The organism is Delftia sp. WSY_16 (genome assembly GCF_043104415.1).
GTDB classification, from domain to species: domain Bacteria; phylum Pseudomonadota; class Gammaproteobacteria; order Burkholderiales; family Burkholderiaceae_C; genus Comamonas; species Comamonas tsuruhatensis.
Genome location: NZ_JBICKS010000040.1, coordinates 1 through 57,671, shown reverse-complemented (window position 1 = coordinate 57,671; position 57,671 = coordinate 1). Strand labels below are relative to the sequence as shown.

The 57,671-nt window shown below is 65.1% G+C and carries 51 protein-coding genes and 1 tRNA gene (1 of these 52 running past the window's edge); 39 read left to right on the top strand and 13 right to left on the bottom strand.

The window, feature by feature from the left end; translation table 11 throughout:
- The 18 genes from ACF8O7_RS20035 to ACF8O7_RS19950 all read left to right on the top strand — a co-directional run.
- Nucleotides 1-112 carry the end of an FAD-dependent oxidoreductase gene (locus tag ACF8O7_RS20035; RefSeq protein WP_392444093.1) on the top strand. Its footprint begins 1,007 nt before the window's first position, so 112 of the gene's 1,119 nt are visible here — the last part of the coding sequence; the start codon falls outside the window, past its left edge; the stop codon is at nt 110-112.
- Between the two features lie 119 nt (nt 113-231).
- Nucleotides 232-429, top strand: a complete 198-nt coding sequence (gene thiS, locus ACF8O7_RS20030; protein ID WP_012205130.1) for a sulfur carrier protein ThiS — start codon at nt 232-234, stop codon at nt 427-429.
- 32 nt (nt 430-461) lie between these two features.
- A complete protein-coding gene (locus ACF8O7_RS20025; RefSeq protein ID WP_016452920.1) occupies nt 462-1,271 on the top strand; it encodes a thiazole synthase in 810 nt (269 codons plus the stop codon).
- Between the two features lie 11 nt (nt 1,272-1,282).
- Complete coding sequence (gene thiE, locus ACF8O7_RS20020) at nt 1,283-2,206, top strand: thiamine phosphate synthase (RefSeq protein WP_392444091.1); 924 nt, start codon at nt 1,283-1,285, stop codon at nt 2,204-2,206.
- 95 nt (nt 2,207-2,301) lie between these two features.
- Nucleotides 2,302-2,850, top strand: coding sequence for a transposase (locus ACF8O7_RS20015; RefSeq protein WP_047219565.1), 549 nt, complete (start codon nt 2,302-2,304; stop codon nt 2,848-2,850).
- A 152-nt stretch (nt 2,851-3,002) separates the two neighbouring features.
- The gene (locus ACF8O7_RS20010; protein ID WP_047219564.1) at nt 3,003-3,341 is read left to right on the top strand and encodes a transposase; all 339 of its coding nucleotides are present in this window, start codon (nt 3,003-3,005) and stop codon (nt 3,339-3,341) included.
- A gap of 551 nt (nt 3,342-3,892) precedes the next feature.
- On the top strand, nt 3,893-4,828 hold the full coding sequence (locus tag ACF8O7_RS20005; RefSeq protein WP_392444089.1) for an SRPBCC family protein: 936 nt from the start codon (nt 3,893-3,895) through the stop codon (nt 4,826-4,828).
- Nucleotides 4,821-5,591 carry an SDR family NAD(P)-dependent oxidoreductase gene (locus tag ACF8O7_RS20000; RefSeq protein WP_392444087.1) on the top strand — a complete coding sequence of 257 codons (771 nt, stop codon included), beginning with the start codon at nt 4,821-4,823 and terminating at the stop codon, nt 5,589-5,591. Before ACF8O7_RS20005 ends, ACF8O7_RS20000 begins: the two co-directional genes overlap by 8 nt.
- Nucleotides 5,592-5,604: 13 nt before the next feature.
- Nucleotides 5,605-6,870 (top strand): beta-ketoacyl-[acyl-carrier-protein] synthase family protein, encoded by a 1,266-nt coding sequence (locus ACF8O7_RS19995; RefSeq protein WP_392444085.1) that lies wholly within the window; start codon nt 5,605-5,607, stop codon nt 6,868-6,870.
- A gap of 19 nt (nt 6,871-6,889) precedes the next feature.
- On the top strand, nt 6,890-8,005 hold the full coding sequence (locus tag ACF8O7_RS19990) for a beta-ketoacyl synthase N-terminal-like domain-containing protein (protein ID WP_047219560.1): 1,116 nt from the start codon (nt 6,890-6,892) through the stop codon (nt 8,003-8,005).
- Nucleotides 8,002-8,256: a hypothetical protein gene (locus ACF8O7_RS19985; protein ID WP_047219559.1), complete on the top strand. Its 255-nt coding sequence runs from the start codon at nt 8,002-8,004 to the stop codon at nt 8,254-8,256. Before ACF8O7_RS19990 ends, ACF8O7_RS19985 begins: the two co-directional genes overlap by 4 nt.
- A 513-nt stretch (nt 8,257-8,769) precedes the next feature.
- Entirely contained in the window at nt 8,770-9,510 is a 741-nt protein-coding gene (locus tag ACF8O7_RS19980) for an antibiotic biosynthesis monooxygenase family protein (RefSeq protein WP_392444083.1), read from the top strand.
- On the top strand, nt 9,507-10,151 hold the full coding sequence (locus ACF8O7_RS19975; protein WP_047219556.1) for an antibiotic biosynthesis monooxygenase: 645 nt from the start codon (nt 9,507-9,509) through the stop codon (nt 10,149-10,151). Before ACF8O7_RS19980 ends, ACF8O7_RS19975 begins: the two co-directional genes overlap by 4 nt.
- Nucleotides 10,148-10,741: an antibiotic biosynthesis monooxygenase gene (locus tag ACF8O7_RS19970; protein ID WP_047219555.1), complete on the top strand. Its 594-nt coding sequence runs from the start codon at nt 10,148-10,150 to the stop codon at nt 10,739-10,741. The genes ACF8O7_RS19975 and ACF8O7_RS19970 overlap by 4 nt, the downstream gene beginning before the upstream one ends.
- Before the next feature lie 52 nt (nt 10,742-10,793).
- Nucleotides 10,794-11,516 (top strand): SDR family oxidoreductase, encoded by a 723-nt coding sequence (locus ACF8O7_RS19965; RefSeq protein ID WP_082138164.1) that lies wholly within the window; start codon nt 10,794-10,796, stop codon nt 11,514-11,516.
- Between the two features lie 257 nt (nt 11,517-11,773).
- Entirely contained in the window at nt 11,774-12,220 is a 447-nt protein-coding gene (locus tag ACF8O7_RS19960) for a DUF1772 domain-containing protein (protein ID WP_392444080.1), read from the top strand.
- Nucleotides 12,221-12,231: 11 nt separating this feature from the next.
- Nucleotides 12,232-12,708, top strand: coding sequence for a hypothetical protein (locus ACF8O7_RS19955; RefSeq protein WP_047219553.1), 477 nt, complete (start codon nt 12,232-12,234; stop codon nt 12,706-12,708).
- 82 nt (nt 12,709-12,790) lie between these two features.
- Nucleotides 12,791-12,973, top strand: coding sequence for a hypothetical protein (locus tag ACF8O7_RS19950; RefSeq protein WP_126312211.1), 183 nt, complete (start codon nt 12,791-12,793; stop codon nt 12,971-12,973).
- Between the two features lie 192 nt (nt 12,974-13,165).
- Here ACF8O7_RS19950 and ACF8O7_RS19945 read toward each other — a convergent pair whose 3' ends face one another.
- The gene (locus tag ACF8O7_RS19945; RefSeq protein ID WP_392444077.1) at nt 13,166-15,829 is read right to left on the bottom strand and encodes a FimV family protein; all 2,664 of its coding nucleotides are present in this window, start codon (nt 15,827-15,829) and stop codon (nt 13,166-13,168) included.
- 121 nt (nt 15,830-15,950) lie between these two features.
- On the opposite strand from ACF8O7_RS19945, the gene ACF8O7_RS19940 reads away from it, so the two are divergent.
- The 4 genes from ACF8O7_RS19940 to ACF8O7_RS19925 all read left to right on the top strand — a co-directional run bounded on the left by ACF8O7_RS19940 (nt 15,951) and on the right by ACF8O7_RS19925 (nt 20,963).
- The gene (locus ACF8O7_RS19940) at nt 15,951-17,489 is read left to right on the top strand and encodes a 3-hydroxyacyl-CoA dehydrogenase (protein ID WP_392444076.1); all 1,539 of its coding nucleotides are present in this window, start codon (nt 15,951-15,953) and stop codon (nt 17,487-17,489) included.
- 170 nt (nt 17,490-17,659) lie between these two features.
- Nucleotides 17,660-18,379 carry a Crp/Fnr family transcriptional regulator gene (locus ACF8O7_RS19935; RefSeq protein ID WP_012205125.1) on the top strand — a complete coding sequence of 240 codons (720 nt, stop codon included), beginning with the start codon at nt 17,660-17,662 and terminating at the stop codon, nt 18,377-18,379.
- Between the two features lie 145 nt (nt 18,380-18,524).
- A complete protein-coding gene (locus ACF8O7_RS19930; RefSeq protein WP_061287584.1) occupies nt 18,525-19,610 on the top strand; it encodes a phosphotransferase in 1,086 nt (361 codons plus the stop codon).
- A 78-nt stretch (nt 19,611-19,688) separates the two neighbouring features.
- Nucleotides 19,689-20,963 carry an acyl-CoA dehydrogenase family protein gene (locus ACF8O7_RS19925; RefSeq protein ID WP_016446718.1) on the top strand — a complete coding sequence of 425 codons (1,275 nt, stop codon included), beginning with the start codon at nt 19,689-19,691 and terminating at the stop codon, nt 20,961-20,963.
- A 69-nt stretch (nt 20,964-21,032) separates the two neighbouring features.
- Here the strand turns inward: ACF8O7_RS19925 and ACF8O7_RS19920 are convergent, their stop codons facing one another.
- Genes ACF8O7_RS19920 through ACF8O7_RS19895 form a run of 6 tightly spaced genes read right to left on the bottom strand, consistent with a single transcriptional unit; the run spans nt 21,033 to nt 28,230 of the window.
- Complete coding sequence (locus tag ACF8O7_RS19920) at nt 21,033-22,502, bottom strand: efflux transporter outer membrane subunit (protein WP_392444074.1); 1,470 nt, start codon at nt 22,500-22,502, stop codon at nt 21,033-21,035.
- A 1-nt stretch (nt 22,503) separates the two neighbouring features.
- On the bottom strand, nt 22,504-24,498 hold the full coding sequence (locus tag ACF8O7_RS19915; RefSeq protein WP_392444072.1) for an ABC transporter permease: 1,995 nt from the start codon (nt 24,496-24,498) through the stop codon (nt 22,504-22,506).
- Nucleotides 24,498-25,739, bottom strand: a complete 1,242-nt coding sequence (locus ACF8O7_RS19910) for an efflux RND transporter periplasmic adaptor subunit (protein ID WP_126312215.1) — start codon at nt 25,737-25,739, stop codon at nt 24,498-24,500. The genes ACF8O7_RS19915 and ACF8O7_RS19910 overlap by 1 nt, the downstream gene beginning before the upstream one ends.
- Before the next feature lie 49 nt (nt 25,740-25,788).
- Nucleotides 25,789-26,166, bottom strand: a complete 378-nt coding sequence (locus tag ACF8O7_RS19905) for a DUF3325 domain-containing protein (RefSeq protein WP_126312216.1) — start codon at nt 26,164-26,166, stop codon at nt 25,789-25,791.
- Nucleotides 26,163-27,884 (bottom strand): PepSY domain-containing protein, encoded by a 1,722-nt coding sequence (locus tag ACF8O7_RS19900; protein WP_126312217.1) that lies wholly within the window; start codon nt 27,882-27,884, stop codon nt 26,163-26,165. The genes ACF8O7_RS19905 and ACF8O7_RS19900 overlap by 4 nt, the downstream gene beginning before the upstream one ends.
- Before the next feature lies 1 nt (nt 27,885).
- Entirely contained in the window at nt 27,886-28,230 is a 345-nt protein-coding gene (locus ACF8O7_RS19895; RefSeq protein WP_126312218.1) for a DUF3649 domain-containing protein, read from the bottom strand.
- Nucleotides 28,231-28,944: 714 nt separating this feature from the next.
- On the opposite strand from ACF8O7_RS19895, the gene ACF8O7_RS19890 reads away from it, so the two are divergent.
- Both ACF8O7_RS19890 and ACF8O7_RS19885 read left to right on the top strand, forming a co-directional pair.
- Nucleotides 28,945-29,316: a hypothetical protein gene (locus ACF8O7_RS19890; protein WP_126312219.1), complete on the top strand. Its 372-nt coding sequence runs from the start codon at nt 28,945-28,947 to the stop codon at nt 29,314-29,316.
- A 3-nt stretch (nt 29,317-29,319) separates the two neighbouring features.
- Nucleotides 29,320-29,577, top strand: a complete 258-nt coding sequence (locus tag ACF8O7_RS19885; RefSeq protein ID WP_209800570.1) for a hypothetical protein — start codon at nt 29,320-29,322, stop codon at nt 29,575-29,577.
- 128 nt (nt 29,578-29,705) lie between these two features.
- On the opposite strand, the gene ACF8O7_RS19880 is transcribed toward ACF8O7_RS19885, so the two are convergent.
- From ACF8O7_RS19880 to ACF8O7_RS19855, 6 genes are all read right to left on the bottom strand, one after another.
- A complete protein-coding gene (locus ACF8O7_RS19880) occupies nt 29,706-32,240 on the bottom strand; it encodes a TonB-dependent receptor (RefSeq protein WP_126312221.1) in 2,535 nt (844 codons plus the stop codon).
- 141 nt (nt 32,241-32,381) lie between these two features.
- Entirely contained in the window at nt 32,382-33,365 is a 984-nt protein-coding gene (locus ACF8O7_RS19875; protein WP_126312222.1) for a FecR domain-containing protein, read from the bottom strand.
- Between the two features lie 5 nt (nt 33,366-33,370).
- Nucleotides 33,371-33,853, bottom strand: coding sequence for a sigma-70 family RNA polymerase sigma factor (locus tag ACF8O7_RS19870; protein ID WP_016450750.1), 483 nt, complete (start codon nt 33,851-33,853; stop codon nt 33,371-33,373).
- Between the two features lie 126 nt (nt 33,854-33,979).
- Entirely contained in the window at nt 33,980-36,466 is a 2,487-nt protein-coding gene (locus tag ACF8O7_RS19865; protein ID WP_126312223.1) for a TonB-dependent receptor, read from the bottom strand.
- Between the two features lie 89 nt (nt 36,467-36,555).
- On the bottom strand, nt 36,556-37,560 hold the full coding sequence (locus ACF8O7_RS19860; RefSeq protein WP_392444069.1) for a FecR domain-containing protein: 1,005 nt from the start codon (nt 37,558-37,560) through the stop codon (nt 36,556-36,558).
- Nucleotides 37,539-38,063 carry a sigma-70 family RNA polymerase sigma factor gene (locus tag ACF8O7_RS19855; RefSeq protein ID WP_126312225.1) on the bottom strand — a complete coding sequence of 175 codons (525 nt, stop codon included), beginning with the start codon at nt 38,061-38,063 and terminating at the stop codon, nt 37,539-37,541. Before ACF8O7_RS19855 ends, ACF8O7_RS19860 begins: the two co-directional genes overlap by 22 nt.
- A 227-nt stretch (nt 38,064-38,290) precedes the next feature.
- Between ACF8O7_RS19855 and ACF8O7_RS19850 the strand changes: the two genes are divergently transcribed.
- The 15 genes from ACF8O7_RS19850 to ACF8O7_RS19780 form a co-directional block, all read left to right on the top strand.
- Nucleotides 38,291-40,879, top strand: coding sequence for a GGDEF and EAL domain-containing protein (locus ACF8O7_RS19850; protein WP_047219769.1), 2,589 nt, complete (start codon nt 38,291-38,293; stop codon nt 40,877-40,879).
- A gap of 269 nt (nt 40,880-41,148) precedes the next feature.
- Nucleotides 41,149-43,008 (top strand): methyl-accepting chemotaxis protein, encoded by a 1,860-nt coding sequence (locus tag ACF8O7_RS19845; protein ID WP_392444068.1) that lies wholly within the window; start codon nt 41,149-41,151, stop codon nt 43,006-43,008.
- A 291-nt stretch (nt 43,009-43,299) separates the two neighbouring features.
- A protein-coding gene (gene prfB, locus ACF8O7_RS19840; RefSeq protein ID WP_126312227.1) for a peptide chain release factor 2 occupies nt 43,300-44,404 on the top strand; the annotation gives its coding sequence in 2 pieces (ribosomal slippage) (nt 43,300-43,380 and nt 43,382-44,404; 1,104 coding nt in all).
- A 78-nt stretch (nt 44,405-44,482) separates the two neighbouring features.
- Nucleotides 44,483-47,209, top strand: coding sequence for an aminopeptidase N (pepN, locus tag ACF8O7_RS19835; RefSeq protein WP_392444066.1), 2,727 nt, complete (start codon nt 44,483-44,485; stop codon nt 47,207-47,209).
- A gap of 198 nt (nt 47,210-47,407) precedes the next feature.
- A complete protein-coding gene (locus ACF8O7_RS19830; RefSeq protein ID WP_012205101.1) occupies nt 47,408-48,415 on the top strand; it encodes a class 1 fructose-bisphosphatase in 1,008 nt (335 codons plus the stop codon).
- A gap of 26 nt (nt 48,416-48,441) precedes the next feature.
- A tRNA-Thr gene (locus ACF8O7_RS19825) sits at nt 48,442-48,517 on the top strand.
- A gap of 751 nt (nt 48,518-49,268) precedes the next feature.
- Nucleotides 49,269-49,955 (top strand): adenylyl-sulfate kinase, encoded by a 687-nt coding sequence (cysC, locus tag ACF8O7_RS19820; protein ID WP_016450619.1) that lies wholly within the window; start codon nt 49,269-49,271, stop codon nt 49,953-49,955.
- On the top strand, nt 49,952-50,587 hold the full coding sequence (locus ACF8O7_RS19815; RefSeq protein ID WP_047219767.1) for an aspartyl/asparaginyl beta-hydroxylase domain-containing protein: 636 nt from the start codon (nt 49,952-49,954) through the stop codon (nt 50,585-50,587). The genes cysC and ACF8O7_RS19815 overlap by 4 nt, the downstream gene beginning before the upstream one ends.
- Complete coding sequence (locus ACF8O7_RS19810; RefSeq protein ID WP_034364005.1) at nt 50,580-51,761, top strand: hypothetical protein; 1,182 nt, start codon at nt 50,580-50,582, stop codon at nt 51,759-51,761. Before ACF8O7_RS19815 ends, ACF8O7_RS19810 begins: the two co-directional genes overlap by 8 nt.
- Complete coding sequence (locus tag ACF8O7_RS19805) at nt 51,751-52,248, top strand: GNAT family N-acetyltransferase (RefSeq protein ID WP_047219766.1); 498 nt, start codon at nt 51,751-51,753, stop codon at nt 52,246-52,248. Before ACF8O7_RS19810 ends, ACF8O7_RS19805 begins: the two co-directional genes overlap by 11 nt.
- Nucleotides 52,249-52,305: 57 nt before the next feature.
- The gene (locus ACF8O7_RS19800; protein ID WP_034364006.1) at nt 52,306-52,827 is read left to right on the top strand and encodes a phage tail protein; all 522 of its coding nucleotides are present in this window, start codon (nt 52,306-52,308) and stop codon (nt 52,825-52,827) included.
- A gap of 22 nt (nt 52,828-52,849) precedes the next feature.
- Nucleotides 52,850-53,377, top strand: a complete 528-nt coding sequence (locus ACF8O7_RS19795; protein WP_047219765.1) for a phage tail protein — start codon at nt 52,850-52,852, stop codon at nt 53,375-53,377.
- Between the two features lie 9 nt (nt 53,378-53,386).
- A complete protein-coding gene (locus ACF8O7_RS19790; protein ID WP_034364007.1) occupies nt 53,387-53,914 on the top strand; it encodes a phage tail protein in 528 nt (175 codons plus the stop codon).
- Between the two features lie 13 nt (nt 53,915-53,927).
- On the top strand, nt 53,928-54,785 hold the full coding sequence (locus ACF8O7_RS19785) for a sulfotransferase (RefSeq protein WP_034364027.1): 858 nt from the start codon (nt 53,928-53,930) through the stop codon (nt 54,783-54,785).
- Nucleotides 54,782-57,671, top strand: a 2,890-nt coding sequence (locus ACF8O7_RS19780) for a DUF4347 domain-containing protein (RefSeq protein ID WP_158528224.1), incomplete at its 3' end; no start/stop codon positions are given. The genes ACF8O7_RS19785 and ACF8O7_RS19780, both read left to right, overlap by 4 nt.

Sequence of the window (57,671 nt, the reverse complement as noted above, 5' to 3'; positions counted from 1 at the left end):
GGCCATGCTGGACGTGGTGCTGGAGCTGCTCGACGGCGGTGATTCCGAACTGGCCCGCCGCTTCGATGTTGCCGTCGAGCATGCGCCATCGCAGCACAAGGCAGCCGCCTGAACGGCACGCACGGCACTTTCACGCACAACAGACCGGACATGCATGCAGGGCCGACAAGACCGGCCCTGCCTAAGATCGAACAAGCCCCCGTACCCGCCTTTCGTTTCCCCTCAGCCGCCATGAACATCACCATCAACCAGCAAGCGACCGAACTGAGCGACGGAGCCACCGTGGCCGACGCGCTGGCCCAGCTTGCGCCGCGCCCGCCCTTTGCCGTGGCCATCAACACCGTCTTCGTACCCAAGGCCCGCTATGCCGAGCAGGCGCTGAACGACGGCGACCGCCTCGAAGTGATCTCGCCGGTGACCGGCGGCTGATGCCCCATCCGACTCTCCCATTGCCTCACGCCATGACGACTTCCGCCCCTTCCTCCGACGACAGCCTGGTCCTGTACGGCCAGCGCTTTGACAGCCGCCTGCTGCTGGGCACCTCCCGCTACCCCTCGCCCGCCGTGCTGGAAGCTGCCGTGCAGCGTGCCCGCCCCGCCATGGTCACGGCCTCGCTGCGCCGCCAGGGCAGCAATGCCGCCGAGACCGGTGCCAGCTTCTGGGAATTGCTCAAGAAGCTGGCCGTGCCCGTGCTGCCCAACACGGCCGGCTGCATGACCGTGCAGGAAGCCGTGACCACGGCCCAGATGGCACGCGAAGTCTTCGAGACCCCCTGGATCAAGCTGGAGCTGATCGGCGACGACTACACCCTGCAGCCCGACACGCTGAACCTGGTCGAGGCCGCCTCCATCCTCATCAAGGACGGCTTCCAGGTCCTGCCCTACACCACCGAGGACCTGGTGCTGTGCCAGCGCCTGGTGGATGTGGGCTGCCAGGCCGTCATGCCCTGGGCGGCGCCCATCGGCACGGGCCGCGGCCCCGTCAACCCCTATGCCATGCAGACACTGCGTGAGCGCCTGAAGGTGCCGCTGATCGTGGATGCGGGCCTGGGCCGCCCGTCCCATGCCTGCCAAGTCATGGAGTGGGGCTATGACGCCGTGCTGCTGAACACGGCCGTGGCCCTGTCCGAAGACCCGGTGGCCATGGCCGGCGCCTTTGCCGATGCCGTGAATGCCGGCCACGCCGCCCACCGCGCCGGCGCCATGGCCGAACAATCGGCCGCCCAGCCCAGCACGCCCGTGCTGGGCACGCCGTTCTGGCACCACGGCTGAGGAGACCGGCCATGAGCAACGACTCCATCCAGTCCTGGGCAGATGCCATCGTGCGCCTGCACGGCGCCACCTTTGCCCCTGAAGGCTCCGCCCTGCCCTCGCAGCCCGTGCCGCAGGCACAGCGCCAGGAGCCGGCCTATCTTGCGGCGCTGCAGGCCTGCAGCGCCCTGGGTTTCATCGCCATCGACGCCGAGACGCTGGCCTGTGCCTGGCAGGCGCAGACGCTGCGCAGGGGCCGCTTCGAGGCCACGCTATGGCCCGACGATCCGCGCGACTTCGGCCTGGAGGGCGCCGATCCCGCACTGGCCTTCCCGGAGTGCCCAAGGTCCCTGGGCCTGTACGGCGTGCTGCCCGACGCGCAATGGGTGGGCCGCATGGCCCGCGCCGGTGTGCCCACCGTGCAGCTGCGCTTCAAGTCCGAGGACCGCGACGCCATCGCGCGCGAAGTGCGCGCCGCCGTGGCCGCCGTGGAAGGCACGAGCGCCCTGCTCTTCATCAACGACCACTGGCGCGAGGCCATCGATGCCGGCGCCTATGGCGTGCATGTGGGCCAGGAGGACCTGGACGCGCTGGCCGGCGCCGACCTGCAGGCCATCCACGCCTCGGGCCTGCGCCTGGGCGTGAGCACGCATGGCTATGCCGAAATGGTGCGCGCCCATGCCGTGCAGCCCAGCTACATCGCGCTGGGCGCCGTCTTCCCCACCACGCTCAAGAAAATGGCCACGGCTCCGCAGGGCCTGGCGCGCCTGGGCGCCTATGTGCGCCTGATGCAGCGCTATCCGCTGGTGGCCATCGGCGGCATCTCGGCCGACCAGTTCCCGGCCGTGCGCGCCACGGGCGTGGGCTCGGTGGCCGTGGTGCGGGCACTGGTCAATGCCGAGGACCCGGAAGCGGCGGCGCAGCAGTTGCTTGCAAGCATGCAGGCTGCCGACTGAGGTACTGGCCAAGTGCCAAGGCAAAAAGGGAGCATGTCAGGCTGTGTAAAAAGTCTTCAGCTGTCCTAGTCGCGATGCCCTCCAGGAAGTTAGCCTTGAGGGCATCGTTGTTTGTGGAGCAGCTCTACGGCCCGCCGCAGTGGAGAGAGCCGGCACAAGCCGCCCTGTTACCAGTAATGCTCGATGAGTTTGTCGCGCCAGATGCCCTTGTCCGCGTCATCGACGGCTGGATTGCCGCTTTACCCATGGCTTATCTGGGCTTTGCCAAGTCCATCCTCCAACGCATGGGCGCGCCGCCATATGACACTGCCGATCTGCTGCGGCTCTATCTCCAGGGCTATCTCAACGCGACACGTCCCTTTCGCTCTTTGAGGCGCGAGTGCCACCACAACGCCGAGTGCATGTGGCTGCTCGGTCGCCTGGCTCCAGACTACAAGACCATCGCCGAATTCCGCCGAGGCAATCTGCAGGCATTGGTTTCCACCAGTGCTGCCTTCGTGCAGTTCGCCCGCACGCAGTGCTTGATCGCCCCGACGACTGTGGCCATCGACGGCTGCAAGGTGCAGGCCGTCGCCTCAAGCAAAGCCATCGTCGGCCCGCGCCGGGCCTGGTACAAAAAGCCCAGTGCAATGCCCAGCAGATAGAGAGATACCTCGCCTTACTCGAAGAATCGGCCCGGCAGGAGACGTCAACGCCCGGGCAGGGCATTCGTGTGTGCAAGGCTTTGGCACAACTGCAGGCCAACAGCGAGGCAACTGCAGGCTAGGCAAAGGCCCTGGCCGCCAGTGGCAAGACCATGTACATCACCATCGAGTCCGATGCCCAGGTCATGCAAAGCCTCAACAGTGTGCCGGGCTACAACCTGCCGACCGCTGTGGAGGCCGAGAGCCACCTGATAGTGGCCCACGAGGGCTGTGCCGATGCCAACGATCAGAGGCAGATCCAGCCAATGGCCCAAGCCGCAAGCGATGTACTGCTAGCACCCTGCACCGCTGATGCGGGTTATGCCAATGCAGCGCAGATCACCGCACTGCAAGCCCAGGGCATACGGTGTTATGTGCCGGCCAAGCGCACGATCAACAACCAAACTGGAGGGCGCCGCAGCGGCCTGCCTCCTTGGAGTACGGATCGATGAGAGCTATCAGGCCTGCTCATGGCACCACTTGATCCATCGATTCCAAGCACTCACTCTTGTGTGTGCACTTGTTGGACTGCGGCTGGGCTAGGCTGATTTGCTTCATGGGTGATGAGTATGGTCGCCGTCGCTCAACGCAAGCACGTCTCGCATGGATTCTTGCAGACCCTCTTTAGCGTGCGCACTCCCTCGCATTCGAGAAACCAGGACGATGCCCAATAATCCTGAAATGACAGCATCTGAGCGCGCGCCTGCAATTCCTAGGAGAACTCTGATTTTCCAAAAAGGACTTGCCAAGCGATAGGCATGTGGAAAAAAATAAATCTCAGTTGCAAATCTCCAGGGATCCAGGATTTTGGTCCGACGCTCACTGTCATCCCGAGAATAGAGATTCTTACCGACGCAACAAATCTGCCCCTCATCATTTTGGGCGCCAAAGACGGCGTCTCCTTTTCGCTTAAGCGCCGTCAGCGGATGCTCGATTCTTCAGAAGCCTCGGAGTAACAAGCAACTCCAAACCGCATACTACCTGCAGGGAGAGGTCAAGTTTAATGAAAACGGAACATAGTATTCTCATCTGCCATTCGCCTGAGGAAGCGTTTCAGGTAAGCCTCAACGTTGCTAAATGGCCCGAAATTTTCCCTCCCTGCCTGGAAGCCAACGTCCTTTCGGAAACGGAGACGGAGCAGGCTATCGCGCTAACAGCCCTGGCCAACGGTCAAATCCTATCCTGGCAGTCGGTCCGGCAGATTGATCGCAAGCGTCGCTTAATCAAATTTCGCCAAAGTAAACCTTCACCCTTGGTCAAGTCGATGGTGGGCTCCTGGACCTTCGACCCGCTCCCCAAAGGCTGCAAGATTAGCCTGATGCATGAATTCGAGATCGCAGATCAGGTGAAAGGATTCGTTCCTGAAGTCGAGACCAAAGAACAAGCGATGCAATTCATGGAACGGAGTATCGAGGCAAACAGCAACCGCGAGCTATCTGCAATTGCAAAGCACTTGGATCAGAAAGCCTGGTATCACAGTTTCTCGGAGACCATGATTTTCTATGCCCCCAAAAACCTCATTCTAGACCTGATCTGGGACGCAGAAGAATGGCCGAACTTGCTGCCGCACTGTTCGAATATAAGAATGATTTATTCCGATAGCGTGAACCAAGAGTTTGTTATGACCGTAAATGTTACCAATGGGACTGAAGAGATTCGGAGCATTCGCAGGAAAGATGTCGACGCGATTTCATACTTCCAGCCCTCTCCCCCAGAGGTTCTCCTGGAACATCGTGGTTCGTGGACATTTTCGTCTGTGAACGAAGGCTCTGGGATAGCGGTCACCTCGCACCATGAGGTACTACTCAATCCTTCACTCTGGGCCGCGAAAGGATCGCGGAACGACGCCAAGCAAAAGGTCGAAACCGCGATCAATCTTAATAGTTTCGGCACTATGAAGGCCATCAAATCAAGGTTGGAAGGCAGATCAAATGCGTAATGCAATCGTGACTGGCGGAAGCCGCGGCATTGGCTTATCGATAGCGCATAGCCTCGTAAACGCAGGCTACAACGTTGCAATCGTCGGGCGTAGTCAGTCCAATCTCGATGCCGCCGTGAAACAGCTCTCTGGGAATGGTCGGGAGGTAATCGGAATACGATGCGATGTAACAGATTCCGATGAAATTACCCAAATGACATCGTCCGCTGTCGAAAAATTTGGTCCTATCAAGGTTCTCGTGAACTGCGCGGGTCGCAGCGGCGGCGGTGTGACGGAGAATATCGATAATGAGTTATGGTTATCTGTTATCAATACAAATCTGAATTCTGTTTTCTTCGTAACGAAAGAAATCCTCAGGTCCAAGGCAATGGGCGCTGGCGGTGCCATCATCAATATTGCTTCAACAGGGGGCAAGCAAGGAGTTGTGCATGGTGCCCCCTATAGTGCTTCGAAGCATGGTGTTATTGGGTTCACCAAAGCACTTGGATTGGAGCTCGCGCGCAAAAGGGCGGACATCACCGTCAATGCAGTGTGCCCGGGCTTTGTCGAAACCGAGATGGCCGCGACTGTCCGTCAAAACTACGCGAAGCTCTGGAGCATCACCCCCGAGGAAGCCAAGCGACGGATTGAGGAACGTGTGCCGCTCGGACGGTACATCGAACCCGGCGAGGTCGCCAGCATGGTTATCTACTTGGCATCCGACCAGGCGCGCGGGATCACGGCCCAGGCAATGAATGTCTGCGGCGGTCTTGGAAATTACTAATTCAAGAGGGTTTATGAAAAAGAAGCGTGTGGCCGTCACGGGCCTGGGTGTCATTGCACCCAACGGATGCAATGTTGAAGATTTCTGGACCGCAACGTGCAATGGCAGAAGTGGTGTGCGGCCAATCACGACTTTCGATGCTTCACCGTTCAAGGCCAAGGTGGCCGGGATCGTCGACTACTTCGACGAGGAAGACTGCGAGGTCTCTGCCGCTTCTCAGGCTGGATATGATCGTTATGTCCTGTTCGCTCTGGCCGCTGCCTCGGAAGCAGTCAATATGGCCAAGCTCGATTTCGACAAACTTGATCCTCATCGTATCGGAGTTTGCGTTGCAACCGCTATCGGTGCGACGAAGTATCTGGAAGAAGAATTTCTGCACCTCACGGATGGCGGGCATGGTGACGTCGATGCGGAAAAGGCGTCACCAGTACTGCTGTCAGGCCTTGGCTTTCACGTCGCATCTACGGAGATCGCCCGTCGCTACGGCGCATCCGGACCGGTCTCGACATTGGCAACGGGCTGCACGGGCGGTATTGACGCTGTCGGCGAGGCGTTGGATATGATCCGGTCCGGCAATGCGGACATTGTCATCGCGGGAGCGTCAGATGCACCGATAACTCCTATCGCGCTCGGTGCTTTCGATATCATCGGCGCCGTTACCAATGATCGGAACGACAAGCCCGAATCCGCCTCCCGGCCATATGATGCATCGCGCAGCGGCTTTGTAATCGCCGAGGGCGCTGGAATATTCATTCTGGAAGACATGGAACACGCGATTGCTCGCGATGCACATATTTTCGCGGAAATCTCTGGTTTTGGGTCGACATGCAACGCCCATCATATGACAGACCTCAAACCTGATGGCGAGGATTTACATCGGGCCATGATTTTGAGTCTTGCCGATGCGGGGGTTGCTTTCTCAGAGATTTCGCATGTCAATGCTCACGGAAGTTCGACGCCACAGAATGACATCAACGAAACCAATGCGATCAAGCGAACCTTCGGAGACTATGCATATCGCATACCTGTTACCTCCATAAAGTCGATCGTAGGGCATGCTCTGGCGGCGGCCAATGCAATTGAGCTGGTCGCATCTATACAGTCGATTGTCCACCAAGAGGTTCCACCGACGCTCAATCTGCACCAGCCCGACCCAGCCTGCGACCTCGACTATGTACCCGGCAAGGGGCGGCCGGCGGTGCTGGGACATATTCTCAAGGACGCAAGTGGCTTCTCCGGAATTCATAGCGCCTTGATCATCTCGCAAATCGTCCCCTAACGCAGAGGATTGCATAACCATGGAGCGTAATGCTGTCATCACGGGCATTGGAGTCATCTTACCTGGCATACGAACCAAGGAAGATCTCTGGACATCCCAATCAAATTCCAGCATCTTTTTCAGGCAGGTCTCAAAAAATATCAGCGGAGCCAGCATCGACCCATCCGAATTCAAGGGAGAGATTTCAGGCCGAACGGCCATAAAGATCGACGTTTTCACAAGCTATGCTCTAATCGCAACTCAGTCAGCAATTGCAGATGCTGGGATAGATATAGAGATAATCGACAGGCAAAGAACTGGCGTGTTTGTCGGAAACTGTTTTGGCGGCTGGCAATTCACGGAACGCGAGTTGCGGAAACTATATCTCCAGGGGCCACGAGCTGTCAGCCCATTCCAAGCCACCAGCTGGTTTCCCACTGCACCTCAGGGACAAATCAGCATCCTTCACGGTCTAAAGGGCTTCAGTAAGACCTATATGGCTGATCGAATGAGTAGCCTCTTATCTGTAGCGGCAGCAGCAGCAAAGATCCGCTCAGGTATCCTGGATGTGGCAATCGCTGGTGGGACTGAAAGCACCAACACCGGTTTTATCTATGCCGGCCTCGACTTCGTTCCGTCAGCGCACGCGGTGGATGGCAGCAAACACGGGTTTCGAATTTCTGAGGGCTCGACATTCCTCGTGCTCGAAGAGGAGGAGGCAGCGCGACGGCGCGGTGCCCGAATCTATGCCCGCATAGGCGCTTTCTCACAGGCCAACAGCCCGAGCAAGGCGGACCGATACCCTACGGATGCCGATGCATTCCGCCGCACGATGCGTTCCGTGATCGGTAATCGTCAGCCGGAGATCGTGATCTCGGACGCAAGCGGTCTCGATTGCGTCGAGAACGCTGAACATGAGGCCATCGCCAACATCGCCTCGAAGTCGATTATTGCTCGCCCCAAAGAACGTATCGGCCACACCTTCGGTGCGGAAAGCGCAGTCGACATCGCGTTTGGCTGCCTTATGCTTGAAAAGCAGCAGCAATCTCCGCATATCATCGGTCAACCAGTCTCGATTGAACGTATTGTCATAAATGCCGCTGCCATGGGTGGCGGAGTCGCAAGCCTAATCATTGAGCATGGGAGCACATCATGAAAGATCATGTATCCATTGAAGCAATCGTGATTAATTCCTTGAAGGCCCTTGTCGAAAGCGAGGGGTTGAAAGTCGAGATCACGCGGACAAGTATTATGGCAGATGACCTTGGGGTTGACTCCACAGAGTTGGTTTTCATCCTCCTCGAAATCGAAAAGCAAACAGCTCAAGCGTTGAAAGACATTGACTACGGCCGGATTAGCACCGTTGGCGATCTGATTGATGCAGCCCAAGAGGCTGCCGGTGTATAGGTTTGACCAGCAACCTAGCTAGGCCCTGCGGCTTCTCGATTACAGCTGTTGCAGAAGGGAGCTCTGACCAGTGCCTTGTACGTTTAACTTCTATAAGTCCGTCTCAGAGGTTGGCCTGACTGAATCCACATATCGGGCAGGACAACTGATCGCTATCGCCTCAAGTGCGAAATTGGAGCTGCAGGGCTACGCCCAGCCTAGCTATGAGGCGATGGTGATCAGCAGCCGTCGAAATAGCATTGCTCAGCCTGCAGCGCTCAACTTTCGGACCCAGATCATCAGGCGTGGATATGGCGGGCGGCCCATGGCCGATGCGCCCAGCATCTTGCTGGTGACTTTGTGCTTGATGCGAGCGGCCGATCAGAGCCAATTCCTGAACCAGTTCGACCGCGCTTTGTCATTCATTAAGGGAAAACCAGGATTTTTCACATCACGCCTTTTCCGCGAATGCGACGCCATCGACCTGATCAGGTTCGTCAACATAGCTCATTGGTCCGACCTGAATAGCTTTCAATGCGTTTTCCGCAATCCTGCGTTCCACAAGATCGTGAGTACGACCTTTCGCCCGACCAGCGAATTGATGTTGGCGGAAATTCCATCGACTTCGAAACACAAACTCCAATGATGCTTGCACGTATAGATATACTGACATCAGCTCAGATCGAGGAATGCTCCTCGCGTTGGCTTGAGCAGACCAATGAGGCTCTAAAAACCAGAAGCATAGATGCCGCTTGCCTTCTGAAAGTATTTAGACGCGTCAATCTTCCGGGGTACGCAGCAGTCAGCATCGCAATTATTAATGAACCGCCTGACGACATGGCATTCAATTCTGTTGACCAGGGGCTAGGAGCTGCAAATCTGTTCAGGCCCGTCGACCGCTGCCACGGACCTTGCTTTGTCGGCGACGTCCGTGAGCGAATGATAATTGTGAACCCGTATCGCATTTCCGTCGAGGAAGCGCCCGCCAATGCCGAAATGTGGCTTGAGACGGCCACGATGATGAAAGATAAGCTTGGCTTTATGTCGGCAACCCTCTTCCAGACTATTACGCCTGGTCAGGGCGATTATCACTTTGTCAGCATGGCCGAATGGGCATCGGAGGATGCTTTTCTCTCGATATTTGGCGGCGAAGACTACCACGCCATCGTCGCCCCCTATCAAGAAAAATTTCAAATTTGCTTCGCTCGCACGGCCTATGCCAGCGAGGACGACACTTATTCTCCGCATGCGGTGATGACAGGAAAATCTTCATGATCATGGCACTTGACTTCATCCAAAGTGACCACCCTGCCGAAGCTGCTTCCATCTGGAACCTTATTGCGACGTATTTTTCGGGATGTGATGGTTTCGACAGGGCTCAGCTGGTCAAGGTCGATCAGGAGTATCAAACACGTTCGCGGTATGCGTTTGCCAGCCTTTGCAAATGGTCATCCGCGTCGGCATGGATCGCAGCGCGTGACCGAGCGCGACAGGAGCTCGCCATCATCGAGGCCCTACGCTCTGGAAAGGTCAGGTTCTTTGGCCATACCATGAGGCTCGTCGATGGGGACGACTATATTTTCTCCTCGGATACAAAACGATGCATATTGCTCGATGTCATTTATATTCCGAACGCGCGCGTCAATAACTACGAAGAAATGTGGAACCAGTGCAACGCGTACATGCGGACACAGCCCGGCTACATCAACGCATCGCTCTACCAAAATCAATCCGACGCTGATGAAGTGAAATTCATCAATATTGCGGAGTGGAATCGAACCAACGACCTTATCGACGCAACGCACACAAATCGATTCAGCGAAATTGTCGCTGACTTCAAAGAAGATTTCGCCCTCTATTTTTCTCATCGTTTGAGCATCGGACCTAAGCGCCTTCTCGGGGAGAGCGGCGCATGAATTATCTTATTGAAATTGTGCGAAGCAATGCGCAATTTAAGGACTACTGGCTCGCACGAGCTGACGAGCTTAATGCCATGAGCGCCGGCATTGTTATGGAGCTTTACTCGTTCAACGAGGATATCCGAAACGCGGACTATAGCCATTTGTCGATATTGAAGTTCGATTCACCAGAGCAGCGAGCAGATTTTCTATTTCATCCGACACGTCTGTTGGAACAGAAATTCGGGACTGACAGCATCGAGTGCGATCTCGATATCGAGATCGGATTACTTAGTGACGCGGCCAGCGGACACGTTTTCTTGATCAATCCATTCGAGATCCAGCAGGAAGACATCCCCGCTGTGCTCGACATGTGGCACAAAGCAAAGGGGCACATGATTGCCCATGAGGGCTTCATAAATGCCAGACTTTTCCGATCTAGTGATCCATCGGCTAAATACGGCCTCGTCAACGTGGCACATTGGCGGTCGTCAAAGTCGTTTAAGGATGCGCTCAACGACCAGGCATATGACAGCCATCGTGAACGATCCCTGAACTACAAGTTGCATCCGTCGCTCTGCAAATTCGAAGCCAGATTCCCCACTTAGCAGGGAATCTTGGTCACAATTAAACCAGCACATATCCACACAGGAAATGAAAATGGCGAAATCCTTAGCTCTAATAACAGGAGCCAGCCGTGGCATTGGAAATTCGCTAGCATGCGCATTTGCTGAAGATGGCTTCAACATTGTCGCGGTTGCGCGGGATGGGGAGAAACTTGAGCAGCTTGCGGAAAAGTTGAAGCGTGAGCACGGAACCAAAGTCATTCCGATCACAGTCGATCTAACTGATAATATAGCCACCGCAACTCAGATTGAAGCGGTGCTCTCAAAAGAAAAGCAACTGGATGTACTGATCCATTGTGCTGGGATCTTCCGCTTTGGCACTGGAGATCTGAGCGTGGCCGATTTTGAGCTCATGCTCAGAACCAACGCAATAGCGGCCCATAATATCACAAAAATCAGTCTCCACTATCTTCGACAGGCAAAGAAGGCCCATATTTTCGCCGTCGCCTCAATAGCAGGCATGGAGCCATTCGCACCGGTAGGCGGATATGCTGCGAGTAAACATGCACTGGTTGGCTACGCCCGTTCAATTGCCCGACAAGAGATATTGAACGGCATTCGAACGACCGTGATCTGCCCTGACGTGGTGAACACCGAAATGGCCTCCGGCAGTGGCATGACACCAGAACAGATGATTAAATCGGAGGATATTGTCCGAGCGGCTCGTTTTGCCATGTCATTGTCTGACGCCGCAACACTAGAAACCATCACTATTGGATGCCGGCCGGTTCACGGCAGCATCCGTCATCAATTGTGAATTCAACCGGTCAATGCAACGCAATAACTACACTTGGTGCAAGTAGTGCTGGCAGGAAGCAACGATCATGGATTTACATCACCAAAACACTGAAGGCGATGAGGAAGATCGCTGTAGCAAGGGCGAGACCCTGCACCAGATCGGCAAGCTATCGGCCTATCCATTGTCCGCCTTCGCGCCACCCCGCATCTTTTACAGAATTTCTGGCGTGGCTGGCATTTTTAACCCCCGATACCGGATCACGGCAGGAGAAAGTAATGCAGCTCTTATTCAAAATTCTGGCGATTATTGGATCGGCTATGTTCGCGGGCGTCATGCTCGCTATCGGCGTGATCCTGGGTGGCTACTGGAAAAATTTGCCGCCCGCTGAATTTTTAGATTGGTTTGCGCAGCACAGTGGCCTAGTCATGCGCGCAATCCCATTGGTCGTCGCCCCGACCTTGATCGGCTTGGTCGGCGCATTCTGGTACGACTCGAAAAAACCTGCCACGCGCTGGCTTTGGCTTGCGTCCCTCGCCTGCATCGTCGTTGTCCTAGGCTTCACAATTACCTATTTCATGCCGATCAATACCGCCTTCGCCAGCAAGGTGGTTGCGATTGATCAGGTAGCCGCGATGCTCGAATCCTGGCTTCTACTCCACAATATCCGCATTGCCCTCGCATTGGCCGCATCGGTGCTGGGAATCTTGGCTATCAACCACTAAAGAGAAACACGATGCTCAGAATTATTCACCCGATTGCCGGTCTGGTCGCCATCCTCACAATAGCGACGTTCTGGCTCTCAACAGCCATTTCCGAATTATTCGCCTCCCAGGCCACGATGATTTTCATCAAGACGGCTATTCCCTGGGGCTTCATCCTGCTGGTGCCAGCCCTTGCCGCCACGGGCTGCTCCGGCTTCCTCCTATCGAAAGGGCGACGACAAGGGTTGGTCAATACCAAACTCAAACGCATGCCCTTCATCGCTGCAAATGGTCTGCTGCTACTGATACCGGCGGCATTTTTCCTTGCGTCCAAGGCAAAGGCTGGCGAGTTCGATATTGCGTTCTATGCGGTGCAGGCACTAGAACTGGCTGCTGGCGCGTTGAATATCACCCTGCTGGGCCTGAGCATGCGCGATGGGATAGCGCTTACGCAATGGCGGCGCAAAAAGGTATCTTCCAGCGCTACGCATAGGAGCATTCGCAAGTGAACCGGCTTGAATCGCCCCAGGAATCGAGGAGGCTCCTTCAAATGCTCCACCGAGGTTGTTGAGCGCCCCGTGCGCATGGTCCTTGAAAGTGAGGACCTTCATCGACGAGCAGTGCAAGCGCTTCGGGTTCAAGCCGATCTGCAAGGCCTCGCAGATTGCCCCGTCGGGCTACTGCCGCCGTGCGGCGCGTCTGCGCAATCCGGCACTGTTGCCAACCAGAACGCAGCGCTATGCCAGCCTGGCACCGCAGATCGGGCGCGTCTGAACCAGCAATTTTCAGGTCTACGGCTATCTCGCAAGGTCTGACGGCAAACGCGTTGCGGTGGCGCGCCAGTCAGGCCATACCTGCCTGAATCACACCAACTAACCTCCACGAATGCCGGGGCGATTCACTTTCTAGCCCGAGCAGGCAGACTATTTACACAGCCTGACGTGCTCTCTTTTCGATGCACACCGTTCAGTCCTTGGACGGCTCCTTGCCGTCACCCTGCGGCGACGGAGCCTGTGGCGTGGTCCGAAAGGCCGGATCGGTCTCGCGCGACAGCAGCATGTCCACTGAGCGGCTCAAGGGCTCGTCCAGGCCGCGGTGATCGCGAAGGGTTTCGGGCGGTTGCAGTTCCCAGTTCTCCAGCGCCAGATCCATGCTCAGCGGCGCCTTGAGATTGTGCTCGCTGAAGCCCACGGGGCCTGAGCCGGGCGCCGACAGCACCACGGGCGGAAAGCGCGAAGGCACGTCCACCGTGGGCAGTTCATCCTCGCCCAGCGCGGTGAGGTCTATGTCCAGCAGCGGTGCCGCCGCATCGTGGATGAAGGACGGCGTCTCGCTCAGCGGAACGGCACGCACCTGGCCGGCAGGCAGCTGGCCTGCCTGATCCAGGTCGAAGTCCAGCGGCTGCATTTCAAACTGCAGCGGCGCGGACAGGGAGTCCGGCGCGCGGCTGTCGGCAGCCTTCTCACCGGCTGTACCGGAGACCGTGGACAGCGCCTGCGTGTCCATGGGCGTGAACTCCAGGCCCGAATCCTGCGGCGACAGGGAAGAGGCAGCCTGCTGCGGTGCGGCCTCTACCGGAGACGGTTGCAGCTCGGCCATCCAATCCACATCCATGAAGGCGGCAGCGGCGGCCGGTGCGGGAGCGGGTTCCGCGGCCGATGCGAGGACGGCTGCGCCGGCCGTGGCTGCGCCGGCTGCGGCCGTGCCCGCCACCATGCGCGGCGTGGTGCGCTCGCGCGGGCCGGGCTCGCCGCGCGTTCCGGCGGGCGAGGTGCGCGCGATGGACAGCAGCAGCAGCAGGTCATCGAAAGCGGCCAGGTCGAAGGGGGCTGGCGCATCGGGGTCGGGTGCACCGTCCTGCTTGAACAGGTAGTGCGCCAGGCAGTCCTCGACCTCGTCCACAGGCCACAGCGCCTCGATGCGTGCCAGCTGCTCGGGATAGCCCTGCAGCAGGCTGCTGCCCTTGTCGGTGAAGCCCGGCATGGCCGGCACGCGGGCGTTGAAATGCTTGGCAAAGCGGGCGCGCAGCTGGTCGAAGTCGTCTCGGCGGCTCAGCGTGTAGTACAGGTGCAGCAGCTCCAGATAGGCCAGCGGCGAGGAATCCTCATGCGTGGCGATGTGCGAGCGCAGCAGCTCGATGGCCTGCTGGTGCTCGCCCACCGAGATGAAGAATTCCGCCTGCTGCTGCACGTCGAACATTTCGCCGGGCTGCACCATGCGCCGGGCCTTGATGGCCTCGGGCGCAGGCGAGCGCGCTGCGGTCTTCTCGCCCTCCGGCTCGGGCAGCTCGGCCTGCACGGACACAGGCACGGGAATGGTGGCCGGGCCGAAGTCGCCGGGGTCCACGTCCTCATGCAGCTCGTACGTCACGCCAGGGCGCATCTGCGCGCCGCGCTGCACATAGGGCGAGGCCAGGGTATCCGGGCCACGGCGATCATCGGGCGACGGCGCAGGCCGGTGTTCACGCAGGCTGGGTGCCATGGGCCGCGTGGGCCGATGGGGGTCCAGGGAATGCGGCAGGGTGTTGATCCCGTCATCGTGCGAATGCGGCGGGCTCGACGGCACGGGGTCCTGCGACGAACGCTCCACCGATTCCCGCCAGGCATCCGGCTCGCGCGAGAACAGCGAGGCGCCCGAGCGCATTTTCCAGGCCATCCATGCGATCACGGCCACGGCGGCGATCAGCGCCAGCAGCAGCGCATTGAACAGCCACGACGAGCCGCCCGACTCCTGGCGCATGGCATCCAGTTCGGCCCGTAGCTGGGCCAGTTGCCCACGGTCGGCGGTGTCGCGCTTCTTGAAGGCCGCCATTTCGGCCTCCAGCGCCTGCACGCGCTTGTTGGCCTCGGCCAGCTGCTCGCTGCCCACATCGAACATGGGAGCCGCAGATGCGGCGGCGCCCTCGGGTGTCCCGGGTGTTCCGGCTGCGCCAGCGGCGCCCGGGGTGCCGCCCGTGCCCAGCCATTCCTCCACCGGCTCCATGCGCAGGCGCGGTTCTATGCGCAGGCCCGCCTGCAACTGCCCGGCCTGGGCCTGGGCGGTCACGCCCACGGGCGGCCTGGATTTCTCGGCCGCCGCCTTGGGTTTGGCCTGGGGCCTTGGCTGTGTCTTTGGCTTGGACTGGGGTTTCGGTTCCTTGGCAACGGGCACCGCTGCGGGCCTGGAATCGGCCCGGGCGCTGCGGCCAGCGGCCGGGCGGGAGGAAGTCGAAGATGGGTCGGAAGCAGCACCCGCTGCCCCCGCTGCACCGGCACCCGCGGCCGCCAGCGCCGGTTGGGCTGCCGCCAGTTCCCGCACATTGATGGGCTGATTGCCCGTGGCATCCACCGACTCGGGCAGCTGCGCCAGCAGCGTATAGCTGCGGCTGATGCCGCCGCCTTCGCAGCCGGCCCAGAGCTTGAGCGTCACCACAGGCTCGTCCACTGTGTAGCTGGCCTGCACACGAACGGCCTTGCCCGATGTGGTCGGGCTGACGCGCACACGCGAGGATTCGATGGGCCTGTCACCGGCCAGCAGCTCGGCGCGCACGCAGGAGCTGCCGGCGTCATTTCCGCTATCGGGCTGCAAGCCCACCACCAGGTCGAACGGAGCGCCCAGCACCACGTTGCCCCGGGGACTGCCCAACGACAATGCGGACGCGTTCCAGGCCATGGAGGACAGGGCGACGCCGAGAATGGTGCTACAAATTCTCACATCAGCCTTTCTTTGAACGCTTGCATTTTTGCATAGACACCTGTAGGACACCTCCTCTATGTACATGATCCAAAACAACATTTCTCCTATCAGGAACGTCGGATTGATAGGCGCAGGCATCATGGGGCAAGGCATCGCCCAGCTGGCCGCCCAGGCAGGCGCCGGCGTGCTGCTGCAGGACGCTCGCCCGGGCGCTGCCGCGCAAGCGCAGCAACAGCTGTTTGCGCTGTGGGACCTGCTTGAGAAGAAACAAAAAATAACAAGTGAGCAGGCCGCAGATTGCAAGGCCCGGGTGACGGTGGTGGACGGTCTCGATGCCTTCAGGAACTGCGACCTGGTGATAGAGGCCATCGTCGAGCGCATGGATGCCAAGCAGGCCCTGCTGCGCGAGCTGGAGGCCATCGTTGCGCCCGGGACCCTCATCGCCAGCAATACCTCGGCCCTGTCCATCACCACGCTGGCCACGGCGCTCGAGCACCCGCAGCGCTTTGCCGGCTTTCACTTCTTCAACCCGGCGCCGCTGATGAAGGTGGTGGAGATCGTGCGCGGCCTGGCCACGGACGAGGCCACCTGCGCCACGCTGGCGCAGTTCGCGCGCAGCTTCGGCCACACGCCCGTGCGCGCGCAGGACACGCCGGGCTTTCTGGTCAACCACCTGGGCCGCGGCTATGTGACCGAGGCGCTGCGCATCGTGCAGGAAGGCATTGCCGACTTCGCCACCATCGACCGCATCCTGCGCGAGCAGGTGGGATTCAAGCTCGGCCCGTTCGAGCTGATGGATCTCACCGGCCTGGATGTCACCCATGCCGTGATGGAGCACATCTACCACCAGTACTACCAGGAGCCGCGCTACCGCCCCAGCCCCATTGCCGCGCAGCGCGTGGCGGCCGGCCTGCTGGGCCGCAAGACCGGCCAGGGCTTTTACCGCTATGCCGAAGGCCGCGCCGAGCAGCCTGCCGAGCCTGCCGTGCCGCAGGTGCAGACGCTGCCACCGGTCTGGGTGTCGGCACGCGCGGCCCGGCGCAACGAGATCTACCAGTTGCTCAAGAGCCTGGGCGCGCGCATTGAAACCGCGCAGGCACCGACCGAGCAGGCCTTGATCCTGGTGGCGCCGCTGGGCCTGGACGTGACCACGGTGGCTGCCGTGGAAAGGCTGGACTGCACGCGCACCATGGGCATCGACATGCTGATCGCCGACGCCGACACGCGCCGCCGCGTGCTGGCCACCACGCCGGCCACGCGCACCGACATGCGCGATGCCGCCCATGCGCTCTTTGCGAGCGACGGCAAGGCCGTGAGCGTGATCCGCGACAGCGGCGGCTTTGTCACGCAGCGCGTGGTGGGCTCCATCGTCAACATCGCCAGCGACATCTGCCAGCAGGGCATCGGCAGCCCGGCCGACCTGGAAAAGGCCGTGACCCTGGGCCTGGGCTATCCCATGGGCCCGCTGGCCATGGGCGACCGCTGGGGCCCCACCAACATGCTGGAGGTCCTGTTCAACCTGCAGACCGTCTACGGCGACCCGCGCTACCGCCCCAGCCCCTGGCTGCGCCGCCGTGGCGCGCTGGGACTGAGCCTCACGCACGAGGAGCCATAAGCCCTGCAAAGCCGGCGACCCGACGCACGACGGGTCGCCTTTTTTTCGCCGCCCTGCCCCGTTTTCGGCAGGCCCAGACACCGAAGTGACAGGCCCGCCGGCGGCATGCTGCGCCGCGGCGGTCCCACACGCGACAATGTGACCGTCATCAGTCACGCAAAAGACAGGCCATGGACGACCCGATTCTTACCATCGAAGAACGTGAAGCGATCAATTCCGGTCGCTGGTTTTCATCACTTTCTCCATCGCTTCGGCACGACATTCTTCGATGCGCTTACGTCAAACGGTTCAAAGATGGCACGCTCATCTGCGCACGCGGAGAACCGCCCGAGGAATGGATCGCCTGCGCCCGGGGTGCGGTGCGCGTGAGCTCGACCTCGATCACGGGCAAGCAGATCACGCTGGACTACGTGGAGCCGGGCATCTGGTTCGGCGACGTGGCCATCCTGGACGGGGACAAGCGCACGCACGATGCCTATGCGCACGGCGAGACCACGCTGCTGTGCGTGTCCAAGACCGACTTCAAGAAAATCCTGTCCATGCATGTGGAGTTCTCGGAAGCCATGCTGCGCCTGCATGCGCGGCGCATCCGCCAGCTCTACGGCCTGGTCGAGGACCTCAACACCCTGCCGCTGCGCGCGCGCCTGGCCAAGCAGCTGCTGCACCTGGTGCGCAGCTATGGCGTGACCAGCCTGTCGGATGGCAGCGAGATCCGCATCGGCCTGCACCTGGCGCAGGAGGAACTGGCGCAGTTGCTGGGCGCCTCGCGCCAGCGCGTGAACCAGGAACTCAAGGCCATGGAGCGCGAGAACGCCATCCGCATCGAGCCGGGCGGCCTGGTGGTCTGCGACCGCGACACGCTGCTGCGCATCGCCGCGCCCGACGCCTGAACCTGCGCGGCTCGCGCCGCGCCCCCTCCCCTTTTCTTGCACCGACCGGACGCTCTCGCCGGCCGGTGCCTTGCCGCGCCCGTGCTGCGCGGCTGTTCCCGTTTGTTGAACCGATTCTCGAACCGATCACAGGACTGACTGCCCCATGAGCACTTTCGACCATTTCGTAGGCACACGCGCCGTCTCCGACCAGCACGCATTCGACGTGCCCGCGCTCACCGCCTGGATGCAGGGCCATGTGCAGGGCTTTGCCGGCCCGCTGCAGGTGGAGATGTTCAAGGGCGGCCAGTCCAACCCCACCTACAAGCTGATCACCCCGGGCCGCAGCTACGTGATGCGCTCCAAGCCCGGCCCCGTGGCCAAGCTGCTGCCCTCGGCCCATGCCATCGAGCGCGAGTTCCGCGTGATGAAGGGCCTGGCCGGCACCGACGTGCCCGTGCCCCACATGTATGCGCTGTGCGAGGACGAGTCCATCATCGGCCGCGCCTTCTACATCATGGAGTGCATGGAAGGCCGCGTGCTCTGGGACCAGTCCCTGCCCGGCATGGAGCCGGCCCAGCGCGCCGCCATCTACGATGAGATGAACCGCGTGATCTCGGCCCTGCACACCGTGGACTTCGCGGCCCAGGGCCTGGCCGACTACGGCAAGAGCGGCAACTACTTCGAGCGCCAGATCGGCCGCTGGAGCAAGCAGTACGTGGCCTCGGTCACCCAGCCCATCCCCGAGATGGACCAGCTCATGCAGTGGCTGCCCGCCCACATGCCGGCCAGCGCGCTGGATGCCTCGCGCGTGTCCATCGTGCACGGCGACTTCCGCCTGGACAACCTGATGTTCCACCCCACCGAGCCGCGCGTCATCGCCGTGCTGGACTGGGAGCTGTCCACCTTGGGCCACCCGCTGGCCGATTTCAGCTACCACTGCATGAGCTGGCACATCCCCGCCACGCTGGGCCGGGGCATCGCAGGCAAGGACCTGGCGGCCCTGGGCATTCCGGACGAAGAGGAATACATCCGCCGCTACTGCGAGCGCACGGGCCTCAAGGACGTGGACACGCTGCGCGCCGACTGGAACTTCTACATGGCCTACAACATGTTCCGCATCGCGGCCATCCTGCAGGGCATTGCCAAGCGCGTGGAGGCCGGCACGGCCTCCAGCGCCCAGGCCAAGGCCTCCGGCGACACCGCCCGGCCCATGGCCGAGCTGGCCTGGTCCTTCGCCCAGCGCAGCTGAGCCATCCAGACCGCCCCCATCACTCACCGATCACCCCGTTTCCACCACAAGCGACAAGCCAAGAGAAGGAGCGCATCCATGGACTTTGAATATTCGCCCAAGACCAAGGACCTGCAGGAACGCCTGCTGAAGTTCATGGACGAGCACATCTATCCCGGCGAAAAGGACTATGCCGCCGAGATGGAAGCCAACACCGCCGCAGGCAAGCGCTGGACGCCGCTGCAGACCATCGAGAAGCTCAAGGTCAAGGCCCGGGAGCAAGGCCTGTGGAACCTGTTCCTGCCCGTGGACAGCGCCGAGGCCGCTGGCTACAAGGGCGGCGGCCTGACCAACCAGGAATACGCGCCGCTGGCCGAGATCATGGGCCGCGTGCCATGGTCCAGCGAGGTGTTCAACTGCTCGGCGCCCGACACCGGCAACATGGAAACCATTGCGCGCTACGGCAGCACCGAACTCAAGGAGCGCTGGCTCAAGCCGCTGCTGGACGGCAAGATCCGCTCGGCCTTCGCCATGACCGAGCCCGAGGTGGCCTCCTCCGACGCCACCAACATCTGCACCCGCATCGAGCGCCAGGGCGACGAGTACGTGATCAACGGCCACAAGTGGTGGATCTCGGGTGCCGGCGATCCGCGCTGCCAGGTCTTCATCACCATGGGCAAGACCGACCCTGATGCGCCCAAGCACTCGCAGCAAAGCATGATCATCGTGCCCGGCGACGCGCCCGGCATCCGCATCGTGCGTCCGCTCAACGTCATGGGCTATGACGATGCGCCGCACGGCCACATGGAGATGTACTTCGAGAACGTGCGCGTGCCCGTGGGCAACATCCTGCTGGGCGAGGGCCGTGGCTTCGAGATCGCCCAGGGCCGCCTTGGCCCCGGCCGCATCCACCACTGCATGCGCCTGATCGGCCTGGCCGAGCGCGCGCTGGAGCTGATGTGCAAGCGCGCCAGCTCGCGCATCGCCTTCGGCAAGAGCGTGGCCCAGCAGACCGTGACGCAGGAACGCATCGCCGAGGCACGCTGCCGCATCGACATGGCGCGCCTGCTCACGCTCAAGGCCGCCTGGCTGATGGACATCGCCGGCAACAAGGTGGCACGCAGCGAGATCGCCATGATCAAGGTCGTGGCCCCCAGCATGGCCTGCCAGGTCATCGACTGGGCCATGCAGGTGCACGGCGGCGGCGGCATGAGCGACGACTTCCCGCTGGCCAGCGCCTACGCCCACGCGCGCACGCTGCGCTTTGCCGACGGCCCGGACGAAGTGCACCGCAACGCCATCGCCAAGTGGGAGCTGGGCAAGTACGGCGCCTACGGCAAGGATGCCGGCGTGCCCATCACGCGCGGCAGCTGAGCAGGCATCAAGCCTGAGGCCTGAGGCCGCACACCCGACAGGATCGGGGGCGGCCCTGCCCCTCCCCTCTCAGCCAGGTGGCAATGCCTCCTGGCTTTTTTGTGCCTGCCTTTCCGGCATTTCAGCGCCCAGGGCAGGCGCCTCCCATCCCCCGCCCAGCGCCCGGTACAACGCCACGCGCGCCTGCAGCTGCAGCAGGCGCTGCAGCACGGCATCGTCCTGGGCCGCGTACAGCGTGGTCTGGGCCTGCAGCAGGGACAGCAGGCTTTCCGCCCCGGCCTTGTAGCGCAGCTCGGCCAGCGACACGGCCTGGCGGGCCTGGGCCAGCACCTCGGCCTGGGCCTCGGACTGGGCCTTCAGGCCGTGGACGGCGTTGAGCGCCAGGTCCACATCGCCATAGGCCGCGACGATGGCCTTGTGGTAGCCGGCCAGCAGCTCCTCGCGCCGGGCCTGGGCGCCATCGCGTTCGGCCGCCAGACGGCCGCCGTCGAAGATGGGGCCGGCCAGTCCGGCCAGCAGCGAATAGACCGGCTCGCGCAGCCAGTCGCTGGCGCGGCCCGCGCTGGTGCCTGCACTGCCCGTGAGGGTCAGCCGGGGCCACAGCGCCGCACGGGCGGCCTGCAGGTTGGCGCTGGCGGCGGCCAGCTGCGCTTCCGCATTGGCAATGTCGGGCCGGCGCTGCAGCAGCTGCGTGGGCAGGCCTGGGCCGATCTCGGGCAGTTGCAGGGCTTGCAGCGAGTCCGTGGCCAGCGCGGGGCGGCGGGCCTGGCCCAGCAGCACGGCCAGCGTGGCATCGGCATCCTCGCCCTGGCGGCGCAGCGTGGCCAGGGACTGGCGCTGGCTGGCCACCAGGCCGCGCTGCTGGGCCAGCTCCAGCTGGGTGGCGGCGCCTGCGCGCGCGCGGGACTCCACCAGGCCCAGCAGCCGCTCGGCATTGGCCACGTTGCGCGCCGCAATGGCCTGGCGCTCGCGCAGCGCCACGGCCTGCAGCCAGCCATGGGCCACCTGGGCGGTGACCGTGAGGCGCACCGTGTCCTGGTCAAACCGGCTGGCCTGCCAGGCCGCCGCCGCCGCATCGCGCGTGGCGCGGTTGCGGCCCCAGAAGTCCACCTCATACGAGGCCGTCAGCGCAGCGCCGTAGACGCTGGCCTGCCCGCCCGCCACCTGTGCATGGTTCATGCGCTGGGCGCGCAGCTCGCCGCTGAGCGACGGCAGCAGCGCCGCGCCTGCCTGGCGCGTGGCCGCCTCGGCCTGGCGCACGCGGGCCATGGCGGCAGCCATGTCCAGGCTCTGGTCCTGGGCGGCCTGCACCATGCCGCCCAGCTCCTCACTGCCAAAGGCCTGCCACCACTGGGGTGAGACGGAGGCAGGGACGGCTTCGCCCTGCTGCTTCCACGAAGCGGCCAGCGCAGGCGCTGCCCTGTCCGGCACCGTCTGCTGCGCGGCGCAGCCGCCCAGCGCAGCCAGGGCCAGGGCCATGCAGCCCAGGCGCGCCGGCGCCCGGCGCGTCGGCATCGTCTTGTCGTTCATGTCTTTCATCTCACTCTCCCGCCAGCGCGCGCACCGGGTCCAGCCGCGCCGCCGTCTTGGCCGGCATGTAGCCGAACACCAGGCCCGTCACCACGGCGCAGGCAAAGGCGCCCAGCATGGCGCGCACCGAAAACACCACGGGCACGCCCGCCACGATGAGCACCACGCCCACGGCCAGCCCGGCCAGCAGGCCCACCGTGCCGCCCACGAAGGTGACCAGGCTGGCCTCGGTCAGGAACTGGCGCAGGATGTCGCGCTGGCGCGCGCCCGTGGCCATGCGGATGCCGATCTCGCGCGTGCGCTCGCGCACCGTCATCAGCATCACGTTCATCACGCCGATGCCGCCCACCACCAGGGAGACGGCGGCAATCAGGCCCAGCATCACCGCCATGCTCTGGCGCGTGGCCGCCTCGGCCTGGATGCGCGCGGCCGCGTTGCCGATGCCGAAGTCCTCGCGCCCGCCGTGGCGGGCCAGCAGCAGCTTGCGCATGGCCTCTTCCGCCTCGTGCACCACATCGGAGGACATGGCCTCGATCACCACATAGTCGGGCTGGGTCTGCGACTGGTAGACGCGCGCCCGGCCCGAGCGGTAGGGAATGAAGACCATGTCGTCATAGTTCTGCGCGCCCGAGTCCGCGCCGCGCTCGCTCATCACGCCGATGACCTCGAAGGCCGATGTGCCGATGATCAGCTGGCGGCCCAGCGGGTTGGGCGTGTCGGGGAAGAAGTGCTGGTGCGCCTTGTGGCCCAGGACCACCAGGGGCGCCAGATCGCGGTCCTCGGCCTCGGTGTAGTAGCGGCCCTGGGCCACCTTCCAGTGGTGCACCAGGGGCATCTCCTCGCTGGCCGCGAACACGTAGATCTGCTTGTCGGCTTTGCCGTAGCGCACGGTGATGGGGTCGCCGATCACGGGCATGACGCGCCGTATCTCGGGCAGTTCGCGCACGGCGGCCAGGTCTTCCTCGGTCATCTGCCCGGCCGGCCCGCCCGTGGCCGGCGGCTTGCTGCCCATGTAGAGGATGGCCGTGCCCATGGTCCCCATCTGCTCGACCACCTTGCGCCGCGCGCCCTCGCCAATGGCCAGCATGACAATCACCGAGGCCACGCCGATGACGATGCCCAGCAAGGTCAGGCTGGTGCGCACGCGGTTCATGCGCATGCCGCGCCAGGCGCTGCGCGCGGCCTCGAACAGTTCGGCCAGCCAGGGCGCGCCGGCGCTGCCGCGCTGCGGCGTGAGCGGCAGGGCAGCGGCGCCCGCATTCACCCCATTTGCGGCATCGTCGCGCTGGCTGTCGCTGGTGATGCGCCCGTCGCTGATCTCGATCACGCGGCGCGCCTGGGCGGCCACAGTGCGGTCGTGGGTGATGAGGATGATGGTGTGGCCCGCGTCGGCCAGGTCGCGCAGCAGGGCCATGACCTCGGCGCCGCTGTGCGAGTCCAGCGCGCCCGTGGGTTCGTCGGCCAGGATGATCTGGCCGCCGTTCATCAGCGCGCGCGCAATCGACACGCGCTGCTGCTGGCCGCCCGACAACTGGTTGGGCCGGTTGCCCAGGCGCGAGCCCAGTCCCAGGCGCTCCAGCAGCGCACGGGCGCGGCGCACGCGCTCCTCCTTGGGCAGGCCTGCGTAGATGGCAGGCATTTCCACGTTCTCGCTGGCGCTTTCGCTGGCTATCAGGTGGTAGCCCTGGAAGACGAAGCCGAAGGCCTCGCGCCGCAGCCAGGCCAGCGCGTCCGAGTCCAGCGTGGCCACGTCCTGGCCCTGGAAGTGGTAGCTGCCCTCGCTGGGCCGGTCCAGGCAGCCCAGGATGTTCATCAGCGTGGACTTGCCCGAGCCCGAGCTGCCCACCACGGCCACGAACTCGCCCGCGCGTATCTCCAGGTCGATGCCGTGCAGCACGGTGACGGCGGGCTGGCCGCTGTCGCCGCCGCCGTAGTGCTTGGTGATGCCGCGCAGCTCTATCAGCGGTGCGGTCAGCGGCGCGCCGGCCTGCATGCCCTGCGCCATCACCATTGCAGCCACCGCGGGCCACGGTCCAGAGGCGTCTCGCCGACGATGACGCGCTCGCCTTCCTGCAGGCCCTCCAGCACCTCGGCCTGGTGGCGGCTGCGCACGCCCAGGCGCACGGTGCGCTGCTCGGGCTGGCCCTTGGCGTCCAGCACGCGCACGGTCTGCGTGCTGCCGGCCTTCTCGGCCTTCTCGGCGTTCTCTGCCTTTTCCGCCTTGTCAGTCGTTCCCGCCTTGTCGGCCACGGCCATCAGCGGCACGGTGAGTGCCTGCGCGGCCTGGCCGGTGACGAAGACCACCTGGGCCGTCATCTGGGGCATCAGCTCGGCGTCCTCGTTGTCCACATCGAACAGCACGGTATAGGCCACGGCCTTGGTGGCGGGCGCAGGCGCCTGGCCCGCATTGCCGCCGGCCGGCGTCTGGCTGGTAGAGGGCGAGGGCAGCACCTGGCGCACCTTGCTGGACCAGCGCCGGGGCCTGGCCTGGTCGGCGCCGCCCAGCGTGGTGAAGTACACCGGCATGTCGTCGCGCACGCGGCGCACGTCGGCCTCGGACACTTCGGTCCACACCGTCATGGCCGACAGGTCGGCAATGCGCAGGATGTTGGGCGTCTGGTAGGTGGCGTTCAGCGTCTGGCCCTCGCGCGCCTCCACCGACACCACGGTGCCCGCCATGGGCGCGTAGATGCGCGTATAGCCCAGGCGCGCCTCGTCGGCCTTGAGCGTGGCCTGGGTCTGGTCGATCTGGGCCTTCAGATGCTCCATGCGGGCACCGGCGGCGGCCAGGTTGGCTTCTGCGGTCTGCAGGTCTTCCTCGCGCGTGGCCCCGTCGCGGGCCAGCTGGCGCTGGCGCGTGAGCTGCTGCTCGGCCAGCTTGCGCAGCGCCTGCTGCTCGGCCAGTTGGGCGCGCAGGCCCGCCAGCGAGGCACGCCCCGCATCCACCGTGGCGCGCTGCACGCTGGGGTCGATCTCCACCAGCAGTGCGCCCTTCTCCACCTGGGCGCCGGGCTCCACGCGCAGCCGGGTGACCTGGCCCGACACCTGGGCGCCCACGTCCACATAGCGGCGCGGCTGCAGCGTGCCGATGGCCGTGACGGTGGACTCGATATCGGTGCGCGCCACGGTCTCGGTCTGGTAGGCCACGGCAGGCCGGCTGGACCACCAGGCGGCCGCGCCCCCGGCCGCCGCCAACAGGACCACCGCCACGGCGATAGCTTTCCAGCGTTGCTGCGTGCGCGTCATGCTTGCCTCCCGACCACACACACCCCGAACTGGAACGAAAGCAGGAAACTCATCTGAAAAACCCCGTAGTACCGAAACTGAAAACAATCCACGCCAAATCCGCCACGGCAAGCACGCCAGCCAACCAGGCCAGCCGCGCCGCCCAGCGCGCATGGGCGCTGATCAGGGCCACGGCCATCAGCGCGCCGGCGGACACAAAGCCCAGCCAGGCCACCGTGCCCACCGTGCCGCCCCAGCCCGAGACAACGGGCACAAGGGCCAGCGCCAGCAGCGCCGTGCCCAGGCCGCGCAACTGCGGGCCACGGCGGGCCGGCAGCTCGTGCGCGCCGGTCAATTGTTCGTAGTGGCGGTCCATGGCAAAGGCCAGGGCCGCCATGCCTGCAAAGGCCAGGGCGAGTGCGGCCAGGGATGCGTGCAACGTGCTCATGCCTGCACCTCCGACGGGCCGGCCACGGCGGCCTGCCCCTTGGCCGTCCTTGCCTTGGCGGCGGCACCCGCGCCGCGCCGCGCCAGCCAGCGCCAGGCCCAGGCGGCAGCCAGCCCCGTGGCCAGGCAGAACAGCTCCACCCCGGCGCTTTCCCAGTCGCCCTCCCGCATGTGGGCCCACAGCGGCTCGCCCACGGTGATCCAGTTGAGCAGCGGCAGCAGCAGGCACAGCATGGCCAGCAGGCCCATCTGCTGGCGCCAGGCCGTGGCTGGCGCGCAGGCCAGCGCATGCACCAGCGCCAGGCCCCACAGCCCGAAGAACACGGCCAGCTCCCAGTCATCGCGGTGCGCCAGGCCCACGGGCACCAGGCGGTTGGCCCACAGGTAGCCGATGCAGCCCAGGCCCAGCCCGGCGATGGCCGCCACGTTCAGGCCCTCGATCAGCCGGTACACGCGCGCCGTGGCGCTGCCGAACTCGCCCTGGTGGCGGCTGCGGCGCTTGACCATGAAGAGGATGGCGCCCGTGGCCATCATGGCCGCGCCCGCCAGGCCGCACAGAAAGTACAGCCACTTCATGGCCAGCCCGCCGAACTTGACCATGTGCAGCCCGCCCATGACCGCCTGGGCCAGCGAGGGGGCGCCGCCGTCGGCACCGCCGGGCAGGCGTACCTGCAGCACCTCGCCCGTGGCGGCCGAGAACATGGCCATGCCCGAATTGGGGCTCAGGCGCTGATGCGCACGGTCATCGCTGTTCCAGCCGTAGACGCCGATGCGTGCCAAGGCATCGCCGGGATGGTCGATGACCACCGCGCGCACCGCCTGGCCCATCAGCTCCTGGCCGCGCCGTGCAAAGGGCTCCAGATCGGGCACCGCCAGGGGCTTGCCAGACAGCGCGGGCGGCCCGGCCTCGTTCATGTCGGCGATGAAGGCCGTGCGGGCGGCCTGGTCCGTGCCATAGACCGTCCAGACGCCAACGGGCATGAAGCTCAGGCTGGAGATGGCGATGCCGGTATAGGCAATCATGAACTGGAAGGGCAGCGTCAGCACCGCCACGGCGTTGTGCGCGTCCAGCCAGCTGCGCTGGCCCTTGCGTGCGCGAAAGGTGAAGAAGTCCTTGAAGATGCGCTTGTGCGTGATCACGCCGCTGACCAGGGCCACCAGCATGGCCATGGCGGCAATGCCGATCACCCACAGTCCCACCTGCCCTGCATGCAGTTCATAGTGGAAGTCCACGAAATGGTTGCCGCCCATGGTGGCGCGCGCGGCACCGTGGCCATGGCCGTGGCCGGCCCCCATTTCCTCGCCCGTGGCGGTGTCCAGCTCGGCATCGGCGTACTGGCGGTTGGCGTCGAACCAGTAGACACGCAGGTCGCCGCCGCCCTTGTCGTCGGACGGCCAGATCTCCCACATCTGCGCGCCCTGGTGGTGCTTTTGCATGTAGGCCGCGCCCCAGGCCAGGCGCTGGCCCAGGTCCGCACCCTGCCCGGCCGGCGCGGCGGCGCGCGCTGCCGCCTCGGCCGCCTCCTCGGCATGGTGCTCGGGCGTCATCCAGTGCGTGATGGCTTCCTGGAACACGGCCAGCGAACCCGTGAGGAACACCGCGAACAGCAGCCACGAAAACCACAGCCCGCACCAGGTATGCAGCCAGGCCTGGGCCTGGCGGAAACCGCCCGTGGCAGCGCCGCTGCCGGGGACCTTGCTGATCTGCTCCTTTGCCATCTCAGCCTCCCGCGCCATTGCGCGCCAGCAGCAGCGCGGCGCCGCCCATCAGCGCCGCAGGCACCAGCAACCCCAGCCAGACCCGGCCCGCCGAAACCGGCGAGAACGCCCAGATCACCGCCAGCGCGTGCAGCGCAAAGCTCCACTGCATGCCGGCGATCACGGCATCGACACGCGCGCCGGGCAGCGCAGCGGCCAGGAAGGCCGCCAGCGCACTGGCCAGCGCATAGCCGCCGAAGACGGCGGCCAGCAGGCGGGACAGGACAAGCAGGCCCGGATGGGTGGGTTTGGCGGAATGGCCGGATTGGCCGGATTGGCCGGATTGGCCGGAATGGGAAAGGGACATGTAGTGGGTTGTTCAGAAAAGCGGCAATGCAAATGCCGAAAGCAATGGCCGTGACGGCCCTCCTGATACATGACAAACGAGATTGAAAAAAAGGCCAGCCGCAATGGACAGGGGCCTGGGTGGTTGCCGGCCTACGCCCGGTGTTGCTGTGCCCGCCCGCAGGCCGGCATGGGGCTGGCGCTCACCCTGCACGCGGAGTGCGGTGAAGGAGGCGGACAAAACCATGGGGCTGGATCATAACCGCGCAAAGAAGAATCATTCTCAATGAACGCAACGCATGCCGGGCTCTTTCAGCGGTCCCTGGGCCATTCCTGAAAGGGCGAGATGGCAAGGTGCAACGGGCCGCAAAGCGACTTTGCGCACGCCGCACGCGCTATCATCCGCACCAGCCCCCTGTCACGGGGCCGGTGCTTCAAAACACCCATTTAGTAAGCGGTGCTGCCTCCCCGAAAGCGAGGCCTTATCACGTCTGGATTCCGGGCTGTGGACGCTCGTCCACGCCCCTGCGGTTTCGGGCGGGATGGGGCTACCCGTAAGGGCGTCCGCACATCTTGCTGTGTGTTTTGAACATCCCGTCCACCTGTTTCGTGCTTCAAAACGCGGAGTCGGTGGTTTCAGTCTCAGTAAGGAGCACGGAAACATGACTGCCGTTTCTCTGGCACTCGCCTGCGCGCCCTCTTTTGGCGCCGCCCTTTCCACACGGAGGGCCCAGGCATGACCCCCGCCCAGCCCAAATCCGCCACGGACAGCCACACCACCCGGCAGCTGTCCAATGCCCTCACCCAGGTGGACCATCTCGTGCAGCAAGGCTGTGCAGAGATCTCCTCCATCGCCCAGCTCGCCCTGGCATGGCTGGAGACGCCCAAGGGCCATCGCCACATGGACGTGGTGGCCCGCGCCCTGCAAAGCATCCGCGACAGCGCCGAGACATTGGCCGACTACGCCGGCACCGAGGCCCAGGCCATGGGCTGCGGGTTTGAAGACGCGGCCGAGATGCGCCGCGCCGAAGCGGCCGAGGCAGCCGCCAAGGCCATGGCGCAACTGCTCGACTGCCGCACCCATGAGCCGGTGCGCCCGCAGGGCTGAGGCATGGCCATGGACAAGGACATCCCCAGAACACAGCCCCCCAGCCTGCACCAGTTGACCAGCGCCATCACCGAGATCCACAGCAGCGTGCAGGAAAACTGCACCGAGATCTCGGCCCTGGCGCAACTGGCCCTGGTGGCAGTGCATGCACCGCAGGAGCACCACAGCCAGCAGGCCCTGGCCCATGCGCTGCGCGCCATCCGCGACAGCGCCGACCTGCTGGCCGGCCATGTGAAGGTGGAGGCCCGGCGCGTGGTGTAGCCCCCATCCGCCGCCTACCCCGCAATGGCTCTGCAAGGGCTGCTGGCTCCGCAATGGGCGCCAGCGGCCTGCACCGCCGTCCTCGGCTGCTGCCGCGCCAACTCCACCCCATCCTCACAGGGAAAGCTTCACCACTTGTAGTTCAGCACCGCCATGGCCTGGCGCGGCGTGCCGAACTGGCCCTGGCCGTCGATGTTGACGTAGTACTTCTTGTTGAAGAGGTTGTTCAGGTTCAGCTGCAGCGAGAGCCTGGGGCTGAAGGCGTAGCGCGCCATGAGGCTGGCGGTGGCGAAGGATTTCTGCTCGAAGACCAGGTCATTGCCCGCCACGAAGACGCTGGCGCGGGTGCGGCTTTGCCATTGCAGGCCACCGCCCACGGTGAGCTGATTCCATCCACCGGGCAGGCGGTAGGAAGTGAACAGCTGGGCCTGGGTCTTGGGCGCCCAGGCGTTGATGGACAGGCCCTGGGCGTCACGCGCGACGGTGTGGGCAATGCCGGCCGACAGGTTCCAGCCCGTGGCCAGCTCGCCCGAGAGCTGGGCCTCGAAGCCCTTGCTGGTCACACCCTTGGCGCCGTAGTAGGCGAAGTCGGTGGTGCCGGGCACGACCTGGCCTTCGTCCAGCTGGGCCACGTTGTCCTGCTGGATGCGGAAGACGGACAGCGAGCTGTTGAGCCTGCCGTTGAGGTGCTCGCCCTTGATGCCGATCTCGAAGCTCTTGCCCGCCACGGGGTCCAGGTAGCTGCCGCCACGGTCGCGGTAGTTCTGGGGCTGGAAGATGTCGGTGTAGCTGGCATAGGCCGAGAAGCCTTCGCTCAGGTCCAGCACCAGGCCTGCGTAGGGGATGAAGACGTTGTGGTCGCGCACCTCGCTGAGGCTGCGCACCTTCCAGCTGCTCTGGCGCCCGCCCACGATGAGCTTGACCGGATCGGCCAGCGACAGGCGCAGCGCGCCGTACAGCGCGTCCTGGCGCGTGTGGTCCAGGCTGCTGGTGGTCAGCGGCCCCCAGGTGGGCTCGGCATAGGAGCCGTCCCATTGGTAGTAGTTGCCCACGTCCTGCAGGGGGCTGGTGCGCGCATGGCCGGCCTTGTGTTCGCGGGCACGGCTGCTGGTCAGGCCGACCACGGCCTCATGGCGGCGCCCGCCCAGTTCCCAGCCGCCCGTCACCTGCAGGTCGGCGCTGTTTTGCTGGAAGCTGTATTCGGAGTAGTTGGGCAGGGCCGCCATGCCCAGGCCGGTGGTGATGTCGGGCTGGCGCATGAGGTACAGCAGCTTGGCGTCGTAGGCGCTGTCGCGGTGCACGAAGTTGGCCTTGAGCTTCCAGTCGTTGCCGAAGCGGTGCTGCAGATTGGCGAAGATGCTTTTGTTGGTGCTGTTCCAGCGCGTCCAGTTCGCGGCCGTGGTCTTGGAGGTGCTCCAGTCGGCCGGCATGCCGTTCATGAAGACCAGCGGCAGACCGCCCCAGGTCGAGCCGGTGGGCCGGTTGGCCTGGTAGTCGGCGCCCACGCTGAGCGTGGTGTCGGGCGTGAGGTCGGCATCGATCACGCCGTAGAAGACCTGCTTGCGCGCGTGGTAGAGATCCACATGGGAGTCGCGCTCTTCGGCCATGCCGGCGACGCGTGCGCGGATGCGGCCGTCCTGCGTCAGCGGCATGGACAGGTCCACCGTGCCGCGATGGTGGTTCCACGAGCCCACGCTGGCCGAGGCCGAGCCCGTGAACACCTTGCTGTTGGCGTGCTTGCGCACCATGTTGATGGAGGCCGACGGATTGCCCGCGCCCGTGAGCAGCCCCGTGGCGCCGCGCACCACTTCGACGCGGTCATAGATGGTGGTGTCGTTGCCCGATTCGCCGTAGAACGACAGGCCGATGGAGGTGGGCACGCCGTCGTACTGCAGGTTGTCCACGTAGAAGCCGCGCGAGTAGAAGTCCGAGCGGTCGCTGTCCGAGCTGACGACATGGATGCCGGTGACGCTGCGCATGGCGTCGTTGAGCGAGAGCAGGCCCTGGTCCTCGATCTGCTGGCGCGTGAGCACGCTGACGGACTGCGGCGTGTCGCGCAGCGACAGGCTCAGGCCCGTGGCCGCCGCCGTGGCCGGCGTGGTGTAGGAGCCCGAGCCTTCGGTGGTGGGGCTGGCCTGGGCCGAGGCCGTGACCAGCACGGTCCTGAGTGTCTGGGAGGACGGCGCGCCTGCCGCACCCGCAGCACCCGCCGCGCCGGAGGTGGCCGGCACCACGGGCATCTCGCGCAGGGTGTAGCCGCCGCCGGCCGAGCGCACGGCCGCCAGCGGCGTGCCCAGCAAGGCGCGGTCCAGTGCCTGCTCCACGGTGAAGCGCCCGCTCACGCCGCCGCTGCGCAGCCCTTCGGTGACGGCCGAGCCGAAGGTGACCAGCACGCCGGCCTCGCGCCCGAGCTGGTTGAGCACGCTTTCCAGCGGGCCGGCGGCAATGTCGTACTGGCGTTGCTGCGAAGCACCGGCAGCCGGCTGCGCCCAGGCCTGTGCCGGAGCCAGGGCGCCTGCGGCAGCCAGCCCCGCCAGCGTGCCCGCGCACAGCACCTGCAGCGCCAGCGCCACGGGCCGCAACGCCGGGGCCGCCTGGGATGGGCGGACAGTGGGGGCGGCAGTCTGCCGCATGGAGTTCTGGCGCATGGTCTGAGGGCGCATGGAAAGGCCTTGTTGCAATGGTTGTAGAGAAGCGTTGGCGCACGCTGCGGTGCGCTCCTGTCTCTGTTGACAGCCATCGCCGGCAAATCAGCTCAAATTTTTTTCAGGAAAGTGCGAAGGCCTTCATGCCGGCCGTGCCGCTCATGCCTTGCCCGCCCCGGCAGGCCGCACCATCACCCAGTAGCGCGAGAAGGAGTGGATTTCCACGGGCAGCGAGGAAGTCAGCGCGGCCAGCACGCGGTCGGTATCGGCCAGCGGATAGGCGCCGGAGACGTGCAGGCCGGCCACGGCCGGGTCGCAGCCCAGGCGCCCGCGCCGGTAGCGGCCCAGCTCGGCCAGGAAATCCTCCAGCCGCATGCGCGAGGCCACCAGCATGCCTTCGGCCCAGGCGCTGGCCGCCGTGTCCAGCGCGCCGGAGTGCACGGCCTGCTGGGCCGTGAACGTGCCCTGCTCTCCCGCATCGACGCGCTGCGCGGCATGCGGGGCATGCGCGGGCCGCAGTTGCACGGCGCCTTGCAGCACGCCCACTTCGATGCCGGGCTCGCGCTCGCGCACCGTGAAGCGCGTGCCCAGGGCCTGGACGGCGCCCATGGCGGTCTGCACGATGAAGGGCCGGTGCAGGCTGTCCGGCGCGGTCTGCACGAGGATTTCGCCACGCACCAGCTCCAGCACGCGCTCGGCCGCGCCGTAGCGCAGGTTGAGGGCGCTGCCGGTGTTGAGCACCACGCTGCCGCCATCGGGCAGCGGCAGCCGGCGCTGCTCGCCCACGGCCGCGACCTGGTCGGCCGTCCAGCCGCGCCAGGCCTGCGAGCGCACGACGGCCGCGGAGCCTGCGCCCGAGACCAGCAGCACGGCCAGCGCCTGCACCGCACGGCGCCTGCCGGCCGAGCCGGGTGCGGCCAATGCGGCCCGCGCCAGCGGCATGGGGATGCCGGCCATCTGGCTGCCCATGGATTCGATGCGCTGCCAGGCGGCCTCATGCTCGGGGCTGGCCGCACGCCAGCGCTGCAGGCCATCGTGCTGCCGGGCCTGGGCCTGGCCGGAGTTCAGTTGCAGCCACCATTGCACGGCCTGGCGGGCCACTTCGGCAGAAATGGGGGAAGAAGCGGAAGGGAACGCCTGCATGCCGCCTACTCCGGGAAGAAGCAGCGCATGGCCGCCTTGGCCAGATGCCGCTTGACCGTGGAGATGGAGATGCCCAGCTCGGCAGCGATCTCGCCATGGCCGAGCCCTTCGAGCTGGGCCAGCAGGAAGGCCTGCTTGGCCAGCGCGGGCAGGCGGCCCAGGCGCCGATCTATCTCCACCAGGGTCTCCAGCACCATGAGCCGGACCTCGGGCGGCGGCGCCACGGGCTCGGGCATGGCGGCCAGGGCATCGAGATAGGCCTGCTCGATGGCGCGGCGCCGCACCTGGTTGATCAGCAGGTTGCGCGCAATGGTGGTCAGGTAGGCGCGCGGCTCCTGGAGCTGGTCCAGGCCCTTGGCGCCCAGCACCTTGAGGAAGGTGCTCTGCGCCAGATCGGCCGCGTCGAAGGCATTGCCCACCTTCTTGCGCAGCCAGCCCTGCAGCCAGCCGTGGTGGGCCAGGTACAGGGATTCGACATGGGCGGACAAGGAAGGCGATGGGCTGGACACGCGGCGACCCGAGATTGAGAATAATTCTCAATTATAGGCAACTGCGCCCCTCTTGCGGCCCAGCTCTGCCGCCTGCTGCTGCAGTCCGTTCCTCCTGGCCGCGTTTCAGAACTTGCCGCGCAGGGTGAGCGTCGCGCTGCGCGGTGCGCCGTAGACATTGCCCCAGGCCGGCGCGCCTATGGTCTGGTAGTAGGTCTTGTCGAACAGGTTGGCCACGCTCAGTGCCACGGACCAGTTGCGGTCGATCCGGTAGCCCAGGCGGGCAGACCACACGGCATAGGCTGGCTGCACATCGGTGATGGCGCCCACCGCGCGCGAGCTGGCGGTCTGGAAGTTGACGCCGCCGCCCACGTTCCAGGCGCTCCATTCGCCCGGCAGGCGGTAGTCGCTCCAGACCCGCAGCATGTGCTTGGGCGTGTAGGTGCTGGCGAACTCCACGCCGGCATTGGAGGTGTTGTCCAGGTACTTGAAATGGCTGAAGGTGTAGCCGGCAAACAGCTGCCAGCCGCGCGCCACCTCGCCGCTGATCTCGGCATCCAGCCCCTGGCTGCGGACCTTGCCCACGGAGACATAGCAGTAGGTGCTGGCCGAGCAGGGGTTGACCAAGTCCTCTTCGGCGCGGTTCTTCTGGTCGATGCGGAACAGGGCCACGGCCGCGTTCACCCTGCCGTCCAGCAATTCGCCCTTCATGCCCACTTCCAGATTTCGCCCCTTGATGGGTGCCAGCAGGTCGCCGGCCGCCGTCACGGCGTTCTGGGCCTGGAAGATGTCGGAGTAGCTGGCATAGGCCGACCACTGGTCATTGAGCGCATAGACCAGGCCGCCATAGGGCGTGATGACGCCGCTTTCCTTGTACGGGTCGTTGTAGGCCTCGCCCGTGTTGCGGTAGTTGCTGCTGCCCGTGAAGCGGGTGATGCGGGCGCCGCCGATCAGGGTCAGCGCATCGGTGAGGCCCAGCCGCGCCACGCCGTAGGCGCCGGACTGGGTCATGCGGGTGCGGCTTTCATCGCCGCGATAGCGGTTGGCCAGGAATTCCGCGCGGGACGGCTCGCGGATGGCGGCGCTCGGGTCGAACACGTTGTTGGGCAGGCCCATGCGGATCAGCGAATAGTCGCTGTCGTTGACCATGCGGCCCGTGTTGGCGCCAAAGCTCAGCGAATGCCGGCGGCCGAAGGCGTCGAATTTGCCGTCCACCGCCACGTCCAGGGTCTTGTTGTCGGTGGTGACATCGAACAGGCCGGCATACATCTCGTTGCCCGCCAGCGTGGCGGGATTGATGGCCCCCAGGGCAAAGGCGTACTTCATGTCGTGCTTTTCCCGGGTGTAGCCTGCCGTGGCCTTGACGGTCCAGTCCGCGTTGAAGCGGTGCTGCAGCTCGGCAAACAGCGATGTCTGCTCGCTGTCCCAGCGGTTCCAGTCCGCGCCCAGGAAGGTGGAGCGCGGCAGCCGCAGGTCTGCCCCGTCGGCATAGCGCGGCAGGCCCTGGAAGAACGGCGTGGAGCGCAGCCGCTCGTGGGTGGCGCCCACCGTCAGCCGGGTCTGGGAGCTGAGGTCGTACTCCAGCACGCCGTAGAGCACGCCGGTGCGGCTGCTGGCCACGTCGTAGAAATAGTCGCGGCTGTTGAGGCTGGCGACCACGCGCCCGCGCAGCGTGCCGGCCTCGTTGAGCGGGCCCGTGGCATCGATCTCGCTGCGCAGGTTGTTCCAGGAGCCCGCACTGGCCGAGACCTCCAGCTGGCGCTCTGCCAGGGGGCGCTTGCGCACCATGTTGATGGCGGCGCTGGGCGAGCCCGCCCCCTGCAGCAGCCCCGTGGCACCGCGCACCACTTCCACGCGGTCCAGCGTGGCGGCGTTGCTGGTGAAGTTGTCGGCCTGCGGGTAGTAGAAGGCGCGGTTCACGCCATCGAACTGGTAGGTGTCCACGCGGAAGCCGCGCGAGTAGACATAGCGCCCGCCCATGGGGCTGTCGTACATGGTGATGCCCGTGGTGCTGGCCAGCACGTCGTCCACGGTGTGGAGGTTCTGGTCGTCCATGCGCTGGCGCGTGATCACGCTGATGGACTGGGGGATGTCCTTGATCGCCTGCTCGCCCTTGCCCACCGTGACCGCGCGGGCCGCGTAGCTGCCCGTGCCTTCGCTGGTGGCGCTGCGCTCGGCGCGGGCCGTCACCTGCACTTCGTTCAGGACCGTGGTGGAACCGGCAGCAGCGCCGGCCGGTGCGGCCTGCCTGCGCAGCGTGTAGCTGCCATCGCTGCGCGCCACCATGTCCAGCCCGCTGCCGGCCAGCAGGCGCTGCAGCGCCTGCTGCGGCGCGTAGTGGCCGGACAGGGCCGGGCTGGTGAGCCCTTCGGTCAGCGCTGGATCGAAGGACAGCGAAATACCCGCCGCCGTGGCCACGCCGGCCAGCGTGCGGCCCAGCGGCCCGGGCGCGATCTGGTAGGTCTGGGCTGCGGGAGCGGGGGCAGGTACGGAAGCGGGGGCCGGTTCGGCCGCCTGCCCGGCGCCTGCGGCCAATGCCATGCCCAGCAGGGCCAGGCGGGCGGCATGCGCCAGGGGATGGAAGACGGGATGCGGCATGGGTACGGCAGGCATGGAAATCGGTCCTTGGAGGCGGTGAAGAAAGAAGCTCTTCCTCCGTTGCCAGCCGAGATCCGAAAAAGTGTCACCCTGCCTCGATTTTTTTAGTTCCTGGCGACCACGGTGATCCAGTAGCCGCGCATGCGCGTCTGCACGTCGACGGGATAGGTGGAGGCCAGCATGGTCAGCGTCCGGTCCGTATCGCCCAGCGGAAAGGAGCCGGACACGCGCAGGGCGCGCACCTCGGGCGCGCACTGCAGCAGGCCGGGCCGGTAGCGCGACAGTTCGGCGCAGAACGCGGCCAGCGGCATGGCGTCGGCCATCAGCATGCCGTGGGTCCAGGCCGTGGCCTCGGGCTGCAGGGGCTGGGGCGAGGTCACCTCCCCCGCTCGCAATACCGTTTGCTGACCGGCTTGAACGACCAGCGCCGGGCTGGCGGCGCCACGCAGCGTGACTTCCACGGCGCCCTCGGTCACGGCCAGGCGCACGGGGCCGCCGTCCGCCCTGCCCCCCTCTTGCCGCACGGTGAAGCGGGTGCCCAGGGCGCGCAGCCGGCCATGGGCGGTATCCACGACAAAGGGGCGGTGCGGCGTGGCGGTATCGGCCGCCGTTTCTATGGAAATCGCGCCCTGGCGCAGGGTGAGCAGGCGCAGTGCGCCATCAAACCGGATGTCCACCACGCTGGCCGTGTCCAGCAGGAGGCGGCTGCCATCGGCCAGATGCTCGGTGCGGCGCTCGCCGGTGGCGGTGCGCAGGTCGGCGCCCCAGCCGCGCTGGTCCGCCGCACTCCATACCAGCCAGCCTGCAGGCGCCACGGCCAGCAGCGCGGCCAGCCGGGCCACGGCGGCGCGGCGCTGGGCGCGGTGGCTTCGTGGCCGGTCCAGCGCCGGCATGGCCAGCGCTGCAGGCAGGCCGCCCAACTTGCCCAGCAGCCGCTCGGCGCGCTCCCAGGCCAGGGCATGCTGTGGGTCGGCCTGGCGCCAGCGCTCGCAGGCGGCGCGGTCGGCGTCGGTGGCGCCGCTGTCGTGCAGGCGCATCAGCCATTCGGCGGCCTCGTCGAGCACGCGCGCTTGCAGGGGCGTCTCCATCACGCCATTGCCACCAGGCATTGGCGAAACGCCTGGGCCATGTAGCGCTTGACGCTGGTGAGCGAGACCTCCAGCTGCTGCGCGATGTCCTCGTACTTCATGCCGTCCAGCTGGGACAGCAAAAACGTGCGCCGCACGATGGGCGGCAGCGCGTCCAGCATGGCGTCTATCTCGTGCAGGGTCTCCAGTACCAGGGCGCGCTGCTCGGGCGAAGGCGCCACGGGCTCGGGCAAGGCGGCCAGGGCTTCGAGGTAGGCGCGCTCCAGCGCCTGGCGCTTGTACCAGTTGACGAGCACGCCCTTGGCCACGGTGGTCAGGTAGGCACGCGGCTCCTGCACACCGGCCAGGTCGCGCACGCCCAGGATGCGCACGAAGGTGTCCTGCGCCAGGTCCGCCGCATCCGCCCCGTTGCCCAGCCTGCGGCGCAGCCAGCCCTGCAGCCAGCCATGGTGGCCGGCATAGAGGGTGGAGATTTCGCGGTGCAAGGGGCTGGAGGCGGCGCTGGAGGCTGGGGCGGATGGCATGGTAGGACCCGATGGCTTGAAGGCGGGAGTCACCATCAAACAAGAATCATTCTCAAATCATTGTAACCAGCGGAATCACTTGCCTAAGAGTGCCATCAGGCGGACCATCCAAAGGCGAACAGTGGGAGCAAGTGCGACCAGAGTGGCTGACATCCAGCTGCTGCGCCGGATCGGTATCATTTAGAAACAATCAATCATCAGCTCAGCATCCATCAGGAGAGCGAACCATGTTCGAAACGCGGGTAGCAGGCACGGCAGGACAACAGGCGCTGTGGAGCACGCTGGACAAGGCCATGGCGCTGGCGGAATTCACGCCCGAAGGCCGGCTGATGCGCGCCAATGCCAACTACGAGGCCATCCTCGGCTATCCGGCCACGGGCGCTGAAGGTCTGCTTCACAGCGATCTGTGCACGCAGGCCCAGGCCGACCCGGCCGCCTACGGTCAGTGGCGCCAGCGCTGGGGCGCGGGCGAGACGGTTTCGCGCGTGGGAGAGCACCGGCGCCGCGACGGAAGCACGTGCTGGCTGGAGGCCACCTATGCGCCCGTGCTCGATGCGGCCGGCGCCCTCAGCCATGTGCTGTGCATTGCCACCGATGTCTCGGCCCGCATGCTGGCCGACCGCCGGCGGCAGGAGCACATGCGGCGCCTGTCCCTGGTGGCCGATGCCACCGATGCTGCCGTGGTGATCGCCGATGGCAACTGGACCATCAGCTATGTGAATGCGGGCTTCAGCCGCATGTTCGGCTGGACCAGCGAGGAAGTGGTGGGCCGTGCGCCCATCGCCCTGCTGGTGCCCCATGCCTCGCCCGAGTTCACGGCCGCCTACCGTGCCGAGCTGGACGCGGGCAAGCCCGTGTACCGCGAGGAGATCCTGGTGGGCAAGGACGGCGAGCGCTACTGGGTCAGCGCCCAGGCCAATCCCGTGATGGGGCCGGACGGGCGGCTGCAGACCACGGTGACGGTGATCACCGACATTACCGAAGCCAAGATGCATGAGGTGCTGCAGCGGCGCGCCCTGGAGGCCATGGCCCGCGACCAGCCGCTGACCGAGGTGCTGGACCTGGTGTGCCGCGAGGTCGAGCGCATTGCGCCCGATATCGCGGTCTCGGTGCTGGAAGTCGATGACCAGAACCGCCTGCATCCGCTGGCCGCGCCCAGCCTGCCGGCCTCCTATTCGGCGGCGCTGGACGGCGTGCCCATCGGCCCCAATGTCGGCTCCTGCGGCGCGGCGGCCTTTCACAACCGGCCCGTGCTGGTGGGCGACATCGCCACCGACCCGCTGTGGGCCGACTACAAGCACCTCATCCTGCCGCTGGGGTATACGGCCTGCTGGTCCACGCCCATCTGCGGGCTGCAGGGCGGCGTGGCCGGCACCTTTGCCTTCTACTACCGCCATTTCAACCGGCCCGGCCCCGATCCCTTCCACCAGCGGCTGGTGGAGGCCTGCACCGACCTGTGCGCGCTGGCGCTGGAGCGCGAGCAGGCACGCCGCCGCATCCGGCAGCTGGCCTTCTACGACGGGCTGACCACCCTGCCCAACCGCAGCCTGCTGCTGGCCCAGGCCGAGCAGGCGCTGTCCGTGGCGTCGCACGAGGGCCACGAGCTGGCCGTGGTCTTCATCGACCTGGACCGTTTCAAGCAGGTCAACGACTCGCTGGGCCACCCGGCCGGCGACCGGCTGCTGTGCAGCGTGGCCCAGCGCATTCAGGCGGAGCTGCGCACGGGTGACATTGCCGGGCGGCTGTCGGGCGACGAGTTCGTCATCGTGCTGCCACACTGCGGCGGTGCGCAGGCGGCCGAGGTGATAGAGCGGCTGCAGTCGGCACTTGGCGAGCCCTGCATGATCGACGACGTGTCCCTGGCCAGCACGGCCAGTTGCGGCATTGCCGTGTTTCCCGCCGACGGGCGCGACATGGAGACCCTGCTGCACCGCGCCGACATGGCCATGTACCAGGCCAAATCCGGCGGGCGCGGGCTCTACAGCTTCTTCAGCCCCGAGATGAACCGCCTGGCCCAGGAGCGCCTGGTGCTGGAGACGGCGCTGCGCGATGCCCTGCGCAGCGGCGGCCTGCGACTGCACTACCAGCCCCAGCTCGACCTGAAGGACGGGCGCCTCTACGGCGTGGAGGCCCTGGCGCGCTGGAGCCATGCGGAATTCGGCGAGATCTCGCCCGCACGCTTCATTCCGCTGGCCGAGGAATGCGGCCTGATCGGCGAGCTGGGCACCTGGGCACTGCGCGAGGCCTGCCGCCAGCTGGGCGAGTGGCGCAGCCGGGGCATCGACGTGCCGGCCATGTCGGTCAACCTCTCGCCCACCAGCTTTCACAACCTGGACCTGCCGCGCATGATTGCCGACACGCTGGAGCACAACGCGCTCAAGCCGCAGGACCTCACGCTGGAGATCACCGAAAGCCTGCTGCTGGACACCAACCCGGGCACCATGCGCACGCTGCAGGCCGTGCATTCCCAGGGCGTGCGCCTGTCCATGGACGACTTCGGCACGGGCTACTCCAGCCTCAGCTACCTGCGGCGCCTGCCGGTCAGCGAACTCAAGCTGGACCGCAGCTTCGTCGCCGACCTGGAGCACGACGAGGCCGCGCAGGCGCTGAGCAACGCCATCCTGGGCATAGGCCGCAGCCTGCACCTGACCGTGGTGGCCGAGGGCGTGGAGACGGCAGCGCAGAACACCATCCTGCGCGAACAGGGCTATCCGGTGGCACAGGGCTATCTGTTTTCTCGCCCGCTGCCGGCCGCTGATCTGGAACGGTGGCTGCAGGCATCGAGCGCGCAGGCTGGCCTGGCGACGGACGTGTGAGCGGACGTGTGAGCGGACATGTGAACGGGCATGTGAGCGGACCAGGCCATGCGCGCGGAGACCTTGGCCGGCAAAAGTAACAATCCGCAATAAATATTCGGACTGGACCTATTTTTCCCTAAGCCTCGCCGGCAAGTGACCGATATCTGCGGCATGGCGGCGGCTGAGTGTCGGCCCCGCTGATCGCCACAGATCGCCACCGTTTCCGCCGACTCCCAGCCCCAGCCGCTCATCCGCTTCCGCTCTTCGCCATACGGCACTCCCCCACCATGATGTTTTTCCGCAATCTGAAGCTGGCCCCCAAGCTGCTGGCCTCCTTCATCGCCCTGCTGCTGCTGACCGCAGGCCTGGGCCTGTTCTCCGTGGTCCAGCTGGACCGCGTCAACCAGACCGCCACCGACCTGGCCCACCACTGGATGCCTGCCGAGCGCGTGCTCCTGGAGATGCGCTACCAGCTGCAGCGCTACCGCTCGCAGACCATGCAGCATGTGCTGGCCACCTCCATGGAAGAGATGGCCGTCTACGACAAGAACATGCCCGCGCTGTGGTCCGAGCTGCTGAAGAACCAGCAGGCCTTCGAGCGCTATGCCAATACGGCTCGCGAGCGCGAGCTGATGGCCGGCATCAAGGACGACCTGGGCCAGTACGCGCAGCACACGGCAAAGATCGTGGACCTGTCCCACGCCCTGCGCACCGACGAGGCCTCCGAGCTGCTGCGCGGCGATTCGGTCAAGACCAGCCGCGCCATCAACAGCAAGCTCGATGAACTGATCAAGCTCAACGCCCAGGGCATCGAAGATGCCAACCAGGCCGGTGACGACATCTTCACGGCTGCGCGCTGGTGGGTGATCGCCCTGCTGGTGGGCGCCGTGGTCTTCGGCCTGGCCATGGCCCTGCTGATCGCCCGCAGCGTGGCGCGCCCCCTGCAGCAGGCCGTGAGCCTGGCGCAGGCCGTGGCCGCAGGCGACCTGGGCAGCCGCATCGAGGTGCATGGCAAGGACGAGACCGGCCAGCTGCTGCTGGCCCTGCAGCACATGAACGAAAGCCTGCAACGCATCGTGGGCCAGGTGCGCCAGGGCACGGACTCCATCGCCACGGCCAGCGGCCAGATCGCATCGGGCAACCAGGACCTGTCGGCCCGCACCGAGGAGCAGGCCAGCTCGCTGGAGCAGACCGCCGCCTCCATGGAGGAGCTGACCTCCACCGTCAAGCAAAACGGCGCCAACGCCCAGCAGGCCAACCAGTTGGCCGCCGCCGCGTCCCAGGTCGCCGTGCGCGGCGGAACGGCCGTGGCCCAGGTGGTGCAGACCATGTCCGCCATCAACGATGCCTCGCGCAAGATCGTGGACATCATCGGCGTCATCGACTCCATCGCCTTCCAGACCAACATCCTGGCGCTGAATGCCGCCGTGGAGGCGGCCCGCGCCGGCGACCAGGGCCGGGGCTTTGCCGTCGTCGCCTCGGAAGTGCGCACCCTGGCCCAGCGCTCGGCCGCCGCCGCCAAGGAGATCAAGCAGCTGATCGACGACTCGGTGGGCAAGGTCGAGGAAGGCAGCGCCCAGGTCGATTCGGCCGGCAAGACCATGGAGGAGATCGTGGCCAGCGTGCGCCGCGTGACCGACATCATGGGCGAGATCTCGGCCGCCAGCCATGAGCAGACGGCCGGTATCGAGCAGGTCAACCAGGCCGTCACGCAGATGGACCAGATGACCCAGCAGAACGCGGCCCTGGTCGAGGAATCGGCGGCGGCCACCGGCGCCCTGCAGGCCCAGGCCAAGGCTCTGGCCGAGGTGGTGAGCGTGTTCAAGCTCTCGCCGTCCACCGGCATGCTGGGCAGCAGCCGCGGTGTCAACCACGCCGCCGCCGTGGCAGCGCCCCGCCAAACACCGGCGGCGCCCCGTCCGCATCTGGCGCCTGCCGCTCCCAAAGGCGCTGTGCCCGCACGCGCATCGGCCGCCCTGCCTTCTGCAACTGGTGCGGCCGGTGCAGCCGGTGCAACCCCTGCTCCGGCAGGCGCCGCGCGCCCGGCCCAGCCGGCGCAGCCGGCCCGGCCTGCCGTGACCGCACCTGCAAGGGCCAAGGCCAAGGCGGCCAGCACGGCCTCCGACGACGATTGGGAAACCTTCTGAACCAGGTTTTCGCCCGCCCCGCCGGGGGCGGACACACCGGCCAAGGCCCGACCAGCTCCTGCTGGCCGGGCCTTTTTTCCGGGCGCCTCGCAGGCGGATCACGCCCCTGCCATGGCCAAGCCCTTCAAATCTGCCATGATCGACCGCTGCAAGCCCTTGTTTTGAAAGCCCTCGCCAGTCTGCAGCCCTCCCGCAGCCCCGCGCGACAGGCGCTTGGCCCGGCACGGTGCCCCAGCATGAGAAAATCGGCGATTCAGCCAAGAACACATTCATCAGAAGACGGAACACATCATGGAAGCAGAACGCATCAACCTCATCGGCAACACCCTCGAAGATCTGTCGCAGCGGACGGCAGATCTACGGAGGTATCTTTGACTACGATGCAAAGTATGAACGACTGCGCACGGTAAATGCCTCGCTGGAAGATCCCAGCGTCTGGAACGACCCCAAGAAGGCCCAGGAACTGGGCAAGGAAAAGAAGCTGCTCGACGGCGTCGTGCTGACGCTGCAAAAGCTCACCACCGAGCTGGCCGACAACGCCGAGCTGTTCGAGATGAGCAAGGAAGAAGGCGATGAGACCGGCCTGCTCACCATCGAGGGCGAGACCGCCAAGCTGCAGCCCCTGATCGAGGAACTGGAATTCCGCCGCATGTTCGGCAAGGAAGCCGATCCGCTGAACTGCTTCGTGGACATCCAGGCCGGCGCCGGCGGCACCGAAGCCTGCGACTGGGCCGGCATGCTGCTGCGCCAGTACCTGAAGTACGCCGAACGCAAGGGCTTCAAGGCTACGGTCGAGGAAGAAACGCCGGGCGACATCGCCGGCATCAAGAGCGCGACCATCCACATCGAAGGCGAGTACGCCTACGGCCTGCTGCGCACCGAAACCGGCGTGCACCGCCTGGTGCGCAAGTCGCCCTTCGACAGCTCGGGCGGCCGCCACACCAGCTTTGCCTCGCTGTTCGTCTATCCCGAGATCGACGACTCGATCCAGATCGAGATCAACCCCTCGGACGTGCGCACCGACACCTACCGCGCATCGGGCGCCGGCGGCCAGCACATCAACAAGACCGATTCGGCCGTGCGCCTGACGCACATCCCGACCGGCATCGTCGTGCAATGCCAGGATGGCCGCAGCCAGCACAGCAACCGCGACGTCGCATGGCAGCGCCTGCGCTCCAAGCTCTACGAGCACGAGATGCAAAAGCGCATGGTGGAGCAGCAAAAGCTGGAGGACACCAAGACCGATGTGGGCTGGGGCCACCAGATCCGCTCGTACGTGCTGGACAACAGCCGCATCAAGGATTTGCGCACCAACGTCGAAATCTCGGCCACCCAGAAGGTGCTGGACGGCGACCTCGACGCTTTCATCGAAGCCTCGCTCAAGCAAGGCCTCTGAGTTCCAAGCCCCTGGGCGGCACCCGCCGCACAGGGGCTTGGACTCTGTCCCCTGATATTGGCATAGGAAGGAATCTGTATGCTGCAACTGCGTGACGGGCAGGCCCCTGCCACCGCCATCCACCGCGCCGACTACCAGGCTCCTGCCTGGTGGATCGACACCGTGGACCTGACCTTCGATCTCGATCCGGCCAAGACCCGCGTGCTCAACAAGATGCGCGTGCGCCGCAACACCGAGGTGCCGGCGCAGCCGCTGCGCCTGGACGGCGATGAACTGAACCTTGCGCGCGTGCTGGTCAACGGCGGCGGCACCTCGTTCAAGATGGACGGCGACCAGCTCGTGCTGGAGAACCTGCCCGAGGGCGGCGACCCCGTCGATCTGGAAATCTTCACCACCTGCGCGCCCGCCAAGAACACCAAGCTCATGGGCCTGTATGTGAGCCAGGGCACGTTCTTCACCCAGTGCGAGGCCGAGGGTTTCCGCCGCATCACCTATTTCCTGGACCGTCCCGACGTGATGGCCATGTATACCGTGACGCTGCGCGCCGACAAGACCGCGTACCCGGTGCTGCTGTCCAACGGCAACCTGGTCGAGCAAGGCGCGCTGGAAGACGGCCGCCACTTCGCCAAGTGGGCCGATCCGCACCGCAAGCCCAGCTACCTGTTCGCCCTGGTGGCCGGCAACCTGGTTGCGCGCGAGCAAAAGATCAAGAGCCGCGCGGGCCGCGACCACCTGCTGCAGGTCTTCGTGCGCCCCGGCGACCTGGAGAAGACCGAGCACGCCATGAACTCCCTCATGGCCAGCGTGGCCTGGGACGAGGCCCGCTTCGGCCTGTCGCTGGACCTGGACCGCTTCATGATCGTCGCCACCAGCGACTTCAACATGGGCGCCATGGAGAACAAGGGCCTGAACGTCTTCAATACCAAGTACGTCCTGGCCAGCCAGTCCACGGCCACCGACACCGACTACGCCAACATCGAGTCCGTCGTCGGCCACGAGTACTTCCACAACTGGACCGGCAACCGCGTCACCTGCCGCGACTGGTTCCAGCTGTCGCTCAAGGAAGGCCTGACCGTCTTCCGCGACCAGGAATTCAGCATGGACATGGCGGGCAGCCCCTCGGCGCGCGCCGTCAAGCGCATCGAGGACGTGCGCGTGCTGCGCACCGCCCAGTTCCCCGAGGATGCAGGCCCCATGGCCCACCCGGTGCGGCCCGACAGCTACATCGAGATCAACAACTTCTACACCGTCACCATCTACGAAAAAGGTGCCGAGGTCGTGCGCATGCAGCACAACCTGGTGGGCCGCGAAGGCTTCGCCAAGGGCATGAAGCTGTATTTCGAGCGCCATGACGGCCACGCAGTGACCTGCGACGACTTCGCCCAGGCCATGGCCGACGCCAACCCCGACAGCGAACTGGCCCGGCGCCTGGACCAGTTCAAGCGCTGGTACAGCCAGGCCGGCACGCCCCAGCTGCGCGCCGAAGGCAGCTATGACGCCGCCGCCCGCACCTACACGCTGACCCTGAGCCAAAGCTGCGCGCCCACGCCCGGCCAGGCCGAGAAGCTGCCCTTCGTCATCCCCGTGCAGATGGGCCTGCTGGGCCAGGACGGCCGCGCGCTGACCCTGCGCCTGCAGGGCGAAGATGCGCAGGCAGCCGGCGACAGCCGCCTGCTGGTGCTGTCCGAACCCAGCCACAGCTTCGTCTTCACCGACGTGGACCAGGAGCCCGTGCCCTCGCTGCTGCGCGGCTTCAGCGCCCCCGTGGTGCTGCAGCACAGCGACAGCGATGCCGCCTTGCTGACCCTGCTGGCCCATGACAGGGATGCCTTCAACCGCTGGGAAGCCGGCCAGCGCCTGGGCCTGCGCATCGCGCTGCAGGCCATTGGCGACACCTCCATCACGGCAGACGCCAGCGGCCAGATCGCTGCTGCCCTGCTGCCGGCCTCCTTCGTCGAGGCCATGCGCGGCGTGCTGCGCCATCCGCAGCTGGATGCGGCCTTCAAGGAACTGATGCTGACCCTGCCCGGCGAAAGCTACATTGCCGAGCAGCTGGCCGTGGTCGATCCGCAGCGCGTGCACGCCGTGCGCGAAGCCATGCGCCAGCAACTGGCCACCGAACTGCAGGCCGACTGGCAGCAGGCATGGCAGGAGCACAGCGACACCGGCGCCTACCGCCCCGACCCCGTCAGCTCCGGCCGCCGCGCCCTGTCCGGCATGGCACTGTCCATGCTGTGCCTGGCCGCGCGCGCCTCGGGCGACACGGTCTGGCCCGGCAAGGCGCTGCAGCGCTTCAAGGACGCAGGCAACATGACCGACCGCATGAGCGCCCTGACGGCACTGGTGCAAAGCGGCCACCCGCTGGCCGCCCAGGCCCTGGCACGTTTCCACAAGCTGTTCCAGCACGATGCACTGGTCCTGGACAAGTGGTTCGCGCTGCAGGGCGGCGCCTGCGACCGTGGCGGCAACGTGCTGCCGGCCGTCAAGCAGCTGATGAAGCACCCCGACTTCCAGATCAAGAACCCCAACCGCGCGCGCAGCCTGATCTTCAGCTACTGCAGCGCCAATCCCGGCGCCTTCCACCGCGCCGACGCGGCGGGCTACGTGTTCTGGAGCGAGCGCGTCATCGAGCTGGACGCCATCAACCCCCAGGTCGCCGCCCGCCTGGCGCGTGCCCTGGACCGCTGGAGCAAGCTGGCCGAGCCCTACCGCACGGCTGCACGTGAAGCCATCGCCCGCGTGGCGGCTCGCGCCGAACTCAGCAACGACGTGCGTGAAGTCGTCACGCGCGCCCTCGCGGATTGACGAGCCACCCCCTGAGTCGCTTCGCGCCTTCCCCCTTGCAGGGGGACGACACCCTCGGTGCGAGGCGGCTCTTCCTCGGTGTCCCCGGCTTGAGCAGCGCCGGTTTTATGCTGCAAGCCAGGAATCACTGAAATGCTGTTCATCAGCAGATGCATACGCCATGCCGCATCTGCTCCCGGATTTTTAGGAGTTGAACCCATGAAGAAAAACGTCAGCCTGACCCGCTACCTGGTCGAGCAGCAACGCGTGGACGGCCTCATCCCCGGCCAGCTGCGCCTGCTGCTGGAAGTCGTGGCACGCGCCTGCAAGCGCATCAGCCAATCCGTCAACAAGGGCGCCATCGGCGACGTGCTGGGCACGGCCGGCAGCGAGAACGTGCAGGGCGAAGTCCAGAAGAAGCTGGACATCATCGCCAACGAGGTGCTGATCGAGGCCAACGAATGGGGCGGCCACCTGGCGGCCATGGCCTCCGAGGAAATGGAAGGCATCTACCTGGTGCCCAACCGCTACCCGCACGGCGAGTACCTGCTGATGTTCGATCCGCTGGACGGCTCGTCCAACATCGACGTCAACGTCTCCATCGGCACCATCTTCAGCGTGCTCAAGAAGCCCGAAGGCCACCCCGGCGTGACCGAGCAGGACTTCATGCAGCCCGGCACCCAGCAGGTCGCCGCCGGCTACTGCATCTACGGCCCGCAGACCACCCTGGTGCTGACCGTGGGCGACGGCGTCTCCATGTTCACGCTGGACCGCGAGCAAGGCTCCTTCGTGCTGGTGCAGGAAAACATCCGCATCCCCGAGGACACCAAGGAATTCGCCATCAACATGTCCAACATGCGCCACTGGGACACCCCCGTCAAGCGCTACGTGGACGAATGCCTGGCCGGCGTGGAAGGCCCGCGCGGCAAGGACTTCAACATGCGCTGGATCGCCTCCATGGTGGCCGACGTGCACCGCATCATGACCCGCGGCGGCATCTTCATGTACCCCTGGGACCGCCGCGAGCCCAACAAGCCCGGCAAGCTGCGCCTGATGTATGAAGCCAACCCCATGGCCTGGCTGGTCGAGCAGGCCGGCGGCGCCGCCACCAACGGCAAGCAGCGCATCCTCGACATCCAGCCCACGCAGCTGCACGAACGTGTGAGCGTCATCCTCGGCTCGAAGAACGAAGTCGAAAAAGTGACGCAATACCATTCCGAGGCATGAATTTGCCGTTATAATTTTTTTCTGTCGCCGGTGTAGCTCAGTTGGTAGAGCAGCTCATTCGTAATGAGAAGGTCGAGGGTTCGATTCCTTTCTCCGGCACCAAACAGGAAGCCCCTGGTTCGCAAGAGCCAGGGGCTTTTTTCATGCTGCCGCGGGCATACCCCCCTGCGTCCTGCCGGTAGGAGCGCTGCCAGCCCTCTGTCGCGCAACGGCTCGCAGGCAGGGCCGGCCTCTGCCATTGCTTCGGGTCGCAGCCGGGACCCGTCATTTGCCGCCTGCGCCGCCTGCAGCCCGTTCGGGCGAAATACACGCAGCGGTCCTGCTTCCAACCTCCATCACACGTGACCTGCCGGCGCCGGACGGAAAAAGGGCTGCGGGCCCGTGCACGCGCAGGAACGCTCGGCAGCCGATATGAACTTGATGCCGGCAACGGAGCGTCCCATACAAATACCTATTTCCAGTGATATACCACTTTCCGTGCGTCTCCTATGATCGCGGCTTCCTCTCATTTCAGCGATATTCATTGGAGCAAATGGTATTAATGAAAATGAAAAATCATTTCAACAAGAATCTCATTTGCGAGAATAGTCGATAAACGTTTTCAGGAAAAGCTATTGAAAACACCTTCTTGAGACAAATAAATAGCCAACAACCATCGCCAATGGCTATTGACACTCCCCACTCCCCTGACAGGACGCTACGACACGTATTTCCCAGGGGAGACGGATGCGTTCGCATTGCGAAGCAGCGAATGGTGCCGTCAGTAATTTTTCTTGAAATTTCTTAACAATTCGTAGATATTCGCCCTGTCCGATTGACCCGTCTTTCGTTTTCCCGCTTTCCCATCCAAGCCATGCCATTTTCCGGCCATACCCCACCGCCCGACGTACATGCACAACCGTTTTGCATTACAAGGCAAGACAGGGAAAATCTGCATGGACACAGGGCATGCGCCATATGGCTCACCGGTCTTTCCGGATCTGGCAAATCGACAATCGCGAATGCGCTGCAGGCCCGCCTGCATGCCGCCGGCAGACGCACCTATGTGCTTGATGGCGACAACATCCGCCAGGGCCTGAACCGCGATCTGGGCTTCTCCAACGAAGACCGTGCAGAGAACATCCGCAGGGTTTCAGAGGTCGCACGGCTGTTCGTGGATGCGGGAACCATCGTGATCGCCGCCTTCATCTCCCCTTTCCGGGCCGAGCGCGATGCTGCACGGGCCTTGTTCGACAAGGGCGACTTCTTCGAGATCTTCGTGGATGTCCCCCTGTCCGTCGCCGAGCAGCGCGACCCCAAGGGCCTGTACAGGAAAGCGCGCCGCGGCGAGCTGCGCCAGTTCACCGGCATCGACTCTCCTTACGAGGCCCCCCCGGCTCCGGACCTGGCCTTGGCCACGCACCAGCTCAGCATCGCTGCCTGCGTCTCGCGCATACAGGCGCTGCTGCAGATGGAGCAGGCGGCCGAACCAGGCCCGGCAGCATGTGGCGTGGTGCCGCTGGTGAACTCACCCCTGCCGCTGGCCAAGGCACTGCAATGAATGCCAGGGCCATTCCGTCTTGCACACCTGCCGACGCATGCGCCGACGCACCCTTGTTTGCCCGGCTGGAGGCCGAGGTACGGCTGCAGGGACTGCGGGACGAGGTCGATGCGCTGCTGTCCTCACACTGGTGTGACCATGTGAACCACCGCGGCTACGAAGGTGCATGGCGCGTGGTGCCGCTGCGCTGCCAGCGCCAGCATGTGGCGGCCCACCCCCTTCTTCAGAGCTTCTCCATCGAGGCGCCTGACGAAGAATGGGACGATCTGCCCTCGCTGCAGCACAGCCCGGCGATGCGCGAGGTGCTGGACCAGTTGCAATGCCCGCTGCGCTCCGTGCGCCTGATGCAGCTGAAGGCCTGCTCATCCATCAAGCCCCATCGCGACCATGGCTTGAGCCTGGAGCATGGCCAGGCGCGACTGCACGTGCCCGTCTACACACACCCCGATGTGCGATTCATCGTGGAAGGCCTGGAGATCCCCATGGCCCCAGGAGAGCTCTGGTACTTCAATGCCGACGCCACGCATGAAGTGCTGAACCAGAGCACGCAGGACCGCACCCATCTGGTCATCGACTGCATTGCCAACGCCTGGCTGGCCGACCGCATCGGCAAGGGGCAGGCCTATGCATGAGCTGCAGGTCGCTTTTGCCGCACTGATCGCAAGCCCGTCGCAGCAGGCCTTGTTTGAGCGGGCTGGAAGTGTGGAATCGGTGCTCGCCCAGTTGCGGCTGCTGTGGCGTCTTCACGGCTGGGGCGATGCCCGGCTCATCCAGACTCTGGAGCAGTTGAGCAAGGAGGCTGCCGTGCCAGCCACCGCGCTGCTGGCCGGTGGCTGGCTTCCACACAGGTATGAGGCACGCACGCGCAGCATCCAGTGGTGCCTGCCGGACGGTCCTGCCACCGAGCCGTTCCATGACGAGTACATCAGCCGCTGCCTGCAGCGCAGGCTGCTGAATCAGTTCATCCGGCCACGCACGCCGCTGGCCGAGCTGTGCGCAGCCAGCGCTCCCAGGCGCTGGGGCCATCGGCCTGCCGGCTTCATCTTCCACCTCTCGCGCTGCGGCTCCACCCTGGTCTCGGGCAGCCTTTCCGAGCTGGACAGCACGCTGGTTCTGTCGGAGCCGCCGGTGTTCACCGAGTTGCTGCTGGACACCTCGCTGGACCGTGCGCAAAAGCGCGAGGGCATTGCCGGTCTGGTGTCGGCAATCACCGTCGCCGTGCCTGGGCGCCATGACCTTGTGGTCAAGTGGAATGCCTGGGACATCTTCCAGTGGGAGCTACTGCAGGACCTCTACCCCGAGGTGCCCAGCCTGATGCTGGTGCGCGATCCTGTGGAGATCCTGGCCTCGCACCACAGGCAGGCCGGCCGGCACATGTCAGGCGACCCGTCGCTGGCTGGCGCCAGTCCGGTGTTCTGTTGCGGCAGGAGCAGCCAACCCTTTGTCTCTATGCTCGACCATCGCATGCGCGTGCTGCAGGCACTGATGGAGCAGATGCGGGGCCTGCACGAAAGCCAGGGCGTTCCTGTGCTGCACTACAGCCAGCTGGGTGCCGGGGCCATGGAGCAGATAGCCCGGCGCTTCGGCCTTCATGCGAGCGAGGCCGCACGCCAGCGCATCGCCGTGCGCCTCAGCCAGCATGCCAAGGCGCTGGACCAACGCTTCTCGCCTGATGGGCAGGACAAGGCAGCCGTCTTTGGCGCAAGCGATCGCCAGGATATCGAAGCGCGCCTGGGCCCGCTGCACGCACAGCTGCTGCAGTGCGCACAACCCCTGATGGATGCGGAGGCCCTGCATGCTGCTTGAAGCGCTGCGCCCCCCCGGCCTGTTCACCCGTCCCGCTGAACCCGAAGACCGCAACTTCCAGCGCGCACTGTTTCTCTCCGCGCGCCCGCACCTGCAATCCCTGCCACTGCCCGGGGCCGCCCTCGCCCAGCTGCTGGACCAGCAGTACGACTTCCAGCAGGCCGACTACCAGCGCCGCTTTGCCGGCGCACCCCGCCTCATCGTGCAGGAAAGGGGCGTGCCCATAGGCGCACTGACGGTGCATGACAACGGAGCGGACCTGCACATCGTGGACATCGTGATCACGCCTGCCGTACGCGGACAAGGATACGGCGCGGCTCTGCTGCGCTGGGTGCAAGGCAGTGCCGCCGTGCTGGGCCGCCGGGTCACGCTGAGCGTCGATGCAGCCAACCACGGCGCGCAAAGGCTGTACGCCCGGCTGGGCTTCGCGTCATCGGGCATCGATGCCGTTCAACTGGGCATGGCCTGGCATCCGCCTGCCGCCTGAACACCTTCATACCCCTCCTGCACCCCCACAAAGCGATAACAGAAAGGCAACGCTTCCATGGAAAACTTCATTGGAGAAATCCGCTTGTATCCCTATGGCTGGCCTCCCAAGGGATGGGCGATGTGCGCCGGACAGATTCTGGCCATCAACCAGAACCAGGCACTGTTCTCGCTGCTGGGTACGCAATTCGGCGGAAACGGCAGCACTACCTTCGCGCTTCCCGATCTTCGTGGCCGGGTCGCACGGCACACGGGCGGCGGCTTGCAGCAAGGCTTGCCCGGTGGCGTGGAAAGCGTCACCTTGGTCGCCAACAATCTTCCCCAGCACACCCACTTCGTCATGGCAAGCACGGACAGCGGGGATGCGCCCGCGTTCAGCAACAACAGCATGGCCACGGCCACGCTCGTGGCCACCAGCGCCCCCACCAATTTCTATGCACCAGGCACCGCTGGCCAGCAGCCGATCGCGCCGGCCAGCGTCTCCAACACCGGCGGCAATCAGCCGCACGAGAACTGCCAACCCTCGCTGGTGCTGACACCGTGCATCGCGCTGACCGGCATCTACCCTTCGCGCAACTGACACGCGCCCACAGGAATACGCAATGGACTATTACCTTGGAGAGATCCGCCTGTTCGCAGGCAGTTTTGCACCCGCAGGCTGGCACCTGTGCGATGGCGCGACGCTCAACATCTCTGAATACGACGCCCTGTACTCGCTGCTGGGAACGATCTACGGAGGAGACGGGCAAACCACCTTCAAGCTGCCGGACCTTCGATCCCGCGTGCCCGTGGGGCAGGGAGCAGGCCCGGGGCTGACCAGTCGCGCCGTGGGTCAGCAGTTCGGAGTGGCACAGGTCTCGCTCACGACAAACCAGATCCCCACCCATTCCCACGGTCTTGTCGCCAGCACCTCCCTGGCTACCGCAGCACAGGCCACAGGGCTGGTGCCTGCACAAAACGGGTCCGATCTCTTCTATGCGCCACAGCCGGTGGCAGGGGCCAACCCACAGACCATGGCACCCGCATCGGTCACGGTCGCAGGCAACAGCCAACCGCACGACAACATCATGCCCAGCATGGCGATGAATTACATCATTGCGCTCTACGGCATCTACCCCTCCAGGAACTAGGACAGCACAATGGACGCTTTCATCGGCGAAATTCGCCAATTTCCGTTCAACTTCGCCCCCAAGAACTGGGCGCTGTGCAATGGCCAGTTGCTGGCCATCCAGTCCAACCCCGCATTGTTTTCCATCATCGGAACCTTCTATGGCGGCAACGGAACCACAACCTTCGGCCTGCCCAATCTGATAGGCCATGTCGTCACCGGAGCCGACCCGCAGCAGTCCTGGAACATCGGCTCCACGGAAGGCACTGATTCCGTCACGCTGCTGACCACTGAAATGCCCCAGCACAACCATTTGCTGACCGGGCTGAACAATCCAGGCACCCAGGCAGCGCCTGACAGCACGTCCTACCTGACGTTCGACGGTCGGGGGGGTACTGGGGTCGTGCGGTACATGCGAACCAACGGCACGCCCAGCGCCGCCATGGCTCCCAACATGCTGACTCCGGCCGGAGGCAACACCGCGCATGAGAATCGCCAGCCCTTTCTCGTGCTGAACTTCTGCATTGCGTTGCAAGGCGTCTTCCCCTCACGTAACTGACGTGCCGCAGCCCATGCCACGCACACTGCATTTCATCTCTGGCCTGCCGCGCTCGGGCTCCACGCTGCTCGCGGGCATCCTGCGGCAGAACCCGCGCTTTCACGCCGCGATGAGCAGTCCCGTGGCGGGGCTGGTCAACGGCGCCCTCGAGCAGATGGGCGCCGGCAGCGAATCCCACGCCTTCTTCGACGAGGCCCGGCGCAAGGCCATCTGCCGGGCCATCGTCGATGCCTACTATGCCGGCCAGCAGCAGCCCGTCCTCTTCGACACCAACCGCCAGTGGACGGCACGCATGCACCAGCTCGTGGAACTGGTGCCCGACTTCAGGATGGTGTGCTGCGTGCGCAATCCGGCATGGGTCATGGACAGCTTCGAGACCATCTACCGCAGGAACCCCTTCGACTACAGCCGCATGTTCAACGCGGCCTCGCGCCAGACGGTGTACAGCCGCTGCGAGTCGCTCATCCATGTGGCCGGTGCCGTGGGCAGCGCATGGACCGCGCTCAAGGAAGCCTACTACGGCGAGTTTTCCGAGCGCCTGCTGATCGTGGACTACGACCTGCTCACCCAGCACCCCCGGCGCACGGTGGAACTCATCTACCAATTTCTCGGCGAAGAGGCCTTCGCCCACGACTTCAATGCCGTCGAGTACTCCGAAAGCGAGTTCGACCTGCAACTGGGCGTCAAGGGCCTGCACGACGTGCGCCGGAAGGTGGCCTTCAAGCCGCGCCGCAGCATCCTGCCGCCCGACCTGTTTGCCAGGTACCAGGCCATGGACTTCTGGCAGGACACCACCGGCACCTCGGCCCACATCATCGCCAGCAAGAGAGCGTCCGCGACGGACACCGAAACACAGAGAGGAACACCATGATAGGCACCACATTCCTTGGCGGCTTCTCCGCCGCACTGCTTCCGCTGGGCCTGCTGGGTTCCGCAGGCCCGGCAGCGGGCTCGTACCTGCGCTCGTACCTGAGATCGCCCCAGGACTATGGCGAGCAGACCGCCCTGCCCCTGTCCCGCAGTGCCGCGCCGGCGCGCGACCTGCGGCCTCGCCCCCCGGGAGAGCTGGAGATCGTCGTGGCGTCGCCCGTCAGCGAACTGGTGATCGTGGACTCTGCCGTGCAGGACCGGGCCGTGCTGCAGCGTGCGCTCAAGCCCGGCGTGCAGATGGTGGAGATCGATGCCTCGCGCCCCGGCCTGCCCCAGTTGGTCCAGGCCCTGGCTTCGTTCAAAAATCTGTCAGCCATCCACGTGGTCTCGCATGCCGAGGCCGGCGTGCTGCTGCTGGGCAGCAGCCGCATCACGGCCGAAAGCGTCAAGGGCGAGATCGAATCGCTGGCCGCACTGCGCAATGCCGTGCGTCCCGGCGGTGACCTGCTGTTCTACGGCTGCGATCTCGCAGCCACGCCCGAAGGCGAGCAACTGCTGGACATCGTGCAGCATGCAACGCAGCTGGACGTGGCGGCGTCCAGCAATGCCACAGGCAACCTGGCCCAGGGTGGAGATTGGCAGCTGGAGGTGCGGCGCGGCCACGTCGATACACAGCTGGCGTTTTCGGACAAGGCTCTGGCTGATTTCTCGGGCGTGCTGCTGGCCAGTGACGGACCAAAGTCTTTCTCCAGCTTCAGCGTCAACAGCCTCGATCTAGTCCAGACGGATTTTCGCGTCTCCGCCTGGGACAGCACACATACACAACTGGGACTGCAAATATATTCAGCTGCGCCCTTCGCCGCCTACATCCAGAACGGAGGGACTGCGACCGGCACCTACTTCTATCTCAGAGCGGACGATATCAACACCACAAAGTTCGAGCTGACGGGCCTGTCAGCCGGTGAATATGGTGCCGTCAGCCAGTTCACCAACGTGCGTATCGTGGGGATGCTGGCATCCGGTGGCACGGTCACGTCCAGCACCATCAACGGCAGCGCCACGCCAGGAGAAGCGTTCACCTTCACGGCAACCCAGCTTGCCGATTTCAGTGGCAAGAAACTCAAAGGCTTCAAGCTCTATGTGGATTGCGGCGGGGACGGTGGCGCCTGCCCGGCAAACAAGTTCGCCGACTTCGAATTCCGCGGCTTCACGATCGCAGGGGCGCAGAACTCGCCACGCATCTCCATTGACCACATAAGCCTGACAGGAGCCACGGGAACAGGCGGAGCGTTCAAGATAGGTGACACCGTCACGGCACGCTGGAACAACACTGCCAGCGGAGACTACAACGCCACACCGATCACAGGCGTCAACTTCGATTTGTCCCAGTTCGGTGGCGGCGCTTCGGTGGCGGCTCTCAATTCTGCAGGCATCTGGACAGCGACCCATTTGCTGTCGGCTGGCGCCATCGATGCCACGAATCGCAACGTATCCGTCACGGCAAGCAACAGCAATGGTCCCGCAACAACGGCAGGCACGAACAATGCCACGGTAGACACCATTGCTCCTGTCGTCACCCCTGGCAACATCGCCCTGTCGGGAGCGTCCGGCGTGGGCGGCGCCTTCAAGGCCGGTGACACCGTGACCGCCCAGTGGAACAACACTGCTGCGGGCGACAACAACACTGACACCATCAGTGCAGTGTCCATCAACCTGTCCGCCTTCAACGGCCCGGTGGCCATACCGGCCACCAACGCCGCCGGGATCTGGACAGCCACCCACCCGCTCCAGGCTGGCGTTGCAGGAAACAACCTCAATGCGAGCATCAGCGCCGCGGATAACGCCGGCAACATCACCACCACGGCAAGCACCGCCAACGCCACCGTGGACACCCTGATCCCCACCGTCAGCAGCATCGCCGTCAGCGGCTCGCCAGCCCCGGGCGATGCCAGCGTGGCGTTCACGGCAACCTTCAATAAGCCAGTCACCAACATCTCCACCGACGACTTCACCCTGATCGGTACGGGCACGGCTTCAGGCACCATATCCAGTGTCTCGGCCAGCACGGGCAGCTCCGTCAACGTCAACGTTTCGGGCATCACGGGCACCGGCACCATCAAGATCAACCTGAACGGCAGCACCAACATCGCCGACAGCGTGGGCAACGGGCCGCCTGCGTCCTTCAACAGCGGCGGGACTCACACGGTCGCCGTTCCGGTGGCCCCCGGTGCTCCCACGGGTGCCACGGCCACGGCCGGCAATGCCCAGGCCTCCATCACATTCGCTGCCCCGGCCAGCAACGGCGGTTCGGCCATCTCCACCTATAACGCAGTGGCCAGCGGGGGCGGAGGCCAGACCGGATACTGCACGGGGCCGACAGCCTGCACCATCACCGTGCCCGGCCTGACCAATGGCATCAGCTACAGCTTCAACGTCACGGCCACCAACGGCGCCGGCCTGACCAGCGCAGCAGCCACGACCAATACCGTCATCCCCAAGGGCACGCAGACCATTACCTTCGCCAATCCCGGCGCCCAGAACTTCGGCACCACGCCGACACTGGCGGCCAGCTCCAGCGCAGGGGCCAGCTATCCGGTGACCTTCGCCTCGTCCACCATGGGCGTGTGTACCGTCACTCCGACAGGCGCACTGACCTTCGTGACCGCAGGCACCTGCACCGTTGCAGCCGACCAGGCCGGCGATGCCGCCATCGGCGCCGCACCCCAGGTCGCGCAGAGCTTTGTCGTGAACGCCGTCGCCCCCGGTACGCCCACCATCGGCACGGCCACGGCCGGCAATGCCCAGGCCACGGTGAGCTTTACCGCGCCCGCCTTCACGGGGGGTGCAGCCGTCACCTACACCGCCACATCCAACCCGGGGGGCATCA

Coding starts and splice junctions, on each gene's coding strand:
- thiS (WP_012205130.1), top strand. CDS start 232: ATGAACATCACCATCAACCAGCAAGCGACCGAACTGAGCGACGGAGCC.
- ACF8O7_RS20025 (WP_016452920.1), top strand. CDS start 462: ATGACGACTTCCGCCCCTTCCTCCGACGACAGCCTGGTCCTGTACGGC.
- thiE (WP_392444091.1), top strand. CDS start 1,283: ATGAGCAACGACTCCATCCAGTCCTGGGCAGATGCCATCGTGCGCCTG.
- ACF8O7_RS20010 (WP_047219564.1), top strand. CDS start 3,003: ATGTACATCACCATCGAGTCCGATGCCCAGGTCATGCAAAGCCTCAAC.
- ACF8O7_RS20005 (WP_392444089.1), top strand. CDS start 3,893: ATGAAAACGGAACATAGTATTCTCATCTGCCATTCGCCTGAGGAAGCG.
- ACF8O7_RS20000 (WP_392444087.1), top strand. CDS start 4,821: ATGCGTAATGCAATCGTGACTGGCGGAAGCCGCGGCATTGGCTTATCG.
- ACF8O7_RS19995 (WP_392444085.1), top strand. CDS start 5,605: ATGAAAAAGAAGCGTGTGGCCGTCACGGGCCTGGGTGTCATTGCACCC.
- ACF8O7_RS19990 (WP_047219560.1), top strand. CDS start 6,890: ATGGAGCGTAATGCTGTCATCACGGGCATTGGAGTCATCTTACCTGGC.
- ACF8O7_RS19985 (WP_047219559.1), top strand. CDS start 8,002: ATGAAAGATCATGTATCCATTGAAGCAATCGTGATTAATTCCTTGAAG.
- ACF8O7_RS19980 (WP_392444083.1), top strand. CDS start 8,770: ATGCGTTTTCCGCAATCCTGCGTTCCACAAGATCGTGAGTACGACCTT.
- ACF8O7_RS19975 (WP_047219556.1), top strand. CDS start 9,507: ATGATCATGGCACTTGACTTCATCCAAAGTGACCACCCTGCCGAAGCT.
- ACF8O7_RS19970 (WP_047219555.1), top strand. CDS start 10,148: ATGAATTATCTTATTGAAATTGTGCGAAGCAATGCGCAATTTAAGGAC.
- ACF8O7_RS19965 (WP_082138164.1), top strand. CDS start 10,794: ATGGCGAAATCCTTAGCTCTAATAACAGGAGCCAGCCGTGGCATTGGA.
- ACF8O7_RS19960 (WP_392444080.1), top strand. CDS start 11,774: ATGCAGCTCTTATTCAAAATTCTGGCGATTATTGGATCGGCTATGTTC.
- ACF8O7_RS19955 (WP_047219553.1), top strand. CDS start 12,232: ATGCTCAGAATTATTCACCCGATTGCCGGTCTGGTCGCCATCCTCACA.
- ACF8O7_RS19940 (WP_392444076.1), top strand. CDS start 15,951: ATGTACATGATCCAAAACAACATTTCTCCTATCAGGAACGTCGGATTG.
- ACF8O7_RS19935 (WP_012205125.1), top strand. CDS start 17,660: ATGGACGACCCGATTCTTACCATCGAAGAACGTGAAGCGATCAATTCC.
- ACF8O7_RS19930 (WP_061287584.1), top strand. CDS start 18,525: ATGAGCACTTTCGACCATTTCGTAGGCACACGCGCCGTCTCCGACCAG.
- ACF8O7_RS19925 (WP_016446718.1), top strand. CDS start 19,689: ATGGACTTTGAATATTCGCCCAAGACCAAGGACCTGCAGGAACGCCTG.
- ACF8O7_RS19920 (WP_392444074.1), bottom strand. CDS start 22,502: ATGAAAGACATGAACGACAAGACGATGCCGACGCGCCGGGCGCCGGCG.
- ACF8O7_RS19915 (WP_392444072.1), bottom strand. CDS start 24,498: ATGGCGCAGGGCATGCAGGCCGGCGCGCCGCTGACCGCACCGCTGATA.
- ACF8O7_RS19910 (WP_126312215.1), bottom strand. CDS start 25,739: ATGACGCGCACGCAGCAACGCTGGAAAGCTATCGCCGTGGCGGTGGTC.
- ACF8O7_RS19905 (WP_126312216.1), bottom strand. CDS start 26,166: ATGAGCACGTTGCACGCATCCCTGGCCGCACTCGCCCTGGCCTTTGCA.
- ACF8O7_RS19900 (WP_126312217.1), bottom strand. CDS start 27,884: ATGGCAAAGGAGCAGATCAGCAAGGTCCCCGGCAGCGGCGCTGCCACG.
- ACF8O7_RS19895 (WP_126312218.1), bottom strand. CDS start 28,230: ATGTCCCTTTCCCATTCCGGCCAATCCGGCCAATCCGGCCAATCCGGC.
- ACF8O7_RS19890 (WP_126312219.1), top strand. CDS start 28,945: ATGACCCCCGCCCAGCCCAAATCCGCCACGGACAGCCACACCACCCGG.
- ACF8O7_RS19885 (WP_209800570.1), top strand. CDS start 29,320: ATGGCCATGGACAAGGACATCCCCAGAACACAGCCCCCCAGCCTGCAC.
- ACF8O7_RS19880 (WP_126312221.1), bottom strand. CDS start 32,240: ATGCGCCCTCAGACCATGCGCCAGAACTCCATGCGGCAGACTGCCGCC.
- ACF8O7_RS19875 (WP_126312222.1), bottom strand. CDS start 33,365: ATGCAGGCGTTCCCTTCCGCTTCTTCCCCCATTTCTGCCGAAGTGGCC.
- ACF8O7_RS19865 (WP_126312223.1), bottom strand. CDS start 36,466: ATGCCTGCCGTACCCATGCCGCATCCCGTCTTCCATCCCCTGGCGCAT.
- ACF8O7_RS19860 (WP_392444069.1), bottom strand. CDS start 37,560: ATGCCTGGTGGCAATGGCGTGATGGAGACGCCCCTGCAAGCGCGCGTG.
- ACF8O7_RS19855 (WP_126312225.1), bottom strand. CDS start 38,063: ATGCCATCCGCCCCAGCCTCCAGCGCCGCCTCCAGCCCCTTGCACCGC.
- ACF8O7_RS19850 (WP_047219769.1), top strand. CDS start 38,291: ATGTTCGAAACGCGGGTAGCAGGCACGGCAGGACAACAGGCGCTGTGG.
- ACF8O7_RS19845 (WP_392444068.1), top strand. CDS start 41,149: ATGATGTTTTTCCGCAATCTGAAGCTGGCCCCCAAGCTGCTGGCCTCC.
- pepN (WP_392444066.1), top strand. CDS start 44,483: ATGCTGCAACTGCGTGACGGGCAGGCCCCTGCCACCGCCATCCACCGC.
- ACF8O7_RS19830 (WP_012205101.1), top strand. CDS start 47,408: ATGAAGAAAAACGTCAGCCTGACCCGCTACCTGGTCGAGCAGCAACGC.
- cysC (WP_016450619.1), top strand. CDS start 49,269: ATGCCATTTTCCGGCCATACCCCACCGCCCGACGTACATGCACAACCG.
- ACF8O7_RS19815 (WP_047219767.1), top strand. CDS start 49,952: ATGAATGCCAGGGCCATTCCGTCTTGCACACCTGCCGACGCATGCGCC.
- ACF8O7_RS19810 (WP_034364005.1), top strand. CDS start 50,580: ATGCATGAGCTGCAGGTCGCTTTTGCCGCACTGATCGCAAGCCCGTCG.
- ACF8O7_RS19805 (WP_047219766.1), top strand. CDS start 51,751: ATGCTGCTTGAAGCGCTGCGCCCCCCCGGCCTGTTCACCCGTCCCGCT.
- ACF8O7_RS19800 (WP_034364006.1), top strand. CDS start 52,306: ATGGAAAACTTCATTGGAGAAATCCGCTTGTATCCCTATGGCTGGCCT.
- ACF8O7_RS19795 (WP_047219765.1), top strand. CDS start 52,850: ATGGACTATTACCTTGGAGAGATCCGCCTGTTCGCAGGCAGTTTTGCA.
- ACF8O7_RS19790 (WP_034364007.1), top strand. CDS start 53,387: ATGGACGCTTTCATCGGCGAAATTCGCCAATTTCCGTTCAACTTCGCC.
- ACF8O7_RS19785 (WP_034364027.1), top strand. CDS start 53,928: ATGCCACGCACACTGCATTTCATCTCTGGCCTGCCGCGCTCGGGCTCC.